A 57671-nucleotide genomic window follows, 5' to 3' on the forward strand; every position below is an offset into this window, starting at 1 on the left:
AAGCGGTCATCGCCCAGGCCGAACGGGCCCTGGGGATCACCCCGACGGTCCGGCTGGACGGACCGATCGACCGCGGGGTCCCCGCGGCCATCCGCCCGCACATGCTCGCGGCGCTGCGCGAGGCGTTGTCCAACATCGCCCGCCACGCGCGGGCCTCCCGGATCCACGTGTTGCTGCGGGTCACCGACGCCGACCTCCTGGTCGAGGTGCGCGACGACGGCCGCGGCCCTGGCAAGGCCTCGCGCAGCAGCGGGCTGGCCAACCTGCGACACCGTGCGCTCGACCTCGGCGGCCGGATGGAGTTCGGCCCGGGAGCGGGCGGCATCGGCACCACCATGACCTGGCAGGTTCCAGTGATCGCGCCGTTGCCCGAGCTTCGCGTGCACTCCGGCGAGGGATGGGGCGTCCTCGGTTAGCGGGTGCGGCGGGGCTGCGGGGAACCCCGGGCCTCAGAGGCCTCAAGAGCCTCAGGGATTCAGGGGTTCAGCCTGGTGGCGAACACCGCGGCCTGGGTCCGGCTCTCCAGCCCGAGCTTGGACAGCATGCTGGAGACGTAGTTCTTCACGGTCTTCTCGGCGAGGAACATCCGGCTGGCGATCTGGCGGTTGGTGAGCCCCTCCGCGATCAGCCGGAGGATACGCCGCTCCTGGTCGGTGAGCCCGGAGAGCCGTTCGTCCTCGGCCGGTCCCTCCCGCAGCCGCACCAGGACCCGGGGCGTCACCGCGGGATCGAGCAGAGACTTGCCCGCCGCCACCTGGCGCACCGCGTCCACGAGGGCGGTTCCCCGGATCTGCTTGAGAACGTAGCCGGCCGCGCCCGCCATGATCGCTGTGAAGAGCGCCTCCTCGTCGTCGAACGAGGTCAGGATGAGGCAGGCGATCCGTGGATCGCTCGACCGGACCTGCCGGCAGACCTCGATACCGCTGCCGTCCTCCAGGCGTGCGTCCAGCACCGCGACGTGGGGCTGGAGAGCCAGGATCCGGGCGACCGCCTCATCGGCCCGCCCGGCCTCCCCGACCACCTCCACATCGGGTTCGTCGGTGAGGAGATCCCGCAGCCCGCGACGCACCACCTCGTGGTCGTCGAGAAGGAACACCCGGATGGTTCCGGTGATCGACGCAGGCCCCGGTGCGTCACCGACTCCGGAACCGTCCGCCAGTTCGTCTGACACCGTTGACTCCGCCCGACCCTGACGCCGTAGAAGACCGTCGCTGTTGTCACCTGCAGCAAGCAGAATATAACGCTCGCTGTTGGAGGCGGTGACCTCGACCGCACGGAAGCGGTGTCGTGCGTCTCGGCGGATGCCGTTCGGTGAACCCGTGAACGCCGGTTCCGGCCTCATCCGAAAAGGGTAGGTCCGGGTGGCGTCCGCCGAAGTCCGGTGAGGTGTAATCGAGCGACTTCATGATGTGATTACGCCAGGTCGCAATTGGCGTGCCGACGGCGGATGCAGAGTCCGTCCGCGAGCCCGGAGGTTTCGCCTGCTCCCCGGCGCGGCGCTGCGGCCCGTTGGCCGTAGCAGGGGAACCTCGATCGGGGCCGTCCGGTGTTTGTATCGTATGTCCGCCATGTGGCAAAAAGCACCCCGCTGCGTAGCGCATCCGATCCGTCCGTCAAGATGCAGTTCTCGCCCTCAGGTGCCGGCGCCATTCTCCGGGGTCGGCCGATCATGGGCGTCTTCGGCGTAGCGGCAGACAGAGATCGAGGGAAAGGACGTGCGGTCGTGCGATGGGGTAGGGGCGACGTGGCGACCACCACGGTCGCGGCGAGGATCGCGACGCTTCTGACGGAGCAGGCCGGCGGCGGGGCGCTCACGGATCCGCGGCTCGCCGCGGCGGCCAGCCGTTCCTGGACGCTGACGGAGACGATCGACTCCGCCGGGTCCGTTACCTGTCGGGTGACCACGGCCGTCGTCGCGGCCGTTGTCGCGGGCGCCACCGCGACGGCCTCCGAGGTCCCCGTGGTGACGGGACCGCAGCCGGATCCGACCCTGTCGTACGAGCAGCTCGTTCGCTACCGTGACGCCCTGCTCGCCGCGGATTTCGCCGTTCAGGAGGTCTTCGAGGACTGGCGGACGGTCGCTCTCGACGTGCGGGTCGCGGAGGAGGCGGAGGATGCCGCTCTGGCCGACCTGCCCGAGGCGACCGGTGAGGCTGTCGAGACCGGTGAGGCCGCCTTCTCGACCGCCGTGGACTCGCAGCCGGCCGTGGACTCGCAGCCGGCCGTGGACTCGCAGCCGGCCGTGGACTCGCAGCCGGCCGTGGACTCGCAGCCCGCGCAGGTCGCCTCGACAACCGGGGAACAGCCCGTCAGGCCCGCAGCGGAGGCGGAGGCCGAGGACGCGCCGGTCGTGACGGGTAGCCGGAAGCGGCCCGGCCGGAGGTCGGCCGACGCAGGCCGTCCGCGAGCCCGGCGCGGTCTGTTGCGACGTCGTGTTCCCGCCGGGAAAGCCGTGGCCGTGGCATCCGCGGCCGACACGGGCGGCTGCGACGACGCCGCCGCGGCCGAGGCTGCCGACTCCACCACCCCCGACTCCATCGTCGGCGGGTCGTCGGCGTCCTGATGCCGGACCGCTGGGGTGCCTGACCGCCGGGCGGGCCTTCGCGGCTTCGGGACTACTCGACGGTCGTGACGGTCGCCGCCGTGGCGGCCGTTGTCGTCGTGGCGGCTTCCGCCGTCGCGGCGTCCACGTCCGGCAGGTGCCGGCGGGATGCCACGACGGTCAGGCCGCGGAAGATCGGGATCGCTCAGTAGGGGCGGCGGTGGCGGGCCGACGAGTTCCCCGTGCCGCGAATCCAGCCGTGTTGGGGCACCCGGAGCGGCGTCCCGGGGCCGGCGGCTCGCAGCCGGCTGATGAACGGCGTGACGAGCAACGCGCCGACCGCGAAGCCGACTACATGTGCTCCGTACGCCACGGTACCGCCGTCGGCGACGCCGAATCCGGTGAAGTAGATGTACTGCAACGCGAACCAGAAACCGAGGACGATCCAGGCCGGCAGCCAGAACGGCAGAAAGAACAGGACGGAGACCAGGCCGATGACGCGGGCCCGTGGGAAGAGCACCAGATAGGCCCCCAACACGCCGGCGACCGCGCCGGAGGCGCCGATCAGGGTGTTCGTCGACCCACCCTCCAACAAGGCGAAGCCGTACCCGGCGGCGTATCCGCAGACCAGGTAGAACAGCGGGTAGAGCAGCCTGCCCATGCGATCTTCAATGTTGTTGCCGAAGACCCCGAGGAACAGCATGTTGCCGATCAGATGAAGCCAGCTTCCATGCAGGAACATCGAGGTCAGCACCGACAGCACCGGGATCTTGTCGAAGCTGGGCGGTGATTCCACGATGCATCCCGGGTTGCCGGCCGCATCCACCCCGATCCGGCCGGAGTTCGCGGCGGTGAGCTGCGCATTGTGCACCAGTTCCCACGGGATCGCACCCCACTCCTGAAAGAACCGCTGCTGCTCACAGATGTTCTGTGCCGCCGACGTCTCCGTGCCGGCGACCGAGCTGACCACCGGTTCGAAGAAAACGAAGATCACCACGTTCGCCGCGATGAGCAGCCAGGTCACGACCGGGCGGCGGCGCAGGGGATTGATGTCGTGAATCGGGATGACCACACTGACATCCTGCCCGATGCGCCTGGGCAACTACTCCTACCTGGCACTCCTGGCCGACGATCAGCCAGGGGTCGTCGGCCTCTGCCTCCGCCGCGAAGATCACACCGGGGCGATGCCGCCGCTGGGAAACTTGGCCTCACCCTGGCCGAGGGGCCGGTCGACCGAGACGGCGAACCATGGAAGGCGAACCATCCGCACTACCTCACTTCACAGTTCCTGGCATCCTCGCGATACCGCGTGGGCTGGAAGGCAATCCGTACGAGGACGAGGGTGTCAACCAGCTGGAGCACGCGCCAGACCGCCGAGCAAGCACGGCGGTCTGGCGCGGATGCCGATGTCGTCGCTGCGGCGCTTCTGCACGACATCGGTCGTGCCCCTGGCGTCGTCGCCGCCGACGTCACCTTCGACGATGTCATCATGATGCGCGTCCACTTGACCAATAGCGCCCATCTCGAGGAGTTCAACACGCTCTATGCGACCTGGGTCAAGGACCCCTCCCGGCCCGGACCACCGTGTGCGTCGACCTGCCCCGTGACTTCCTCGTCCTCGTCGACGCGCTCGCCGTCCTCGACGCCGCCGACTGAGTGGGGGTAGCCGCGAGTTGGACTCCTGTCGGCTTGGGGTTCGAGGGCAGGACGGGCGGGTGACGAGCTCGGGCGGGTGACGCAGGGGTGTGAGACCGCAGTTGTGTGAGACGCACGACGATCGGCCCGGGCCAGCGCCACCCAGGCCACCGCCGTCGACCGGGGTGGGCGAGAGTGGGGAGGTGACCCCTCGTTCGACGATCGCCGTCCCGCCGCCCGCGCTCACCCCCCGGCCCCAGACCCCGGTGGCGGACGTGGGCGACCTCGTCGCCCGCGATCGGCGGGTGGTCTGGCATCCGTATGCTTCGGTGTCCGGCTCCACGCCGCTCTTCCCGGTCGCATCCGCCGCGGGGACCCGGCTGACGTTGACCGACGGCCGGGAATTGATCGACGGGATGTCGTCGTGGTGGGCGGCGATTCACGGCTACCGGCATCCCGTGCTCGACGAGGCGGTGCGCGGGCAGCTCGAGACGATGTCCCATGTGATGTTCGGCGGTCTGACCCATGAGCCGGCGGTGGCCCTCGCCGAGACCCTCGTGGCGATCACGCCGGATCCGTTGCGGCGGGTATTCCCGTGCGATTCGGGTTCCGTCGCCGTCGAGGTCGCGATCAAGATGGCGCTGCAGTACTGGACCGGGCGGGGCCGGCCGGGCCGGACGCGCCTGCTCACCATCCGACGCGGCTACCACGGCGACACCTCGGGCGCGATGGCGGTCTGTGATCCGGACGCGGGCATGCATCACCTGTTCAGCCACCTGCTGCCCCGCCATCTGTTCGCCTCCGCCCCGGCCTGCGCCTTCGACGAGCCGTGTGAGGACGCTCACGTCGCCGAGATCGAGGGGCTGTTGGCCGGGCACGCCGACGAGATCGCGGCGGTCATCTGCGAGCCGGTTGTGCAGGGCACCGGAGCCATGCGGTGGTATGCGCCGGGCTGGCTGGCGCGGCTGCGCGAGCTGTGCGACCACTACGGGGTGCTGCTGATCGCCGACGAGATCGCGGTCGGGTTCGGCCGCTCGGGCGAGCTGTTCGGCTGCGACCATGCCGGCATCAGCCCCGACATCATGTGCGTGGGCAAGGCGATGACCGGTGGATACCTGTCCATGGCCGCGACGCTGTGCACCGACGAGGTCGCGGCGGGCGTCTGCGACTCGCCGGCCGGCGTGTTCATGCACGGCCCCACGTTCATGGGCAACCCCCTGGCGAGCGCGGTCGCGAACGCCAGCATCGACCTGCTCCTCTCCTCGCCCTGGCAGGCTCGGGTGCGCGAGATCTCCGCCGGGCTCGCCGCCGGGCTCGCCCCGGCCGCCGACCTGCCCGGGGTCGCCGACGTGCGGGTACTCGGCGCCATCGGAGTGATCGAGACGCGGGAGCCCGTCGACATGACCGTGATCCAGCCGCTGTTGGTGGATCTCGGGGTCTGGGTCCGCCCGTTCGGACGGTTGGTCTACACGATGCCGCCGTTCATCATCTCCCCCGCCGACGTGGCCACCCTGGCCGCCGCGATGGTCGAGGCGGTCGCCCGTACCATCTGATCGCCGCGTCACCGGTTCGTCCGCGTCACCGACGCGTCGGTCCCTACGCCGCCGCCAGGTGTCAGGAGCGGACGGCGGGCATCGAGCTGGTCCCTCGGCGATCCCTCCCTCGGCCGTCCTTGGTCTCCGGGCGGCGGACGTGCCGTTTCCCGGGCGTGTCGGATGTGGTCTCTCGGCGGTGTCCCGCAGCCGACGCGACCGGGCGGCCCGTCGTGACGCCTCCTTCGGCCCGGCATTCGTCGTCGCAGGTCAGGTGCCATTTCCTGGGCAACTATCGCGCGCATGCCGGGGAGAAAACACGGCTCGGCGACGCCGCGAACGGCTAAGAACCGGCATTCGGACGGTTGCGAATTGGCGAAGCGCCTTCGTACTCTTCGTTCTCGAAGATTCACCGTAAGTAGCAGCGACCAGGTTGGATTCACCGGGCGGTTCCGGCCGGGTACGGCCGTGGACAAGAACGAGGAAGGCCATCCACCAATGCCGTTACGCATACGACTGGCGCGGGGCGCGGGTTCCGTTCTGGTGGGCACTCTTCGGCGTGGCTGGCGGCGAGTCCGCGGGGTGACCACGCGGGGAGCGGGCACGACTGCCCGGACCGGTCGCGGGGCGGCACGAGGCGAAGCGTCCGCCCCACCCGCGAGCGCCGAACCCGTCGGCCCCTGGATGATCGGCCCTCCGCCGTTGGGCCCTTATCTGGCCGGCCCTTATCTGGCCGGCCCACGCCTGGCCGGCGCCCACGTCACGGAACCTCGCCTGGCCGTGCTGCGCCTGCTCGGCCACGGCTGGATGCTGTGGCGCGCGCCCGGGGGGTTGATGCGGCGGGGGTTAATCGTAGTCTTCTGCTGGCTGAGCATGGCCGGGTTCGCGGCGGCGGGTCTGCGTCCGCGATGGACCGACCTCGCGGCCTTCGCCACCTTCGTTGTTCTCGGGGCGCTGGCCGTGGTGGCGTCCGGACGGCTGGGTGAGGATCTGACCGTTCCCGGGGCCCGACGTCATGACCTGCTGTCCACCTGGACGGTGGCGGCGGCGGTCCTGCTGCCGCCGTTCTACCCGGCGGTTGTCAGCCTGCCGCTGTGCTGGCTCGCCGGCCGTCGTGATCCAGTACAGCCGCCGCATCTGCGCGTGTTCCACGCCGCGGCGTTGGGCATCGCGGGCTTCTGTGCCTCCAGCGTCCATCTGCTGCTTAGCCCCGATCGAGGGCCGTTCACCGTCGACAACCTCGTCGGGTCCGGCGTCGCGGTGCTGGCCTTCCTCGCCGCGGTTGCGGTTTACCCGGTTGTGGCGAGGCTGACCGTGACGGGGATGAGGCTGACCGTGATGGGGATGGCGACGTCCGATGGTCGGGAGAGCCTCGATTCGTGCTCCGGTGTGGCGGCCGGTCCAGCCCGGCCGGGCTGGCCGGACCGGCCGGACCGGACCGGGGTCGTCCCGTCACCTGTCATCCCCGCCCGGACCCCGCTCCGGCATGCGTGCCGCGACCTCGTGCCCGCGCAGGCCGCCGAGATCTGCTCGTCGATCGTGGTCGCGGTGCTGTGGGCGGCGAACCCGTTGCTCATGCTGGCGATCACACCCCCCGTCCTGTTGCTGCAACGCAGCCTGTTGCACGCCGAGCTCCTGCATGCCGCGCGGTCCGACGCGAAGACCCGGCTGGCCAACCCGGCGTACTGGCGCCAGGTCGCGGAACGCGAGATCAACCGGGCCTGCCAGGTGGGGCGTCCACTGTCGGTGCTCCTGGTCGACATCGACCACTTCAAGCGGGTCAATGACAGGTTTGGTCATCTCATCGGGGACGTCATTCTGATCGCGGTGGCGGACGCGCTGCGGGCGGCGACCCGCCCCCGGGATCTCGTCGGACGGTTCGGGGGCGAGGAGTTCGTGGTGCTGCTCACCGAGGTCGAGCTGGAGAACGCGGCCGATGTCGCGGAACGGATCCGCCGCCAAGTCGCCGGAACCCACTGCCGGCTGGAGGGCCGGCCTCCCCTGTCGGTGACCGTGTCCGTGGGAGTCGCGACACATCACGGCCCCCGCGGCGACCTCGCCGGCCTCATCGCCCGTGCGGACTCCGCGCTCTACCGGGCCAAGGCCGATGGTCGTAACCGGGTACGGCTCGCCGGGCCGGTCTACAGCTCCGTCTGAGGCCGCTGCGGGCTCCGCTGAGGCGGCGGGCCCCGCTGATGCCAGGTGGCCGGTGTGCCGATCAGGCGGCGCGCGCCGCCCGGATCGTGTTGCGCAGCAGGAGCATCGTGGTGACCGGTCCCACGCCGCCCGGCACCGGGGTGAGGGCGCCCGCCACGGACGAGACGGCCGCGGCGTCCACGTCACCGACCTGCCCGGTCTCGGTCACGACGGTGCCGACGTCGATGACGGCCGCACCCGGGCGGACGAAGCCGGCGCCGACGAGGCGGGGATGGCCGGTGGCGGACACGATGATGTCGGCCTCGTGGGCGATGCTCACCAGTCCCTTGGTCCGGGAGTGGCAGATCGTCACGGTCGCGTCCTCGGCGAGCAACAGCAGCGAGACCGGCTTGCCGACCACTGGGCCGCGGCCGATCACGCATACCCGGGCGCCGGACATCGGGATGCGGGCCCGGGTGAGGATCTCCACCACCGCGGCGGCGGTGGCCGGCGCGAAGCTCGGCAGACCCAGCGCGAGCCGGCCGAGACTGCTCGGGTTCATCCCGTCGACGTCCTTGGCCGTCGGAATGTGCTCGCCGACCTCGCGGGAGGTCAGCCCGCCTGGCAGCGGCGTCTGGACGATGATCCCGTGCACGGTCGGATCGGCGGCGACGGTGTCGATCGTGTCGAGGATCGCCGCCGGCTCGCCCTTCGGCTCATGCAGCACACAGTGCACGCCGACCTTGCCCGCGGTCCGTTCGATGATCTCGGCATAGGAATACGCGGCCGGATCCGCGGTCGGCAGGACCACAGCCAGGGTCGGCGTGACTCCCGCCGCAGCCAGCCTCTCGGCCTCGTCGACCACGTACCTGCCGATCTCGGCGGCCATCGACCGCCCGTCGAGCATCCTCATGTGCCGTTCCGATCCTCGTCGTTCTCGTGGTCTGGCTCCCGTGGCCCTGCGGTCCTGATGGTCCTCCGGGCCGTTCCGCACGTCCGGGCCGTTCCGCACGGACAAGTCACCGCTGTCCGCAGGCCTTTCCCGCACTCGCGCGGGTTATGCCGTCCTGGCCCACCACGCCAAACCTGGGGAAGGCCCGGGATGCGCCGGCGCAGCGAGCGAGCGGCGGCGGGCACGGTTGTACCGTAGCAAGGCGGGTGGGCAGCTAACCTGCGCGGGGGAGCACGCCAGGGCGGCTCGGTGCGCTCGGTTCCAGGCCGCTCGGTTCCAGAACGCTCGGTTCCAGACCGGTCGGTTCTCGTGCCTCGGATTTTCGGAATAACGGATCCTCCCTGGGAAATCCTTCCGGAAGAGGCCCGCCCCTGTGTGGTGGTGCAGCCGAGGTGGGCGATTGCCGAGCGGAAATCCGTGTATTACTAGATATAATCTTCCCGGTTCGGGGTGATGGTGGCAGGTGGTGCGGTCCGGCGGAGTGGGCTGGCCGGTCGTCGACGTTCGCGATCGTTCGAGTCGGCCGCCGCTCGCGGCACGTAGCGGCCCGCTCCTCGCTGTGACATCTACGGACGGCCGGAGCGACGCACCTGAAACGACGCACCTGAAACGACGCACCTGAAACGACGCACCTGAAACGACGCACCTGAAACGACGCACCTGAAACGACGCACCTGAAACGACGCACCTGAAACGACGCACCTGAAACGACGCACCTGGCCGGAAGCGTCCGGTGCCCGCTACGCCGCATCCCGAGCCACCCGCCACACTGGCTGTACTCAGGAACTCCGGCCGGCTTGCCGGATGTAGCGATATGAATGCGACATTCGTCCTGCTGCGATGAGTCCACGGAACTTGATGTCAGGTGGGTAGCGAGGGTATATCATTCACCATTTTCCCGAGTTTATTGTCCTGCTTCTCTTCTCGGCTACCATGGAGACGTCCCGTCCTTGACCACGACGTGGAGTATCGAGATGAAGTCATCCGCCCGCACGACCATCCGTGCGATTCTTCTGGTTTCATTCCTGGCCGCCGGCTCTCCGTGACCGGGGAGTTTCCCTCGTTGAAGGCACGTCAGCTTCTGCGAGTGCCTGGACGATTGGGATATCGAGTGACAAAACAGGACGATTCAGCTCACCGATGGCTGGAGGCGGACGGACGTCCACGACTTCGTCTTGCTTTTCATGACCGGATCACCATCGGGCCGGGGGTCGTCCGGCAGATACTGGTCAAGCAGGTGGGGCTGACGGTCGAGGAGGCGTTTGGAGGTGATCGATAGTGTCTAAGGTGGTATCGGTGCTGGTTCGCCGGGACGGCCCCTGCTGGTCGGCCTGGTCGCCGCAGTGTCCTGGTCTGGTGGCCGCCGAGACGACCGCCGAGGAGATGCGTGCCGCGTTGCCGGACCTGATCGCCTGGTACTTCGACGGGGACCCCGACGTCAACCTCCGGATCCACCTTGAGCTGGAGGTGCGCGGTGTCATCGTCCGGATCGCGCAGGATGCCGACGCCTGGGAACGGCAGCTGGTCGCCGAGCGTCTGGGCGCGGCCTTGGGCATGGACAGTCAGGCGGAACAACTGCGCGCCGTGCGGGCGAACGCCGCGGGCGAGGTGGTGTATGTCTGTGCGCTGCCGTCGGACCAGATCTCCTGGCTGACCGGGCAGATGGACGACGAGGACGATGCGGTCGTCGTCGCGCTTCCGGCGACGGAGAGCGAACTGTGGACCTTGCAGTTTGACGCGCTCCGGCGGCGAGGTGAAAAAGCGCCGGGTGCCGGCTACCGGCCGGAGGCAACCTTTGATGAGATCATGGCGACGTTCGCCGGGCCACGCCTCCAGCTCAGCGCATGACAGCCCGGCCCCGCGCCGGTCGGCCCCCGCCGGTGAGCGCCCGCGTGACGGCGGGAATCTCCGCCCTTCGGGCGAAGAGGATGTCAACGGGGGAGATCGCGCAGGATGAGGTCGAGGCCCGCGAGGAACTGGGCCTCGTTCTCCTCCCGTAGATGGGGTGCCGCATCGGAGAGATCCGGGTGGTGTTCGGCCGGCGGGCGTACCGCCGCGACCGGGCCGCCGCGGGCGCCGGCCCCCTCCCGTTCCACGGCCCGGGCGAGCTGGCGGGCCTCGCTGAGGGTGTGGCCGAGGGTGTAGAAGAGCAGCGTCTGGTAGACGTTGGCGGCGTCGGCCGGATCCATGCCTGCGCGGTGAAGCTGGGCGACCGCGTGATCAGCCCGCTCCCAGTAGGCGCCCACCCCGGGCGGGCGGCGCAGCACCAGCGGCGCCAGGGTCGGATGCGCCAGCAGGGAGCGTCGGAGCTGACGGAAGTTTTCCCGGATGTCCCGGCGGGGGTCGTCGGTCTCCGGCAGCTCCTCCACCCCGCGGATCACCGTGTCCGTCAGCGCGTCGAGCAGCGCGTTCTTCGTCGCGAAATGTCGGTACATCGCCGTGGGATCCACGTCGAGGAACGCGCCGAGGGCCCGCATGCTGAACGCGCCCGCGCCGTGCGTGTCCACGACCTCCATCGCTGCCGCCAGCAGCACCTCCCGGGACAGCGTGCCCCGTGGGGTCCGCCGGGACCCGACCCGCCGACCTCGCCGCCTACCGGTGTCCGCGTCGGCGGTTCCGATGCCTTCTGGCTCGTCATCGTCGGTGCCGGGATCGTGCGTGCCGGCGTCACCCTCCCGGGTGTCCTCGGAGCCTGGGCTCTCGTCGTCGGACCGGGGCGCCTTGGGATCGTTGGTCTCATCGTCGATGGCATCATGATAGTCAACGATGTTGACGCCGTCCCGCGGCTCGTGATGGTCTACTCCTCGGCCCAGGTTTCGCGCACCGGCCCGTTGCCACGGCGCTGCACCCGCACCCCTCGATAGCCCGGTCGCCAGCTTTCCAGCACGATCTCCCCGGCCGGCTCGTCGACGCTCGTGCGGACCACCTCGGTGAGCTCGACGCGGAAGAGGTCGAACGGCGTCGGCGGGCCGACCTCGGTGGCGAAGGAGGCCAGGACCTCCTCATCGTTGATCCACCGGGCCCGCCCGGAGACGCGGATGTCGCCGCCGGCCAGGTCCTGGCCCGGCCCGGGATTGGCGGCCAGGGCGAAGCGGGGGTCGCGACGCAGGTCCCGGGACTTGCGCGCATCCGGCATGCTCCCGAGCCACAGCTCCCCGAACCGGAAGTTCGTCTCGATTCCGCTCGTGCGCGGGGAGCCGTCGGCACGCACGGTAGCCAGGATGTGATGGCGGAATGCCGCGAACCGGGTGCGCGCGGTCTTGGCGAGGGCGGGTTGCGCGGCCTCGAAGTCGCGCCAGGATGTCGTCACCGCGCCATCGTGACATGAAAACTCTGCCATCTGCTGTCCTGGTTCACGGCTAGGCTTCCCAGACGTGCGATCGAGCCGGCTCACCGCGTTGCTCCTGCATCTGCAGGCCGTGCGGCGGGCCCGACTGACGCCGACGGCTGGCGGGAGGTGGAGCTCGCGACGGAGGGGCTCCAGGTGGCGCTCAGCCAACTGTGTGTCCTGGCGGACGGGGTCGTGGTGCTCGCCCCCGCCGAGTTGCGCACCGCCTTCGCCGAGGTGGGTCGACGCATGGCGGAGAACAATATGGCGGGGAACAGTGCTGCCGCGGCGGTGGGGAGCAACACTACCGTCGCGGGAGATCGGGAGATGCCGGTGAAGGAGGTCGCGCCATAAGTACCGGTGGGCTGCTAGTTGTCGCTCTGGTGATGGCCGTCGGCCTGGTCGGCGTCGTCCTCCCGGTACTGCCGGGCCTCGTCCTGGTCTGGGGCGCGGGTCTGTGGTGGGTGATCGCGGACGGTGGGGGAGTCGGTCGCTGGATCGTGCTGGCGCTCATGACCGCGCTGTTCGTGATCGGGGCGCTCACCAAGTACGTCCTGCCGGCTCGGGCTACGGCCGGTCGGGGGGTGCCGTGGCCCAGCCTGGCCATCGGCGCGGTGTGCGCGATCATCGGCTTCTTTGTAGTGCCGGTCGTCGGGCTCCTGATCGGTGGAGTGGTCGGGATCTACCTGGCCGAGCTGGTGCGGTTGGGGGATGCGCGAGCGGCGGGCCGCACGACCTGGGCCGCGATCGTCGCCTTCGGGGTCGGTGTGGTCGTGGAGCTCGCCGCCGGCGTCGCGATGGTGCTCGTCTGGTTGGTCGGCGAGTTCGTCGCGTGATGACACGTGACGACTCATGGCGATTCGTAACGATTCGTGACGTCGTGCTGCTGCTTCCGGTCTTCCGGAGTCCGCGGGGGCCGGGAGTCCGCGCGTCCCGATCCGGGGAGTCGACCGGCCCCGAGCCTGGTGGGCCGGTCTCCCGACGGCGCCCTCCGCCGCATGATCGCTATGTTAAGTAGGGGTAACCATTTCCGGTGCTCCGTGGTTGCCGCCTCGTCCGTCGTGTGCGGCTGTTAGCATCGTCCGAGTGATGCTGATGGAACGTCTCCTGACGGATCTCAATGGTGGACGGCGAATGTTCCACTCCGAATTTCACCGGGCTATCGGATCGAACCCCGGATGAGTGATCCGGGGCGGACCTACCGAAAATCTCAGAAATTTATACGATATTTTTTCCATTATTGTTCAGAGTGGCCGTGGTCAAAGTCGCGGTTCCTTTTTATGTCACATTCCTCCGGGGCTCCGCAGTGGTACCGGGCGCGCCCGCGGAGTCACCGGCCGATGCGGCGTCCGTTCTTTCCCCCGATGTCCTTCCCTTCTATGTCCTTCCCTTCGACGTCGAGGATCGTGTGGAGGCAGCCGGCCGCCGGGTTCCGCGGCCGCGGTCTGGTCGAGGCCTGACGACGTGACCGGGAAACGTAGCGCGCAGGCTCCGTCCTTGAGGGCGGGAGGATGCCAAGAGAGGAGACCGTCCCGTGCGTGTCCTGGTGATCGGATTCGGGCAGGCGTTGCTCAACCAGCTGGGTTCGGCGCTGCCGCCGGGCAGTGTCACCCTCGTCGAGGACCCGGATCTGATCGACCGGCGGCGAGTGCGGCCGGCTGTCGAGAAGCTGCCCTGCGTGGCGGCCCTGCTCCCGGCGGCCTACCACCAGAGCGAGGACTTCCTCCCCGTCGTGCTCGCAGCGGCGGCCACCGGGGGACCCTTCACCGCCGTCGTCCCGGCCCTGGAGTACAGCGTCCCCGCCGCGGCCTTGGCCGCGGCCGCACTGGGCCTGCCGGGCGCGGGAGTCGGGGCCGCCCGATGCCTGTCGGACAAGATCGAACTGCGCCGGGCGGCGACGGCGGCGGGCATCGCGACCCCGCGCTGGCGGGAGGTCTTCGGCCCGGATGACCTCGCGGCCTTCGGGGTGGAGAGCCCGGTGGTGCTCAAACCCGCCAACCGGCACGGCAGTCTCGGCGTGCAGATCCTCGACGCGGTGGAGGACGGGCCGCTCGACCTGGCGGCCATCTGGTCGGCGACGGTCGCCGCCCTCGACGACGGCGCGCTTCCCAACCGCCCGTTGCACTGGCGCTACCTGGTGGAGAGCCGGATGGTCGGCGCGGAGTTCAGCGTGGAGGCGCTGGTGCGCGACGGCGTGCCGAGCTTCGTCAACGTGACGGCGAAGCGGGTGCTGCCCGGGCGGCACCCGGTCGAGACCGGGCACGTCGTGCCGGCCCCCGGACCCGCGGCCAGGACCGCCGTGCTGAGCCGCGCGTTGACGCGTCTCATCGCGGCGATCGGCTTCGGGGACGGCATCCTGCACGCCGAATGGATGCTGACCGCCCGCTGCCCGGACGACCCGGTGCTCATCGAGTGCGCCGGGCGGATCCCCGGTGACAGTCTGGTCGAACTCATCGACTTGGCCTACGGAACCTCGCTGGCCGCGGACTACCTGGAGATTCTTTCCGGGGGGCGGCCCGCGCCGGCCGCGGTGGCGAGCGCCGCTGCGGCGATCCGCTTCCTGAGTGCCTCACCCGGTCGGGTCGACGCGGTCGACGGCGTCGAGGTCGCGCGGGCGGTGCCCGGGGTGCGGCGGGTGGCGCTGGCGGTCACCCCGGGCACGTCCATCCCGCCGCTGCGCTCGTCGGGCGACCGCATCGGCGAGGTGTTGGCGGTCGGCCCGACCCCGATGGATGCCGAGGCCACGGCGGCACGCGCCGCCGGGCTGGTGCGCGTGGCGGCGGCAGGGGCTCCGTTCGGCGCGGCTGTCATGCGGATCTAATTCCGTTGCCGCCGTCGCTCACCCTGATTATGAACACGTAAACGCCTGCCCGATCGGCACGTCGCGTACCCGCGCTATCCCGGGCTCCGCGTCCTGGTCGCATAATGCCGAGGTGGAACGCGCCAGCGAGAAATCGGATAGATGATTCTTGGCCTGTGGGTCGGCGTCCGGCGGGTGAGTACGGACATCGCCGTCGATCTGTCTACGGCTGCTGCTTCCACGCTCTCCCCGCGGCCGTGTTCCGCTTTTCCGTGCCTTTCTCCTCGTTGGCCGATGGGGGCCGAGGGCGCGCCGTGGCGGGTGCCGCCGTCGCGGCGGGGGTGATGGTGTCGGGGGTGCCGGTGTCGGGGGTGCCGGTGTCGGGGGTGCCGGGCCGGCGCGGTCGCGACCTGGTCACCGGATGACCGGGGTTACCGGATGACCGGGTCGACGGTTCTCATCCAGAATCCGACGGTGGTGCAGCCGGCCGAGACGTCGGTGTTCCTGGCACCCCGTCCGTCCTACGACCCGGTCCGGGCCGCGGCCGAGTCCGCCGCGGTGCGAGCGGCGCTCGCCGACCTCGGGGCCCGTCCCTGTGCCCCGTCCGAGATCCTCGCGGCGCTGCCCCGGGAGGTCCTGATCGAGCTCGCCGTCCGCGCGGTCAGCGCTGAGGACGACCTGCGAATGGCCGCCGCCCGCGAGGCGCTCCACGACTGGTCGGCGCCGGCGCTGGTGCCGGTGGTGCTGCGCCAGCCGCGGCTGCTGCTCGACCCCGGCGCCGCCCGCGGCGTGATCGGCCCCGACCAGGCGGACGAGAGCTACGCTCTGCGTCCCCTGGCCGGGTTGATGTTTCCTCGTGATCATTATGTCGATCTCGGTGAAGCGGTCGCGGTCGGCCGGTTGCGGCGCCGGGACCGGGCCCGCGAGACGGTCGTCATGGCGGCCGTGCTGCGCGGGTTGCGGGGCCGATCGGCCGAGGTCCGCGTCCCGGAGCCGCTGTTCCTGGAAGGCGGGGATCTGGTGAGCTGCGGCGATGTGGCCGTCCTCGGCACCGGTTGGCGGACCAGCCCGGCGGTCTGGGGGCTGTTGCGTCCGCATCTGCTGGCCAGCTTCGGTCACGTGGTGCGGGTCCGCGACGAGCTGCGGCGTGACGGCCAGCCCCATCTGAACTCCTGGCTCGGCCTCGGCCCGGGGATCGCCCTCGTCGCCGCCGATCGGCTGCACGCCCCGGCGGTGGTGGAACGCGACGGCGTCGCCGGCCGGGAGACGACGCTGGTCGACGCCCTGCGAACGATCAATCTCGCCGTCTGTCCGCTGGCACCGGACATGGTCGCGGCCTTCGCCGCGGGGGTGTTCTTCCTACCGGCCTTCGCGCCGCCGGAATCGGTCCTCCGGTCGGAGCCGGCCGCCCTGGTATCCACGGCGAGTGCGCCCTGGACCGAACCGGTGCTGTCGCGGTTCGGGATCCAGACCGTCGCGGTGCCGTTTGACGAACATCACAAGCAGTTCGGCAGCCTGCACCGGGCGCTCAACACCGTCCCGCTGCGCTGATGGCATGGCGCTTGCGGTGGGACTAAAATGCTTGCATGGCGACGATTCATGTCCGCGAGGTGCCGGAGGAGACCCTCACCATCCTCAAGGTCCGTGCCGCGCGCGCGGGCCGGTCATTGCAGCAGTATGTGCTGCAGCTGCTGGAGGGCGAGGCGGCGACGCTCACGGCCGAGGAAGCCGCGGACCAGGCCCGATCGATCGCCTCCCGCGGCACGGTGACCGCGACCGACGTCGTGGACGCGATAGCGCGGATGCGCGCGGACCGTGGATGATCGTCCTGGACACCTCCGCGCTGGTGGAGTTTCTGGTCGGCACGGATGACGTCGCCGACGTGGTCCGTGCCCTGGCCACCCGGGAGCGGATCGCCGCGCCGCACGCGGTCGACCTGGAATGCGCCTCGACGCTGCGCGGCCTCGCCCGCGGTGGGAAGCTGCCCGAGGGCGAAGCATCACGTGCCCTGGAACTGCTTGGTCGCATGAACCTGCGACGCTATGGCCACGCCCCGCTCCTCCCCCGGATCTGGGAACTACGCCACAACATGTGGCCCTACGATGCCGCCTACATCGCGCTCGCGGAAACCCTGAACGCCGACCTTGTCACGGCCAACCGGAAACTCGACCGCGTTCCGGGTCTCCGCTGCACCGTCCGTGACCTCCAGAACGGGCCGTGAACGCTCCGACCGGACCCGGCTCGCCTCCAGCCCGAGCCCCAGCCCGGTCAGGTGGGAGTCGAACCATCAGCGTCGGCTTGCGGGGCGTCGGCTGCGGCATGCTACCGGCATGCCTGATTCGCGGATCAGCCTGGCCGATGCCCTGGAACTGAGGCGGACCGGCGACCTGTGGCTGTTCCGCGGCCGCACGGCGGCGGACCGGGCGATCCAGACGACGACCAACAGCCCGGTGAACCATGTCGGCATGGCGGTGGTCGTTGACGATCTTCCGCCGCTGATGTGGCACGCCGAGCTGGGAAATCGTTGCCGGACGTCTGGGCGGGCACGCATCAGCGCGGCGTGCAGTTGCACGACCTGCGTGCGGCGGTGGAGGTCTGGGCACGCCGTTTCCGTTCTGGAGCGGTGACGACCTGCGTCTGTCCGGAGGCTTCGTGCTGGGCGGGGAGATCGTCGTGGACGTGGACGACCCTGCCTAGCGTCGCGTCCGGTGGGTCCGTGCGGCGGCCGTTGACCAGGATTCGGTTCCTTGTCTTTCCAGAGCCTTTCGTGTCCGATTTATCCCTCTGGATAGGCAGGATGCGTCTGGGGGGATGCCGTCGTCATGGGGATGCCGTCCAGGTGCGGCACGGTGATCGCGGTGACCAGCAGGCCGCGGGCCGAGAGCCAACGACCGCCGAAGCCGGTCAGCTCACCGCCGGCCAGCCGTGGTCCCGCCACCAGGAGTTTCGCGGTGAAGGTGCCCCGGGCGGCCGGGCTCGGTGCCGGCGGGCCCATAGGTGCGGTGCCCGGGTGGATCACGAGGGCGGCGTCCCCGAAGCCGAGCCAACGTTCCGCCAACGGGTACCACGCCTTGTAGACAGACTCCTTGGCGCTGAACAGCAGCCGGTCCCAGCAGACGGCCGGGCGGGTGCGGGTGAGGGCCGCGAGCCAGCCCGCCTCGGCGGGAACGGTGATCTCCTTCAGCACCCCGCCGGGTGTGGGCTCGTTCGGCTCGGCGTCGATGCCGATGGTGTGGACCTCCGCCGCCCGGGCCACCGCGGCCGCCCGGTAGCCGGCGCAGTGGGTGATGCTTCCCACCACTCCGTCCGGCCAGCCGGGTGCGCCGCGGGAACCGGGCAGGATCGGCGCCGCCGGAAGTCCGAGCCCCTCCAGCGCGCGATGCGCGCATACCCGGGCGGTGGTGAACTCGCGGCGCCTCTTGTCGACCGCGCGGCTCAGCAGCGCAGCCTCCTCGGGGAATAGCACAGCCGAGGGATCGTCCTCAAACGCCTCGACGGCGACGGCCGCGGCGGGCAGCAGGCTCGCGAGCAGGCGCGGATCCACCCTCTTTACTCCGGTACCCGTTACTCCGGTAGCCGTCCCTGACGTCGAAGCCGGCGCCCCCGGCGGCGCCGAGCCTGCCCCCGGCGCCAATCTCGATCCCGGCGTGGAACTCGATCCTGGCATCGCGCTCAGTCCCGGCGGGCCGGCGGTGCGGGGAAGGGCAGGATCTGCCGTAGCCCGGACCATGGCGTGCCCCACGCCGCGCGTTCCCGAGGGTAGCCCATCGAGACCTCCTCAAAGCGGACGTCGTCGTACCAGGTGGTGCGGGGAATGTGCAGATGACCGTAGACGACAGCGCTGGCCCGGAACCGCGTGTGCCAGTCGGCCGTGCTCGTGGTGCCGCACCACAGCGCGAATGTGGGGTACCGCAGTACCGCGGTGGGCTGACGGACGAGTGGCCAGTGGTTGACGAGCACCGTTGGCATTGTCGGATCGATGTCGCCGAGGCGCGCCCGGGTCTGCGCGACCCGGGCCCGGCACCAGGCGTCGATGGTGGGATACGGGTCCGGGTGCAGCACCCATTCGTCGGTGCATACGATCCCGCTTTCCCGGGCCAGGGCCAGCGCCTCCTCCTTCGTCGCCGTTTCGGCGGGCCGAAAGGTGTAGTCGTAGAGCACGAACAACGGCGCGACGACAACGGGGCCGCCCGCGCCCTCCCAGACCGGATAAGGGTCCTCCGGGGTGACGACGCCCAGCCCGCGGGCGATCTCCACGAGATGCCGGTAGCGTTGTTCGCCGCGCAGCTGCACCGGGTCCTGCTTGGGAGTCCACAGCTCGTGATTCCCCGGCACCCAGACAACCTTCGCGAAACGCCCGCTGAGCTGCTTGAGCGTCGTCTCGATATCGGCGATCGTCTCGGCGACGTCACCGGCGAGGATCAGCCAGTCGTCGGATGATCCGGGTGCGATGTCCTCCACCATCCGCCGGTTCTCGGGGTAGGCGACATGCACGTCACTGACGGCCAGCAGCCGCCCGGGCGAAACCGGGGAATCCGTCCGGGACACAAGGCGAAGCCTACCGGCGCGGCCACCGGCGTGTCCGCCAGATGAAAATGCTGTTCCGGTGTTCGAGATGGCGCCGGGTGGGCATCCTGATCGAGGATCATCGCGAGGGATCGGTGACGATCCCTCGAGGACGACACGATGAGCCGACGGATCCAGCCGATCTTGCGGGAGTGGACAGCGATGAACGACAGCGGGCAGCGATGAGTGGTGGGCAGCGATGAGTGACAGCGTCGGAATCGGGCTGCTCGTCGCCCTCGGGGCTCTCGTCATGATCGTCCTGGCGCTGGCCGTGGCCGCGCTGGTCGCCGTCCGGAAGTACCGGCTGCCGTTGCGGGGCCTCGTGGCGACCCTGGCGGGCCTCGCCTACGTCATCTCCCCGGTGGACGCCGTCCCGGAGATTCCGCTGGGGCCGATCGGCCTGATCGACGACATCACCGTGATCATCGCGACCGTGGTCTACCTGCGTGGCCTGATCGCCGCGCGGCGGGGCCTGGACCCGGCCGGGATCGATCCACCCGGCCGGGCGCCCCACCCGATGCCGCGGCAGCCTCCGCCGCCTCGGGTATCAGGCCGGCGCCGCGGTGCCCGCTGAGCAGGCTGCCGCTGAGCAGGCTGCCGGGGCTGGCTGGAACACCGGGGCTGGCTGGAACATCGGGACCGGCCCCGGTGTTGTCCGCGACATGACTTCTGTCACCTTCGCGATCACCTGGGATTACCGTTGCCCGTTCGCCCGCAACGCACATGAACACGTTTTGACTGGTCTCGCGGCCGGTGCCGACTGGAACGTCACCTTTCTCCCGTTCTCGCTGGGGCAGGCGCACGTGGAGGAGGGGCAACCCACCGTCTGGGAGAAGCCCGAGCAGGACTCCGGGATCCTCGCCCTGCAGGCCGGCGTCGTCGTCCGCGACGAATACCCGGATCTGTTCCCCTCCGCCCACCGGGCGCTGTTCGCGGCGCGTCACGACGAGGGCCGTCACCTGGAGGACCGGGCGGTCATCCAGGAGACGCTCGCGGGGGTGGGGCTGCCCGCCGACGAGGTGCTTGCCCGGGTTGACGATGGCGCTCTCGACAAGGTCCGCGCCGAGCACGAGCAGTACGTCGCCTCGCATACCGTCTGGGGCGTGCCGACCTGGATCGCCGGTGATCAGGCCGTGTTCGTCCGGCTGATGAACCGTGCGCCGCTCGGTGCCGACCCGGCGGGTTCCATCCGTGCGGTGGAGCGCATCGTCGACCTGGTGACCGGTTGGCCCGAGTTGAACGAGTTCAAGCACACGTCCATCCCACGCTGATCTTCCAGGCCGGTTCGGTCCGTCCCGGTACACCCACGGCGCCGGGGACAGCGGCCGCGCCGCCCGCCATTCCCCTGTCGGCGCCCGGCGGTGTCAGACGTTCAAGCCGCGTCAGGTGCCCAGGTCACGTGAGGTGCCCAGGTCACGTGAGGTGCCCAGGCCGCGTCAGACGTCCAGGCCGTAGCTGCGGGCGATCGCAGCCAGGCCGCTGACCCCACCCTGGCCGAGCGCCCGGAAGCGCCAGCCGTCCTGATCCCGGTAGAGCTCACCGAACAACATCGAGGTGTCCCGCGCGGCGGCGGTGGTGAGGTCGTACCGCACCAGCTCGTCATCGGTCGACGCGTTGACGACCCGGATATAGGCGTCGGTCACGTCGCCGAAACTCTGGTGTCGATAGTCGGCGTTATGGATGCTGACCGGGAAGACGATGCGCGTTATTGCACTGGACAGCAGGTCGAGACGCACCTCGATCTGTTCGTCGTCGCCCGCACCCTCACCGGTGAGGTTGTCACCGCGGTGCACGATCTCGCCGCGCGGACTACTGAGGTTGTTGTAGTAGATGAAATAGCTGCGGTTGGGAGCTCGCCCGTCCGCCTGCAGGGCAATGGCGCTCGCGTCCAGGTCGAACTCCTCCGATCCGGGAGCATTCGGATCCCAGCCGAGGCCGACGGTGATGTGCGTCAGGCCGTCGGTGGCTCCGGTGAGCGCGACGCTTCCACCCTTGACGACGTCAATGCCCACGGTTCTCCGATCCCACGACGTTCTCCGGCCCGGCGGCCCCGGCCGGTGCGATGTTCGCGATACGTGACTACCCAAGCACATGAGCGTGTCGCTGGTGCGTGCATCCAGGAGACTGTCCCGACCGGTCTCGGCCGGTCCTGCTGGTCGCGAGCGGCGACGGGTGTCCGACGACCGGTAGCCTACTGGGGAGGAATGGTCACCGACCGATTGGTGTCGGCATCGTTGCGCAGTCTCCAGGATCGTGGCCGGGGACGGAGCGCGGCCACCGGCGGCATCGGCCGGCCCGAATTGGCTAACGTCGGCAACCGTGGATCGACTACCGTTGCTTGTCGGGTCCGGTGACATCGCTCGGGCGCTGGGTCTGACCCGCCAGGCGGTCGACCATCGGCTCCGGATCGATCCGGCCGCGCCGAGCCCGGCCGCGGTGGTAAATCGCACCGCCACCTGGGGCGGGACCCGGATCTGGTGGCGAGCGGAGATTGATCGTTGGCTTCGGCTCGAACCCGAGCACTGGGAAGTGCGCTGAGGGAGGCCGCCGGGAAAACGCGCTGACGGAAATCTGACGGAAAGCAGAGAGGTCCGCCCGGGGCATCCGGTGGCCGGCGGTGGACGTCCACAGAACGTGGGACGTGGAACGTGGGACGTGCTCGATGGACCGGCCTACCCGCCACGTCCGTGTTGAACGATCGTTGTTGAACGATCATTGAGGAAACCGGGCGGGTGGCCATCGCCATGCCGCCGGTCGGCTGATAGCGTCTGATGCCACCGTCCGCCGGGTGACGGTAGGTTCGGGGGCGCATGGTGCTGGCTTTTGAGGGTACCCGATGAAGAACTACTTCTTCATCTCCTATGCGGCAGATGAGGATCGGCGCTGGGTGCAGCGCTTTCACGCCGATCTCGAGTACGAGCTGCGGGTTCAGGTCGGCTCCGCGGTGGGCGGAATCCTGGACACCCGTCCGCGTCCCGGCATGGACGCCGACCTGGCCCTGGCCGCCGGCGCCGGCGGAACCCGCGTGATGGTGGCGCTCTGTTCCGATCCCTTTTTCAGGGACGCCTGGTGCGGGCGCGAGTGGGAGGTCTTCCACTCGCGCATCGAAAATTTCAGCAAGGCCGGTGCGACCAGACTGGAGGACGGTTTCCTCCGGGTGCTGTGGCGTCCGACGCAGGATCCCGTCCCGGCGGTCGCGACGAGGGATCTCGCGGACGCGAGCGCGGGACTCCCCGACACCTATCGCCAGCGCGGCCTGCTCTGGATGATGCGCAAGATGCTGCTCGGGGCGGGCGGGTACTACTGGTTCGTCCGCATGCTCGCGGCGCGGATCGTCGCGGCCCAGCAGATCACCCTGGACCCGGTGCCCGACCTCGCGGTGCGCCGCGCCGCCGCGGCCTTCGGCTCCCACCCCGGCTCGTCCGGGGACCCGTCGGAAGCGATGCCCCCCTTCCTTCCGCTGGCCGGGTCCGTGAACGGGAACGGGAACGTGAACGGGAACGGGAGAGCCGGTTTCCGGACCCACGGCGACGGCGACGAGGCGCGGCGCGCGGCTTCGATCGGGACGGCACCCCCCGTGCCCACGCCGACTACCACCTCCCGCCGAACCACGCCGCCGGTGGCGTCTGACGTACCGTCGCCGCAGACGCCGCTGGCGGAGGTCTCCCGTCTGGTCGCCATCAGCTACGTCGGCGCCGACCAGGAGTGGGCGGACTGGCTCGAATACCTGCTGCGCCGCGGCTCCCACCGGGTCGTGCAGGTCAGATGGGCGCAGAGTAGAGGTGAGCGGCTGGCCGAGACGGTTGACCGCATCGCCGCGCGCCGGCCGGATGTCACCGTGGCCCTGCTGTCGCGGCACTACCGGCCGCCCCGCCCGGAGAACCCCGGCGAGACCGAGATCGAGGCGTGGGAGCGGCTGGGGCTGGCGGGACCGCTCGAGAATCAGGTCATCCGGGCGGTCATCGACCGCGAACCGTTACCCGAGCCGCTGCGGACGCTGCCGAAGCTGGATCTGAGCCGGTTCGAGCCGACCGCGGTCGACGGACTGCTGGCGGGGATACGGGCGGGAGCCCGGCGATGAACGCCTACGCCCGGCCCGGTCGTCGGCCCGGCGATGCGCCCCCGGTGTGGCGCAGCCGCCGGGAGAACGAGCTGTTCGCCGGTCGCGACGACGAGCTGGAACGCATCTGGGACGGCCTGACCCGGCATCGGCGGGTGGTGCTGGTGCCGGAGGGGGACCAGTCCGACATCGGGGAGACCGAGCTCGCCGGCGAGTACCAGCATCGGTTCAAGCTGCGCTACGACGTCTCGTGGTGGGTGGACTGCTCGACGACCGCCGCCGTCCCCGGGCAGATCGGCGAGCTCTACGAGCGGGCCCGCACCGAACTTCCCGGCCCCCCTCCGGGCGCGGCCGACGCCGGGCCGGAGTCCACCGCGGGATGGTTGGTCATCTTCGCGGGTGTGGGCAGTCCGGACGAGGTGGCGGAGTTCCTGCCCGACGGCGAGGCGCATGTGATCATCATCGCCGACCGCGCCGTGGGCGCCTGGCGGGACCGGACGATGCCCATCGGGCCATTGCGTCGTCGCGAGTCGGTCATGCTGCTCACCAGCGCGGCGCCGATGGTCGACCCGGCCACCGCCGCCCAGCTGGGGGAGTTGGTCGGACACCGGCCCGCCCTGCTCGCGGAGATCGCCGGGTACCTGATCCGCGAGGCGGTCGTGTCGCCGGAACTGTGTCGGCGCCTGCTGGAGATGGCGGCGTCGCGGCCGACGCCGGCCGTCCGGGACGCCGCCGGCGGTGACCAGTCGTCCCGGGCCCAGGCGATGCGTGGTTCCGGAACCCCCGCCGGGGCCGCGTCCGGGGCCGCGTCCGGGGCCGCAGCCGGGGCCGGGGCCGCCGTCATGGTCGCAGGCGAGGTACGTGACCCGGTAGGGCGCAACGCGGCGCGGGCACCATCGATTCCTGTGATCAACAAGCACGGCTGGCCCCCCCGGGAGGTCGACGAGCTCGTCGCGGCCCTGATGCGGGTGGAGTACATCGCTGACCTGGCCGGTTTCGACCACTGGTTCGACGAGCTGACACGGATCCTCGGTCGCACGATCGCGCTGACCTCCCCGGTCGTCGCGGTCCGCCTGACCACGCTGGTCAGCGAGGCGGTCGGCCAGCCCGATCCCGGCATGCTCGACGCCTTGCTGCAGGCCCTCGACCTGGTCGCGCCGCGCGACGACCGGTCCGTCGTGGACTTCCGGCGCTTGGTGACCGAGCTGCAATCCCACTGGAGCGGCGCGGGCTCGGCGCTGCCCGGCATGTCATCACCGGTGCCCGCCTACCAGCTTCCCTCCTGGCCACCGCTGCTGTCTGGAGTGCCCTCCTCACCCCCGCCCAGCCACGGGCCGTCGGGCACCCCGACCTACTACTTCTTCACCAGCCACGCGCACCGCGACGACCGGGATCGCGTGGCCATCTTCCATCGGGAGCTCGAGCTGGAGCTGCGCCGCAAGGTCCGGCGCCGGATCCGGCCGACGGGATTCTTCGACGCCGACCGGCTGGGCGGCGGGGAGCACTGGCCGACCTCGCTGCGCGACGCGGTGCGCACGGCTCCGGTGCTGGTCGCGCTGTGGTGTGACGACTACTTTGAGAGCGACTGGTGCGGCCGGGAGTTCGGCGTTTTTCAGGAACGTATCCGCCGGGCGACCAAGCCGGGCGGGAACCCGCCGTCCGGGATCATTCCCGTGCCCTGGCTGCGGCGGGACGCCGAGGTACCCGAGGCGGCCCGTGAACTCCACATCGCGCATATGGAGCTTGGTCGTCAGTATGACAACCTTCCGGTCCTGGATTTGATGCGCCATCCCGCCGCCTTCGCGGAGTATGTAAGTCTGCTGGCCTACCGGGTCATGGATGTCGCTCGCGACCAGCTGCCGCCGTTGGACGCCGAGGTGACGGAGCTCGTCCGTTCCCCGTTCCACCATCAGCCGTGAGCTGCACGGAGCCGTGATGAGCTGCACGAACACCCCACGGCCGGCACCCGGCGGCAGCGCGCCGCGACCGTCCCGCCGTACCCGGATCCCCGCGGTGAAGAATGTGGTCCGACCTGTGCGAGCTGCCGTGGACGTGGGAGGCCCGGGTGCGATGGTAGGGCAGAGGCCCTGCGCCGAAAAACGGCGTGAGGGGGACCTGTGACACCGTTCTTTCTGGTCCATCACGCGCTCGCCGGCGGTGACAGCAGCTATGTCGAACGTTTCTTCGGAGATGTACAGAATGCGGTTTACGAGCGCCTCGGCTATCGTGAGGTGTTCACTGGCGAGGCGGCCGGCGCGGCGGAGTCCTCGCCGGCGACGGGGGGCCGCTCCAATCCCGATGCGCTCCTGGCGCCGGTGATGGTGGCGCTGTACTCGGACGCCTACTTCACCGACCACCAGTGCCTGCTGGAGTGGTCGCTGTTCCGGGAACGGCTGCGGTGGCACCACCATTTCACCGGTCGGAGCTCTCCGGCGCTGGTCGGTGTTCCCTGGTCCATCCGATCGGTACCCGTGCCGGCTCAGATCGCGGAGGCGGGGATGCTTGTCGGCGACTTCGGCGCGGGCTACACGGCGAGCGGCGCGTTGCAGCTGATCCGGACCGGTTCCGCCTCGGTCTGGTACCAGCAGTTGACCGAACGGGTCAGTGAACTGATCGTGCGTGCCCGCGGCGACGAGCCGCCGGCACTGTCCACGCGTGACGTGGAGTTCGTCGAGCGGTCGGGGCGGACGGACTGGGTGTCGGCCGGTCGGGGCCGGGGCACCCGCTGGTCTGCCGGCAGCTCCGCGACGCTGCTGATCCCGCCGGCTCCCCTGGTCCCCCTGGCCTCGACGGTTCGCACGGCTCCAACCCCGGCGGCTCCAACCCCGGCGGCCATGGCTTCGGCGGCCATGGCTCCGGCCCGAGTCGGTGGCCGGGAGCGTCGATGGCGGATGGCCGATCCCGAGCACACCCGTCGACCCATCCTGCGTCGTGCCGGCGCCGCCGAACTGGACGATGACGATGACTGAACTTTCCGAGCAACCACCGGAACTTTCCAGGCAACCACCGGAACCGGCGGGTCACGACACGCCGGGCGGGCGCGCCGGCAGGCCGGCGCAGATCATCACCTTCTACTCCTACAAGGGCGGTTCGGGGCGCACGATGGCACTGGCGAACGTCGCCTGGCTGCTCGCCGCCTCGGGTAAGCGGGTTCTCACCGTCGACTGGGATCTGGAGTCTCCCGGCCTGCACCGGTATTTCCGCCCGTTTCTGCAGAACAGGGAGCTGGACTCGAGTGACGGCGTCACCGAGATGCTCCAGGGTTTCATCCGGGAGATCGACCGGCTCCAGGACGCGCCGCCGTCGACATCCGCGGAGCAGGCCTCCGTGCCGGACGCCGACGCGGTGCGCGAGATCATCGCCCTGCACGGCGACTTCCGGCACAACATCGAGACCATCGAGTGGCCCGGGTTCCCGGGCGTCGGACGGATCGACTTCCTCGGTCCCGGCCGGCAGACGTCCACGAGCGCGGTGCTGGTGGCCACGGTGCCCTGGTCGACGCTGTTCGAGGACGCCGACGGCCGGGCGTATTTCGCCGCGCTGCGTGAGCGCATGCGGTTCGCCGACTACGACTACGTCCTCATCGACAGCCGGACCGGCACCTCGGACGCGGCCGGCGTCTGCACCCAGCTCCTGCCGGACACCGTCGTCATCGGATTCGCGCTGAACAACCAGTCCATCGACGGCGGCGCCGGGGTGGCCCGCGAGATCCGTAACAGCAAGCGGGACATCCGGGTGCTGCCCGTCCCGATGCGGGTCGAGGACACCGAGCAGCGCAAGCAGGAACTGCGCCGCCGCGCGGCGTTCCACGCCTTCCGCCCGGTGTTGGCCGACCTGTGCGGTTCCGACCCGGAGGCACAGCGGAGCTTTCTGATCGGCCTGGAGATCCCCTACAAGGCGGTCTACGCCTACGAGGAGGTCCTGGCGGCCTTCCAGGAGGATCCCGCCAGCCGGCTCGGCGTCCAGGCCGCCTACCGGATGCTCGCCGGAGAGCTTGCCGGCGCCCCGATCGATGCGCGCCCCGTCCCGCCACAGGATCGGGAGCGGGTGCTGCGGGACTTCGAGCAGTACGGACCGCCCGCTCCGCGGTCGGTGGCGATCTTTGGGGCGCCCGAGGACCGGCCCTGGGCGGACTGGCTGGTGTCGGTGCTGGGAGCCACCGGGGTGCGGATCCGACCGCTGCCCCCGATGGCGCTGACCCCCGCCGACTTCCCCGCCGTCGAGTCACTGATCGTGATCGGATCACCGCATCTGGGCCCGGACACCCCGGGTGAGTCCCTGGTGCGCGAGCAGATCCAGACCCGGATCCGCCAGCGCGGCTCGCGGGCGGGGGTGGTGGTCGTCGAGGTGGGTTCGATGCGGCTCGACTCCGCCTACCATGGAGCCGAGATCATCTCCCTGCCCGCGCGGAACGAGCGGGACGCGGGGGTCGTGGTCCTCGAAGGGCTGGGGCTGCCCGTTCCGCGGGCCCGACTCGACGACCTGCGGGTGGTCGCACCCCGGTACCCGGCCCGCCGGCCCCGCTTCTGGTCGGTGCCGGCCAGGTTCGCCCAGCCGTTCGTCGGACGGCACGCGGTGCTGGACGAGCTGCGCGACCGGCTGCTGCCGGGGGGCCGACCGAGCGGGCTGTGTCCCCTGCTCGGCCCGGACGGCGTCGGGAAGAGCGCCATCGCGGCCGAGTACGCGCACCGGTTCGACTCCGACTACGACATCGTGCACTGGATCTCGGCGGGTGACGCCGCCTCGGTCCGGGCGGGCCTGCGCGACCTCGCCGAGCGGCTGCGTCCCGGCAGCGACGTCCCGGACGCGCAGCGTTCCCCGAGCGAGCAGCTCGAACGGGTCGCCCTGGACGCGCTGCGCCAAGGCGACCCCTCGGCGCGCTGGCTGCTTGTCTACGACGGCGCCGCCGACCCGCGGACGCTGGCCGGGCTGTTGCCCGTCCCGACCGGCAACGGCCATGTCCTGCTGACTTCGGCGGATCCGGCCTGGGACAGTGAACCCGGCGCGTTGTGGGTGGACCCGTTCACCCCGGCCGAGAGCCGGGCGTTCCTGCGCCGGTGGCTGCCCGAGGTCGGTGAGGACCGGCTGGCGACGATCGCCGAGCGGCTACGGCATCAGCCGTCGGGCCTGCGCACTGCGGTCGGGCGGCTTCGCCAGGACCGGCGGGGAGTGCCGGTTGACGATCGTGCCGTCGACGCCTACCTCACCCAGCTCGCCGGGGTCGCACCCGAGCAGGCAACCTGGACGGTGTCGTTCGAGACCCTGCGCACCAGCGACCGCGCGACCCGGCGGGCGGCGGCCCGGCTGCTGGAACTGTGTGCCTTCCTGGCCCCGCAGGGCGTGCCGCTCGCCCTGCTGGAATCCCCGGTGATGCTGCGCCATCTCGCCGAGGCGGTGGGGGACGACGCGATCGCCGACCCGACCGTGCTGCCCGAGCTGTGGGCGGAGATCCGCAAGCCCCGGCTGGCCGAAGTCGACACCGTACCCGACGGTCAGTTCCGCCTCGCCGCGCGCTGGCAGCGGCTCCTCGTCGAACGGATGCAGCCCGCCGAGCGGACCGCCGCCCGCGAGGCGGTGCTCGGCATCTTCGCGGACATCGCCGCGGCCGCTCCGCGGCCCTCGGCCGCCGCGGGCTGGCCGATCTACCGGATGCTGGAGGGTCAGATCCTGGCCTCCGAGGCGATGGAGAGCCCGGCACCCAAGGTTCGGCAGTGGCTGGTGTCCCAGGTGTATGTGATGTGGCGGTCCGGCCGGCTGGAGTTGGGCCGCGGCATCGCCGAGGATGCGTTGCGCAGATGGCGCGACCTGTTCGGAGCGGACGACCCGCTGACCCTGCGGATGGCCGCCCACCTGGCCATGGTGCTCCGCGGTCTGGGACGGTTCCAGGAGGCGTACGACCTGAACACCGACACCCTCGCCCGCCAGCGCCGCCACCTGGGCATTTTCCATCGCCACACATTGATCACCGCGATGAGTTACGGCATCGACATCCGGGAGCTCGGCCGGTACGCCGAGGCAGCCGCGGAGGAGAGCAGCACCCTGGTCGGTTTCCGCGACCGGCTCGGCGACAACCACCTCGACACCCTCATGGCCGCGAGCAACCTCGCGCTGTCCACCTTCCTGGACGGGCGGGCCCGCGAGGCGCTCCACCTGAGCCTGGACACCATGGCGCGGCTACGCCTGGCGGGGGCCGAGGGCACCTCGCAGTTCTGGTGGCTGCAGGCGCGGGCCGGGATCTGCCATCGGGAGCTGGGCGAGCTGGAGCAGGCGGAGCGGTTGCTGCGGGAGGCCGCGACCAACCTCGCCGGCATCGAGGGGGCGACGACGCACCTGACCCTGCGCTGCAACAAGCATCTCGCGGTCGTCCTGCGCCTGCGGGGCAGCCCGGACGCGGCGAGCCGCCTCGCCGGTGAGACGCTCGAGCGCTACACCGAGATCTACGGGGCGTCCGACCTGGGCACCCTGGCCTGCCTGCTGAGCCGTGCCGGCCATCTGCACGCGCTGGGCGAGCACCACCGGGCGTCCGTCGAGGCCGAGTCGTGCCTGCGGGAGTACGAACGTCTCCACGGCCCCGAGCATCCGTTCACGAACATCTGCCGCTCGGATCTGTCCATCTACCTGCGCGCGGACGGGCGGCTGGCGGAGTCCCGCGCACTGGCCGAGCAGGCCCACCTCACGCTGGTCGACGAGCTCTACCAGCACCACCCGTTCGCGCTGGCCGCCGGGGTGAACCACGCCGCGAGCCTGGCGGCCCTCGGCGAGACCGAGGCGGCCCGGGCGCTGGACGAGGATCTGTTGCGCGAATCCGAAATGTCACTGGACAGCAGCCATCCCTACCTCCCGATAATGCGGGAGAACCTGGCGGTCCTCACCGGCAGGCAGGCCGGCGGTGGGCGTGGCCATCGAGAAGTCGACATCGACATCTCCAGCATCTGAGTAGCGTGATGAGGTCGAGCGACGAGTGCACAGTGGCAATCCGCCGGCGGCCGGTCCGCCCGGACCGGGGTTTCCGGTCCGGCGTCGGCCGCCACCCGCCGGGAGCGGCAGAAGGATGAGCTGATGGTGACTGTTCCTGATGATGTTGTCGAACCCCGCATCGTCACCGCGCCGCATGTCGGCGACGAATACAACGGCATCCGGCAGAAGTTCCGCGGGACGGTGGCTGTCACGGGTGCCCAGTATCTCGAGTACTACGTCCACGGATTGCCGACGGTGTCGGCCGATCTTCTGCACCATCCGCGGCTGGCCGACTGTTTCCGTGGTTCACGCACGGTGGAACGGGCCCGCCGGGACTACGAGATCATCGGCCGGCAGCTAAACCACCGGATGACGGAGCTGAACACCTCGCTGGCCGCTCTCGCCAACGGGCGGCTAATCCGGACGGTCTTCGCCGCGCAGGACCGGGCGGTGCTCTACTTCGACGTCGACGAGGGGCAGTACATCGTCGGGGTCTCCCTCGGCGCGGACGCCATCGAGTCCGCTGACCTGACGCTCTCGCGGACCGCGACGGAAATCCGGGCGGCCCGGGGGATCGGCGACCCCAACTACGGCGGCTATCACCGGGGGGACGGCACGTTCCTTCCGTCGCCCACCCGCGCCGACGGTAGCCCGGACACCGGCTCTCATCCATTCGTGTCGTTGCCGAGGCCGTCGGCGCCGGTGTTCGCCAATCCCTGGGCATCGCTGATCAAACGGCGTTGGTCACCCGCCGGGGACTCGCGGGAGGAGGAGTTCCAGGCCCAGGCCGTCAGCGTCCTGAAGCCCGGTGACCTCCAGTACATGGCCCTGGTGCGCGGCGGCACGGTGAGCGCCGCCGACCTGATGGACCACGACGACCTCAACGAATTCTTCGTCGGTCTGAGCCGGGAGGCCCGCCGGGAGGGTCTCGTCAAGGTCGCCGCCAAGTTCCTCGCCCTGAGCGATCTGCTCGACGGTCTGCTGCGATCGGTCCTGAACCGCCGATTGACCCGCACCGTTCTCGACGTGGAGAAGGGTGCGCTGTACTTTCATCGCCTCAGCCGTGACGAGTTCCTGATGGGCGTCACCCTGGATCAGCGTCGGGTGTCCGAAGCCGACCGCCGCTTCCAGCTGCTCGTCCGCCGACTGACGGCTTCGTACGGCTGTTGAAAGGCGCCGGATGACGCCAGGCGAATCCCGTCGATGGACGGGATCATTGTCGATGTCCTCGCGTATTCTTCGTCGAGCAGGTCCCCGCGTCGCGCCGACGCGTACCCGTTGGTGGGGAGGCCCCACATTCATGGCCCACGATCTGATGCCCGTGCCGTCCGGTCTGGTGGATCTCTGCGAGGTCGACGTCGACCGGCTTGCCTCCCTCGCGGGTCCACCCTCGGGAGAATGGCAGCGCTGGATCGCCGCCTGGATCGGCTACCCGGGCAGGCCGCTGCCCGGGGACGTAGCTCTGGCCCTGGGCGGGGATCTGGACCTGACCGACTACCTGCCCAGGACCACATCCTTCGGGGAGATGCCGGACGGCACCGACCCCCCGAAGCCGCCGCGTCTGCCCGGGGCCGCCGCCTGTTCGGGCGGACGGCCCGCGTCCGGTGGCGCCATGACGTCGGGTGGCGCCATGACGTCGGGTGGCGCCATGACGTCGGGTGGCGCCATGACGTCGGGTGGCGCCATGACCCACGCCTCTCGGCGGCTCGTCCGTCCTACCGGATCCGCCCGTCGGGTGGTCTCCCCACCCGTCGCCCGGCATCGGATCACCCCGAGGGACATCGAGGCCGTGGCGGGCGGGTCGCCGGGTGCCGCACCGCTGCGCGAGCTGCTGCGGGGTCAGATCAGCAAACGGATGCTGATGCTGTGGGCGTTGCTGCGCGGCCTTGAGAACGCCGACCTCGACGACGCGACGCGCACCTGCGTAGATGAGGCGCTGCGGGTGCTCGGGGACGCTCAGCGGCGGGCCCGCGACGCCGTCCACGACCTGCTCCTGCACCCGACGATCGGGACCTGGCTCGCCGGCAGCCTGCGGCGGTGCTGGCAGGGGTCGGCCGGACCCGACCTCGACCGCCTCGGTTATGTGGGTGGGATCGCGGTGGCCGCCGCCCTGCGGGCCCGGATGCCGTGCCGGGTGCCGGTGCGGATCATCGACGGGCTGGTGTCGATCCCCACGATGGGCGTCGTCGGGTCGGGGGCCACGAGCGGTTGGGGCGTCGCGCACGTGTCCGACCGGCGGGTGACGCTGCGTGGCAGCGCCGGGTGGGGACCGGCCGGTGGTGACGGCTGGACTCCGGCGCGCATGCTGTCGAGCACTGTCGACGGTCACCGAATCGCACTGACGCTGGAGGACACCGACCCGTTCCGGGCCGCGGACACGCTTCCCCTGCCCGTCGCCGCGCGCTGCGACGAGGCGGCGGCCCGGTGGCAGCGCCTGCTCGACGGCGCCTGGAGTGTGCTCGCGGGCGACGACGGGGTGCGGGCGGAGGAGGCCGCCGCGGTCCTGTCGGCGCTGGTCCCGTTGCGTGAGGTCCCGGACCGGCCCGGCACCGGCGTCACCGTGATCGACGCGCTCGGCGCGCTGATGGTCAGCCCGCCGACCGACGCGCTGTGGCTTGCCATCACCGTCGTGCATGAGGCGGCGCACACCAGACTGGAGATGCTGAGCGATCTTGCGCCCCTGGTCGGCCCGCACGACGGCTCCGTGCACTACGCTCCCTGGCGGCCCGACCCCCGGCCACTCGCCCCGCTGCTGCACGGCGCCTTCGCCTTCGCCCAGATCGCGGCCTTCTGGGCGGGGCGGTGGGCCCGGGACGGCGCCGGGTCGGATCTGGGCGCGGCGTACGAGTTCGCCTGGTGCCGGGACGCGGTCTCGGCGGTGCTGCCCGTGCTGCGGGATGCGGCCGGGCTCACCGAGGCGGGCCGCCGGTTCGTCTCGGCCATGGGCGCCAGGATCGACGTCTGGATCGCCGCCGACCTGCCGATCGCGGCCACTACCACAGCCGCCACCGTGCTGCGCGACGTCGCCGTCGTCTGGCGGCTGCGTAACCGCCGGCCCGACCGCGACCACATCGAGAGATGGGCGCGGGACTGGGCTGCCGGTCGGCCCTGCGGACGGCCGGTAGCGCCGTCGTCCCGCCTCGTCCCCCAGACCGAGCCGTACAGCCCGCACCGCCACGCCCGGCAGGCACTGACCTCGCTGCGGTTCGCCATGCCCGACCGGTTCGCCGGGCTCGCTGGTTCTGCCGGGCTCGATCCGGCGGCCTGGCCCGTCAACGCGACCCTCGGAGACCTGCTCTACGTGCGCGGAGACCTCGGCCGCGCGGCCGAGGAGTTCCGCCGGGAGCTGCAGGCCCGTCCGGGGCGGGCGGAGTCGTTCGCGGGGCTGGCCCTGGTGCTGGCCAGACGGGCCGGGGGACTGGAGCGCCGGCTCTACCTCGACCACCCCGAGGCGTTGCTGGCCCTGAGCGTCCGGATCAGGGAGCTGACCGGCTCCACCCCTGACCCGCGCACGCTCGCGCGGTGGATCGCGGCGGGAGGCCCCGGTTACCCGGATCGCTCGTGGCGATCTCTCAAGACGAGGCCGCTACCGGTCGGTGCCCGGCGATAACCCGACGGCGGGGATGCCGGCTGGGATGCCGTCCCGCCGGCCGCATCCCGCTCCGTTCGCGATGACGCATTCGGCGAATCCGGAACAGCGAGTTTCCGCGGGCCGCGTTGACTTCGTGCGCACTCCAAGTCCTAACGTCTTCGTATGGCCACGATCGAGGCGCTCACGGTGACGCCGTCTCCGGCCGTGACGCCGTCTCCGGCCGTGACGCCGTCTCCGGCCGTGACGCCGTCTCCGGCCGTGACGCCGTCTCCGGCCGTGACGCCGTCTCCGGCCATGGTGGCGGAGCCGGATCAGGGCTGGTGCGCGCGGTTGGACCCGGCGGTCCGCCCGGATGGATGCGACCGGTCCGTTGATCCGTTCGCGGTCGGTCCGGGGGGTGCACCAGAGGCCGCCGGGACCCTCACGATCGCCGAGGCCGCCGCGGCCACCGGAGTCAGCGCGCACACGCTGCGGTACTACGAGCGGGCGGGGCTGATGCGGGACCCGGTCGCCCGTGCCTCGTCGAGCCATCGGCGCTACACCGTCGAGGACGTCCGCTGGGTCACGTTCCTGACCAAGCTGCGGCTCACCGGCATGCCGATCCGGGAGATGGCGCGCTACGCCGAACTGGTGCGCGCCGGGGAGGGGAACGAGGCGGAGCGTCTCGCCCTGCTGACCGAGCATCGCCGCCGGGTCCTGGCGCGCCTCGACGAGGTGCAGCGCAACCTCACCGCCATCAACGTCAAAATCAGCATTTATCAGGACATCTACCAGGAGAGGGTCGTCCGCTGATGCGCAGGGTCGCACTAGGAAGCCAGGGCCTGGAGGTCTCCGTCCAGGGTCTGGGCTGCATGGGAATGTCGGAGTTCTACGGCGCTGGCGACGACGCCGAGTCGGTCGCCACCATCCACCGGGCGCTCGACCTCGGGGTGACGCTGCTGGACACGGCGGACATGTACGGCCCGTACCGCAACGAGGAACTCGTGGGGCGGGCGATCGCCGGCCGCCGGGACGAGGTGGTGCTGGCCACCAAGTTCGGCATCATCCGTGACCCCGCCGACCCGACGGCGCGGGGGATCAACGGCCGTCCGGAGTACGTGCGCTCGGCCTGCGACGCATCCCTGCGTCGCCTCGGCGTCGACCACATCGACCTGTACTACCAGCACCGGGTCGACCCGAAGACGCCGATCGAGGATACCATCGGCGCGATGGCCGAGTTGGTCAGCGCCGGCAAGGTGCGCTACCTCGGGCTCTCGGAGGCGGCACCGGCCACCATCCGTCGTGCCCACGCCGTCGCCCTGATCACGGCCCTGCAGACCGAGTACTCGATCTGGTCCCGCGAGCCGGAGGCCGAGATCCTGCCGACCCTGCGGGAACTCGGCATCGGGTTCATCTCCTACAGCCCGCTCGGGCGTGGCTTCCTGACCGGCACCTTCCGCTCGGCCGCGGACTTCGCCGCCGACGACTTCCGCCAGCACCTGCCGCGGATGCACGGCGACAACTTCGACGCCAACCTCGCCGTGCTCGCCGAGATCGAGAAGCTTGCCGCGGAGAAGAACGTGACCCCCGCGCAGCTCGCGCTGGCGTGGGTGCACCACCAGGGCGACGACGTCGTGCCGATCCCCGGCACGAAGCGGCGCCGCTACCTGGAGTACAACGTCGCAGCCACCAGCATCACGTTGACGGCCGCCGAGGCGGAGCGGTTGGGTGCGGCGGGGGCGGGCGTGGCGGGCCCCCGCTATCCCGACATGTCATCCGTCAACGGATAGCGAGGCCCGGTCGAGTCCGCCGCGGTGGCGGGTGCCGCGCCGCCCGATTCCCCGATGGTGGCGGGGGAGCCGTGAGAACGGGAGCCGTGACGCGTGAGGTGGCCCGCCACCTGTCCTCCGCCGGCCCTGCTGCCCGCCGGCCCTGCTGCCCGCCGGCCCTGCTGCCCTGCGACTTGGCCGGACCGGCCGGACCCGGCGATCTCAGGCGTCGCCGGTGGGACCGTCCTCCAGGTCGCCCTCGGTACGCAGGTACAGCTCCTGCAGCGCGTCGAGGGTCGCAGCCTCCGGGTGCTCCCACAGGCCGCGCGCCGCGGCCTCCAGCAGCCGTTCGGTGATGCCGTGCAGCGCCCAGGGGTTGGACTCGGCGAAGAACTTCTGGTTCTCCGGGTCCAGTGCGTAGGTTGTGGCGAGCCGTTCGTACATCCAGTCCGCGACCACGCCGGCGGTGGCATCGTAGCCGAACAGGTAGTCGACGGTGGCGGCCATCTCGAACGCCCCCTTGTAGCCGTGCCGGCGCATCGCCGCGAGCCACCGCGGGTTCACCACCCGGGCGCGGAAGACCCGGGAGGTCTCCTCGGACAGCGTTCGGGTGCGGACCGCCTCCGGCCGGGTGCTGTCGCCAATGTAGGCAGCCGGCGCCCGGCCGGTCAGCGCGCGTACGGTTGCGACCATGCCGCCGTGGTACTGGAAGTAGTCGTCGGAGTCGGCGATGTCGTGCTCGCGGGTGTCGACGTTCTTCGCGGCGATGGCGATCCGCCGGTAGGCCGACTCCATGTCCTCCCGGGCGGGGGTGCCGTCGACCCCGCGGCCGTAGGCGTAGCCGCCCCACGTCGCGTATACCTCGGCGAGGTCGGCGTCATCGCGCCAGTTCCGGCTGTCGATCAGAGGCAGCAGCCCGGCGCCGTACGCCCCCGGCCGGGAGCCGAAGATACGCAGGGTGGCCCGCCGTTCGTCGCCGTGCCCGGCGAGGTCCGCACGGGCATGGGCGCGCACGAAGTTGTCCTCGTCGGTCTCGTCGAGGCCGGCGGCGAGCCGGACCGCGTCGTCGAGCATCGCCACCACGTACGGGAACGCGTCCCGGAAGAAGCCGCTGATGCGCACGGTGACGTCGATGCGGGGCCGGCCGAGCTCGGCGAGGTCGATCGGTTCGAGCCCGCTGACCCGCCGCGACGCTTCGTCCCAGGTCGGACGGATGCCGAGTAGGGCGAGCACCTCGGCCACGTCGTCGCCGGAGGTGCGCATCGCGCTGGTTCCCCAGGCGGACAGGCCCACCGACTCGGGCCAGGTGCCGGTGTCGGCCCGGTACCGATCGAGCAGGGAGGTCGCCATTGCCTGGCCCGTCTCCCAGGCGAGCCGGCTGGGGATGGCCTTCGGGTCGACCGAGTAGAAGTTCCGCCCGGTGGGCAGCACGTTGACCAGACCCCGCAGCGGCGAGCCGCTGGGACCGGCCGAGACGTAGCCGCCGTCGAGGGCGTGCAGCACGGCGGTGACCTCGTCGGTGGTCCGGGCGAGCCGCGGCACGATCTCCGTGGCGGCGAACCGCAGCACGGCCGCCACCGTCTCCCGGACCGGGTCGGTCTCCGCGTCCGCGTCCATGCCTGCCGGGCCGTGGACTTTCCTTGCCTTTCCAGAGGCTTTTGTGTCCGGTTTATCCCTCTGGATAGGCAAGGGGGGCAAGGGGATGGTCGCTGGCGAGGGAGGGGGGACGAGGACGGTCGTCACCACGTCGGATGCGGCCGACGGGTCCCAGGCGCGTTCCTCCATCGCCGTTACCAGGGCGAGCGCCGTCGCCTCGGCGGCGTCGACCGTGCCGCGGGCCGCCCGGTCGTCCTCGACGAGCCCGAGGGCCTCCCGCAGCCCCGGCAGGGTGACGCGCCCGCCCCACATCTGCCGGGCCCGCAGCATCGCGAGCACCAGGTTGATCCGCGCCCCGCCGGTCGGTGCTTCGCCGAGCACGTGCAGGCCGTCGCGGATCTGCGCGTCCTTCACCTCGCACAGCCACCCGTCGACGTGCAGCAGGAAGTCGTCGAACTCGGCGTCGTGCGGCCGGTCGGTCAGTCCCAGGTCGTGATCGAGCCGGGCGGCCTGGATCAGCGTCCAGATCTGCGCCCGGATGGCCGGCAGCTTCGCCGGATCCATGGCGGCGATGGTGGCGTGCTCGTCGAGCAGCTGTTCCAGGCGGGCCAGGTCGCCGTAGCTCTCCGCGCGGGCCATCGGCGGAACCAGGTGATCGACCAGGGTCGCGTGCGCCCGGCGCTTCGCCTGCGTGCCCTCGCCCGGGTCGTTGACGAGGAACGGGTAGATCAACGGCAGGTTGCCGATCGCCGCGTCGGTCGGACAGGACGCGGACATGCCCACGGTCTTGCCGGGCAGCCACTCCAGCGTCCCGTGCTTACCCAGATGGACGACGGCGTGCGCGCCGAAGCCGCCGGAACTATCGGAGCCGCCGGAGCCGCCGGCGAGCCACCGGTAGGCGGCGAGGTAGTGGTGGCTCGGCGGCAGGCCGGGATCGTGATAAATGGCGACCGGGTTCTCCCCGAAGCCGCGTGGCGGCTGGACCAACAGCACGATGTTGCCGGCCTGCAGCGCGGCGAGCACGATCTCCCCGTCCGGATTCGCGGACCGGTCGACGTACAGCTCGCCGGGCGCGGGCCCCCAATGCCGTTCGACGCTCTCCCGCAGGTCGGCGGGCAGGGTGTCGAACCACGCCCGGTACCGCGCCGCGCTGATCCGGACCGGGTTGCCGGCGAGCTGCTCCTCGGTCAGCCAGGCCGGATCCTGCCCGCCCGCGGCGATGATCGCGTGGATCAGGGCGTCACCGTCCTCGGCCGTGACCCCCGGCAGCGCGTCCGGGCCGTCGTCGGGCCCGATGTCGTATCCAGCCGCGCGCATCGCCCGCAGCAGGCGCACGACGCTCGCCGGGGTGTCGAGGCCCACCGCGTTGCCGATCCGGGAGTGCTTCGTCGGGTAGGCCGAGAGCATGAGCGCCACCCGGCGTTCGGCCGGTGGGACGTGCCGCAGCCGGCCGTGCGCGACGGCGATGCCGGCCACCCGGTCGGCGCGTTCGGTGTCGGCGACGTAGCTTGTCAGCCCATCCGCATCGATCTCCTTGAAGGAGAACGGCACGGTGATCAGGCGCCCGTCGAACTCGGGGATCGCCACCTGTGTCGCCGCGTCCAGCGGGGACAGCCCGTCGTCCGACTCCGCCCACGTCGCCCGGCCGCTGGTCAGGCACAGTCCCTGCAGGATCGGGATGTCCAGCGCGGCCAGCGCGCCGACGTCCCACGCCTCGTCGTCGCCTCCGGCGCAGGAGTGCGCCGGCTGGCTGCCACCCGCGGCGAGCACGGTGACGATCAGCGCGTCCGCCCGCCCGAGGGTGGCGAGCAACTCGGGTTCGGCGGCGCGCAGCGACGCGCAGTACACCGGCAGCGGATCCCCGCCGGCACGCTCGACCGCGGCACAGAGTGCCTCGACGAACGCGATGTTCCCGGCGACGTGGTGCGCGCGGTAGTACAGGACACCGATGACCGGCCGCACCGCGACCGGCCGCACCGCGACCGGCCGCACCGCGACCGGCCGCACCGCGACCGGCCGCACCGCGACCGGCCGCACCGCGACCGGCCGCACCGCGTTCCCCGCGAGGACGTCCGGGACGTCCCGGCTGGCTGATGCGTCCGGGGTGGCTGATGCGTCCGGGGTGGCTGATGCGTCCGGGGTGGCTGATGCGTCCCGGCTGGCTGATGCGTCCGCGGCCCGGTCGAGCACCCCCCAGGCCGGGATGGTCACCGGTGGGGCGAATCCGGTACCGGACAGTAGCAGGGTGTCGGCGAGGAATCGGTGCAGCTCGCCGAGGTTGGCCGGACCGCCCTGGGTTAGGTAGGCGTGTGCCTCGGCACAGATGCCGCCGGGCACCGTGGAGACGGCCATGAGCTCCGCGTCCGGGGTCTGTTCGCCACCGAGCACGACCACCGGGCGCGGGCCGGCGAGCAGCGTGTCGAGCCCCTCCTCCCAGGTCCGCCGGCCGCCGAGGATGCGCACCACGACCGCATCGGCACCGCTGGTCAGCGCCGGGAGATCGGCGACGGAGAGCCGGGCCGGGTTGGCGAGGCGGTAGCTGGCTCCGCTCGCCCGCGCGGAGAGTAGGTCGGTGTCGGACGTCGACAGCAGCAGGACGACCGCGTCAACCTCCGTCTCCCCGGCTCCTGGTGTCTCCCCGGCTTCGCGGGCGAACGCGGTCGACGGATCGTCGGAAGGGTCGTCGGACGGATCGGTGGGAGGAGTCTGCACAGGCGACATGGTGATGCCTTTCCCGGGGGTCCACGCCCCGCGTCGGTGGCCGTGCCTGGGGCGCACTCCCCGGTGACGGTGGCGGGACCGCACCGGATTCGCATCGGATTCGCACCGGACTTCCTCGCCGTTCGCCGCTCGTGGCCCCGTCACGATCGCAGAGAGGTGGGCGGTGTTGTCAAGCACTCCGCTGTCGTCGTGACAAAGAAACGATCAACCGGCATCGCCCGAGTCCGGCACGTATGCTCCGCCGGTGCCCACCAGTCCGCGGGAGCGTGTCCGCGACGCCTGCCCCGGTGTGCTGACGACGCATCCGGCCGCGGACGGCGCGCTCGCGCGGCTGCGGCTGCCCGGGGGCCGGCTGACCGCCGCCGCGGCGAAGACCCTCGCCGGCTGCGCGCGGGAGTTCGCCGACGGCCACCTTGAGCTCACCTCCCGGGCGAACGTGCAGCTACGCGGCCTGGCCGACGGCACGGCCGAGGAGCTCGCCGCCCGGGTGAGCGCGGTTGGCCTGCTGCCCTCGACGACGCACGAGCGGGTCCGCAACATCGTGGGCTCGCCGCTGTCCGGACGCGGCGAGGCCGGCTGCCGGGACATCGCGCCGGTCGTCGCCGAGCTGGACCGCCGGCTGTGCGCGGATCCGGCTCTCGCCGCGCTGCCCGGCCGGCTGCTGTTCGCCGTCGACGACGGCAGCGGGGACCTGGCCGGGCTGCCCGCGGACCTCGCGCTGCGTGCCCTGCCTTCCGGGGAGATGCTGCTGGCCGTCGCGGGCGCGACCCGCGCGCTGCGGTTGCCCGTCCACGTCGCCGTACCCGCGCTCCTCGCCGCGACGCGGGCCTTCATCGAGGCCCGCGCCGCGGCGGGCACCGCCGCGACGGCCTGGCGGATCGCCGAGTTGCCGGGCGGACCGGGCGGACAGGACGGCCTGCTCGCGGCTGCCGCGACCGAGGCCGGGGTCGTTGGGATCGTCCAGGCCGCTGGAATCGCTCAGGCTGCTGGGAGCGCCACCGTTCGGGCCGGCGCGTGGCCCGGTCCGCATCCGCAGCGTGATGGCCGCCGGGCGTTGACCGTGCTCGTCCCCCTGGGGCGGCTGAGCGCCGACCAGCTCGACCTGCTCACCGCCGCCGCGGCGGCCGGTGGTGGTGACGGTGCTGGCGGAGCGGGCGATGCCGAAGACGGCGTCCTGGTTGTGACGCCGTGGCGGTCCGTCGTGCTCCGCGATCTCGACCCGGCCGAGGCTACCCGGTGGTCGAGGGCGGCGGCGGACGCGGGCCTGGTCGTCGATCCGGCATCATCCTGGGTCGGCGTGACGAGCTGTGCCGGTCGGCCGGGATGCGCCCGGGCGTTGGCGGATGTCCGCCGCGACGCGGCGGTGTCCGTGCGGATCCGAGCTGACGACCCGTCGGCGCCGACGCACCCGGCCGGGAGGCCGCGAGCCCTCCCACCCGTCCCGGTTGGCCCGGCCCTCGCGCCGGTGCACTGGTCGGGTTGCGAGCGGCGCTGCGGGCAACCGGGAGGACGGGTGGTGGAGGTTGTGGCGACCGGGTCCGGCTACCGGATCCGTCGGACGGGTCTCGGAGCCGCCGCCGTCGCATCCGTCGGAGCGGATGGCGGTGAGGCGACGGTCGTGTCGTCGAGCCCCGTCGACGGTCACCGGGACCTGGCCGCGGCCGTCAGGTCGGCGAGGAGGCTGGCATGAACGGCGCATCAGACATGAGCGGTGTGCAACGTTACGCCTACGTTCGCGACGGCGCGGAGATCTACCGTCGGTCGTTCGCGACGATCCGGGCCGAGGCGCGTCTCGATCGACTGCCCGGTGACGTCGCCCGGGTCGCGGTCCGCATGATCCACTCCTGTGGAATGGTGGATCTCGTCGACGATCTCGCTTTCACCCCCAGCGTGGTCGCTGCGGCGCGCGCGGCGTTGCTGGCCGGCGCCCCGGTGCTCTGTGACGCGCAGATGGTGGCGGCCGGTGTGACCCGCCGTCGGCTGCCCGCCGCGAACGAGATTCTCTGCCTGCTCGGTGATCCCCGGGTGCCGCGGCTCGCCGAGCGGCTGGGCACCACCCGCAGCGCCGCGGCGGTGGATCTGTGGGCGGATCGACTCGCCGGCTCCGTGGTGGCGGTCGGGAACGCTCCGACAGCGCTGTTCCGCCTGCTGGAACTCGTCGCGGCCGGAGCCGGGCGACCGGCGGCGGTGCTCGGCGTGCCCGTGGGGTTCATCGGCGCCGCGGAGTCCAAGCAGGCCCTCGTGGATGATCCGGCCCGGTTGGAGTATCTCGTCGTGCACGGCCGGCGGGGCGGCAGCGCGATGGCGGTCGCCGCGGTCAACGCGATCGCGAGCGAGGAGGATTAATGGTGCCGTCGAAGGGCCGGCTGTGGGGAGTCGGGGTTGGACCGGGGGATCCCGAGCTCGTCACCCTCAAGGCGGCCCGCCTGATCCGTGACGCCGACGTGATCGCCTACCACAGCGCCCGGCACGGCCGCAGCATCGCCCGGTCGGTCGCCGCGAGCCAGCTGCGCGGCGACCAGATCGAGGAGGCGCTGGTCTACCCGGTCACCACCGAGACGACCTCCCACCCCGGTGGCTACCGCGGCGCGATCGACGAGTTCTACGAGGACTGCGCCAAGCGGCTGGCCGTCCACCTCGACGCCGGCCGGGACGTCGTGGTCCTCAGCGAGGGTGACCCGTTCTTCTACGGCTCGTTCATCCACCTGCACCGGCGCCTCGCCGACCGGTACCCGACCGAGGTCGTGCCGGGGGTGACGTCCCTGTCGGCGGGGTGCGCGGTGCTCGGCCGGCCGCTGGTCGAGGGCAACGAAGTCCTCACCGTGCTGCCGGGCACGCTGCCGCCGACGGTCCTCGCCGAGCGTATCGCCGGCACGGACACCGCCGTCGTGCTCAAGATGGGACGGACCTTCCCGGGGGTCCGGGACGCCTTCACCGCCGCGGGACGTCTCGCGGACACCTGGTACGTGGAACGGGCCACCACCTCCGGCCAGCGCATCGCCCCGCTCGGTGCGGTAGACCCGGCCACGGTGCCGTACTTCTCGCTCGCGGTACTGCCGAGCCCGGTCCGGGGGCCGGACGATCCGGCGCCGCTGCGCGCGTCGCAGGCGGGCTGGGTACCAACGGCGCCCACCGTTGGTAAGGCTGGCGCCGTTGGTACCGGCGGCACGCCCGGCGCGGGGGAGGTCGTCGTGGTGGGCCTCGGACCGGGCGCCGCGGGCTGGTTGACGCCGCAGGCCGCCGAGGCGCTGGCCGCCGCCGACGACCTCATCGGCTACGGCCCCTACCTCGACCGGGTGCCGGTCGATCAACGCCAGCGCCGGCACGCCTCGGGGAACACCGTCGAGGCCGAGCGCGCCGAGCTCGCCCTCGAACTGGCGGCCGGCGGCGCGAACGTCGCCGTGGTCTCCTCCGGTGATCCCGGGGTCTTCGCGATGGCCACGGCCGTCGTCGAGGCCGCGGCGGCGGAGCGGTTCGCGGGCGTCGAGGTGCGGGTCGTGCCCGGGCTGACCGCCGCGCAGGCGGTGGCGAGCCGGGTCGGGGCGCCACTCGGCCACGACTTCTGCGTGCTGTCGCTGTCCGACCGACTCAAGCCGTGGGAGGTCATCGAGCGGCGGCTGCGGGCGGCGGCCGCGGGCGACTTCGTCCTGGCGCTGTACAACCCGGCTTCCCGTACCCGTCGCCATCAGCTGGAGCGGGCCCACGAGGTGCTGCTCGAACACCGCCCCTCGGACACGGTGGTGGTTATCGGCCGGGATGTCGGCGGTCCCACCGAGAGCATCACCGTGACGAGCCTCGGTGCGTTCGACCCGGCCGAGGTCGACATGCGCTGCCTGCTGCTCATCGGCTCGTCGACGACCCGGGTGGTGCGCCGTGGCCCCGGCCGGGACCTCGTGTTCACTCCACGTCGTTACCCGGTCACCTAGCCTCCGGTCACCTAGCCTCCGGTCACCTGGGCCCCGGTCACCTGGGCCCCGGTCACCTGGGCCATGGTGGTGCGACCCAGGCCACGGCGGCGTCGACATCGTCGACCGCGGCCACCCCGGGTGGCAGCGGCGGGCGGTCGACCATGACGACCGGCAGACCGAGGTCCCGGGCGGCGGCGAGCTTCGCCGCGGTCATCGTTCCGCCACTGTTCTTGGTCACGAGGACGTCGACGCGGTGCCGGCGCAGCAGGGCGGTCTCCCCGGCGACGTCGAACGGCCCACGATCGAGGATGACGGTCAGTCGTGGCGGTACCGGGCCGGTCGGCGGCTCGACCGACCGGGCCAGGAACCAGGGCCGGTGCAGGCCGGCGAACAGGGCGAGGTCGGTTCGCCCGGTGGTCAGGAACACCCGTGGGGCTGGATCGGAATGCGGGCGCGGTCCGGGTAGGACGAACCGGTCGAGCAGGGCGACCGCGCCGGCCAGCGACGGGACCCGGCGCCAGTCGTCGCCGGGCTGCTCGCGCCAGCTCGACCGGCGCAGGACGAGCAGCGGAACGCCGGTGGCGCGCGCGGCCTGTGCGGCGTGCGTGGTCATCGTCGCGGCGAACGGGTGGGTCGCGTCGACCACCGCATCGATCCGTTCGGCCCGCAGGTAGTCGGCCAGGCCCGCCGCCCCGCCGAAGCCGCCGATCCGGATTTGGCAAGACGGTGGCAGCGCAGGCTCGCGGACTCGACCGGCCAACGAGTAGACGATCTCGATGCGTTCCGTGCCGGCGGGATCCGGGGAGCCGAGCCTGGTCGCCAGGCGGCGCGCCTCCCCGGTTCCGCCGAGCAGCAGCAGGCGGCGTGCCCCGGTCACCGAGCCCCGGGGGCGCCCGGTCACCGAGCCCGAGGGGCGGGATCCGGGCCACACGGCGCGGCGTTTGCCGGGGAGGCCTGGGAAACCGGGGAGGCCGGGGGAACGGACGACACGCATCCGTCCGGTCCGAAGCGTTCCCGGGAGTACAGGTAGCTGTCCCGGAAACCCTCCGCGGCCAGGGCGCGACCCACGATGATCACGGCCGTCCTGGTGAGCCCCGCGGCCCGCGCCCGACCGGCGATGTCGGCGAGCGTGCCGCGCAACACGATCTCGTCGGCCCGGCTGGCCCAGGCGACGACGGCTGCCGGGCAGTCCGTACCGTAGTTCGGCACGAGCTCGGCGACGAGCGTCTCGATACGGTGCACGGCCAGGTGCAGCACGAGGGTCGCCCCCGACCGGCCGAGGGTGGCGAGGTCCTCGCCGGGCGGCATGGGACTGGACAGCACGGCCGTGCGGGTCAGCACCACGCTCTGGGCGACGCCGGGAACCGTCAGCTCCCGGCGCAGCGACGCCGCCGCCGCGGCGAAGGCGGGGACACCCGGCGTCACGTCGTAGGCGATCCCGGCCGCGTCGAGCCGGCGCATCTGCTCGGCGACGGCGCTGTAGAGCGACGGGTCGCCGGAGTGCAGGCGGGCGACGTCGTGACCGGCGGCGTCGGCCGCGACCAGCTCCGCGACGATGTCGTCCAACGGCATCCGGGCGGTGTCGACGAGACGGGCCCCGGGCGGGCAGTGTGCCAGCAGCTCGACCGGGACGAGACTGCCGGCGTACAGGCAGACCGGGCAGGACGCGATCAGATTCCGGCCGCGGACGGTGATGAGGTCGGCGGCGCCCGGTCCGGCCCCGATGAAGTGCACGGTCACGCCGGCCCCCGCCGGTTGTCTCCGGGCAGCTGGACGTCTCCGGGCAGCTCGGCGGCGGGGGCGGCGGACGCTCGGCGCATGCTGCTGGGCACAACCGGGCACGCTAGCAGGACGCCGGCGGCGGCGAGCCCCCTCGGGGACGCTCCGGCACGGGCGTCGCTGGGCGTCGCGATCCGGCTGCTCGCGCACTGACGGGAAGCCGGACACCGCCCTCCGGAACGTCAGAGAGACCGCGGCCGCCGCGCCGCCACCCCCTCACCGGTTGCGGCGTGGGCCGTGGCCGCAGGCCGTGACCTGCGCCGCGGCCTCGTCCCTGCCAGCGGACGCCGGCTCGGTCCGCACCGGGTCACCCGGCGACGGGCCGGGCTGCGACGGGTTGGTCGGTGTGCCGTCCTCGTCGGAGCCGGCCCGCGCGACGGTGGCCGGGGTGCCGGTGTACAGCGGCGGTAGGGTGGTCAGCCCCCGAACCGTCGCGGGCCGGAAGATCCGTCGTTTCCGCCACACGAACAGTCCGGCCGCGATGGCCAGGACACCGCGGCCGTTGATTGTGTAGAGCGCGATCCCGCCTTCGTACTGCAGGATCGCGGCCACCAGCGCCAGCAGGCCCAGGAGAGCCGCTGGATGGCGACATTCGCGCAGCGCGTACTCCAGTCGGACGAGGACGAATCCTGCCAGAGCCGCGAGGGTCACCATCCACGGCGGACCGCCGATGGGCAGCAGCTCACCGAGCTGGGTGGGCAGGCGGTCGAACGCGTTGGTGATCCCGTAGGTGTCGGACAGGCGCGTCTTGAGGGAACGCGACTCCAGGTCGGAATTCAGTTTGTCGGGATTGAGAAAACGCGGGACGGCGATGTTGACGTCGTTCCACAGGGTTACCGGACCGATGGGCGGAGAACCGTCGCGGAGCCGTCGCAGGATTATCGACGGGTAGGAGTTCCCGTCCAGGCGGACCCCGAGGTCTCCCACCTCGCCCGGGTTTATCCCGCCTTCCAGATGGGTCAGACCGGAGGCCAGGGCCTGCAGGCGCTGCCCGGGACCCACGCTGTACCCGAACACCTGCCGGCCCGCGTCCGCGCGTGCCCCGTAGATGACGACGTAGGCCAGAACCACGAGCGCGACGACCGAGACGAGCTGCCGTCGGCGTATGGGAATCCCGACGATGGACAGTAGGTAGATCACCGCGCCCGCGGCTATCGCCACCGGCAGCCGCTGCCCCGCCAGTGTGTGCAACGTACACTGGACGCCGAGCACCGGGAGGAATCCGCGGCCCTTCGTCCGCACGAGCACGGCGAAGCTTCCCAGGGCGAGGCCGACGACCAGGAACTGCGTCGCGAAGCCGCTGACGAGGTAGGGACTGCCGGTGACCGTCGAGGGGTCCGCGTGGCCGGGCGAGGTGTTCCTGCCGACCGCTGTCACGGCCACCGCAGCCAGGGCCAGCGGAGTCAGGACCCGCCAGTCGAAGAAGTCCAAGACTTCCTCCCGGCGGAAACCGGTGGACGGCGGCGTGCGCGGGGTCGCGAAGCGATAACCGAAAGCGAACGCGAGCAGGGAGAACCCGACCAGAACGGTGTAGGCCGCGACGTCGGACTCCGTGGTCAACAGCCGGTTGTCACTGTAGGACGGCACCAGGACCTGCAGGACCTCCGTCACCCCGTGGTAGACGATGGCGGCACCGACGAACATCAGCCCGAGACTGGACACGGCGTGCCGGCCCCGACCGCGAACCACCACGACCAAGGCGAGCCCCTGCAGCAGCAGACCCAGCGCTAGCGTGGCCGACACTCCGCACCTCCGCCCGTCGTGCCGGGTGCTCTCCGGGGGAGCCCCGGTCCGATGGTGACCGGCCCGGGCGACCCGAACCGCGCCATCCTTCCCGCATGGTGAACAGGCTTGATAAATCCGTTTACAGACGATTTCTGAACGGCCGCCGTTGCACGTCTGCTTCCGGCGTTGGGCTGAAGACCGTCGACCGGATAGCTCCGCGTGCTGCCCATGAACATCTCCGGACCGATCTCTACCAGGCCGCAGCCCAGATCTTCGTCGACCTCGTGGAGTACACCGACTCCCCACGGGCCTGAGCCGGGCCGGTGGTGGACGGGCCGGGTCACGACGCCGCGGGTGGGGGGGCCTCGCGGTTGGCGCCCCGCAGCGCCAGCGTCATGATCCTGCGTTCCGGGGGTTGCTCCGGAATGGCCGCGGCGGTGTCGGTTGTTCGGTCGGGACGGTCGGGACGGTCGGGACGGTCGAATCTGTCGGGACGTTCGAAGGGGATGGGCTCGCGCACCGGCATCGCCGCGTCCCCCCGGACGACGACGAGCCCGTCCAGTACCTCCTCCAGCAGCGGCGCCGCCGTCACGTCGACCGCGGCCGCACCGGTGATGACCGCACAGAGGATCCACCGCGGCCCCTCGATGCCGAAGATGCGGGCGGGCAGGCGGCCGACGGCCGTGTCGAGCGGCATGCGCAGCTCGGGGCCGTAGGGCCCGTCCTCGTCGTTCCATTCCGTGTCCTCCGGTGCCGAGAGCACCAGGTCCTCGCGGATCGACGCCCACAGGCCGCCGCTGCGCGGGGCGGCGAGGACGGACAGCTCCAGGACGGATGTCCCGTCCATCGCGGCCAGGGTGGGCATCGGCCCGGAGGCCGAGACCCGGATCCGGGTGCCGTTCACCCGCGGCACCACGAGAGCTCCGAAATCCGCTCGCGCCCGGCCGTCATCGGGCGCGTCCACCGCGTCGAACGGACCCCGGCCCAGCCGGGCGCCCCCGCTCGTCGTGGCGCTGGTTCCCGTGGCACCGGTTCCCGTTTCACCGGGCTTCCTCGCGTCACCGTCGCCCTTACCGGCCGCGGTACCGGCCGCGGTACCGGCCCCGGTACCGGCCCCGGTGCCGGCATGGTCGTCCGGCTCCGGCTGCGCCGACTTTCGGCGCCGACGGTGGATGAGTAGCCCTCCTAGCATCCTGACCACCTCCCAGGAAGAAGCTTGGAGTGGCTGATGGATTACTTAAGGTAGGCGCGCCGCTGGTGGGGCCGGGAGATTCCCCGGGAGGTTGGCCGGGCCGCAACGTCCTCGGATCGGCCCTGATGGAGGCACGCGACAGGTCGCGGGCGGTGTACGGCCCCCGCGATGTGCCCGAGTAAATCGCGCAACGGGATGGCCGGGCGCTGAGTTGTCCGGGACCATCGGACAGGTGTCAGTTCCACATCAGAAGGCGTCGCTGCCTAAGTCCTGGATGGTCTCCGAGTCACTGAGCGGAGGGATGAAGCTCCCTTTCGTTGTCGGCCTGGACGACTCGGACACGCCCTACGACGTCGTCGACGCACTCGCCCTGGCTCCTTTCACAACCGGTGAGCAGCCCTGGGCCCGCAGTGCCCGGGTCGACCGGCTCCGGCCGGGAGCCACGCTGCTGCCGTCAGGGGCAAGGGTCCTGCGCGCGGTTGTCGAGGAGTCCCGCGATTCACGTCTCGCGGTCGGCGAGGGCTGGACAGTGCGAGCCGTGCGCTGGCGCGGCGGGGGTGGTGAGGTGACCGTCACCGCGGTGAGCGAACAGCTCGCCCGGGTGGTGATCGAGGACGTGCTCCGCTCGTCCGTCGCCGAGAGCGGTGCGGACAACGCCGTCAACATGGGTTTCTGGTATCTGTCCAGTCAACGTGGTCCGATCCGGACCAGCCGCCGGACGGCCACCACGACGTGGGCTTCGATCCGCGCCAACTACGCGTCGGCCGCCGTGGGCCCGCTCGACCGGCTCATGGCGGTTCGCCGGGACAACGTGGTCGGCCGCCTGATCCTCCTGCATGGTCCGGCGGGAACCGGGAAGACGACCGTGCTGCGGGCCCTGGCGAACGAATGGCGATCCTGGTGCCAGGTCGACTGCGTCCTGGATCCCGAGGCGCTGTTCGCCGATCCCGCCTACCTGATGGAGGTCGCGATCGGCTTCGACGACGACGGGGACCCGGAGGGGGAGAGCGCCGACGCCCGCGGCGCCGACGGCGGGGGTACCGACGGCGGGGGTACCGACGGCGGGATCGCGTGGGCCGGGGATGCGGACAGCGGCGATGCCGGGTCCGGGGATGCGGACAGTCATGGTGCCCAGGCCGCGGCGACCGACCGCATGGGCGAGCCACCCGCCCACCGGTGGCGGCTGCTGGTGATCGAGGACTGCGACGACCTGATCCGTGGGGACGGCCGGGGTGCGGCTGGCCAGCAGCTCTCTCGACTGCTGAACCTCACCGATGGTCTGGTCGGGCAGGGCCGCGAGGTGTTGGTCGCCCTGACCACGAACGAGGATCTGCTGCGCATGCATCCCGCGGTTGTCCGTCCCGGCCGCTGTCTTGCCCAGATCGAGGTGGGAGCCCTGCCACACACCGAGGCGGTGTCCTGGCTGGGCTCCGCGGAGGGAGTCCGGTCGAGCATGACGCTGGCGGAGCTGTTCGCCCTGCGGGACGGCCGGGGCCTGCCGCGGCCCACCACCACGGACGCCCGCCACGGCATGTACCTGTGACGGCTGCGCGCCGTACTCCCGATTCGGGCCCGCCTGGCCGGGAGCGGGCCGGGTAGTCCCGCCGGCCCGACGGCGCCGCGCCCTGCGCGGTGCCGTCGGGTGGCCGGACCGTCCCGGTCGGACGCCACCGGTCAGGCATCGCTAAAGTTAGCCACCGGGGAGCAACCGGTGTATTTCGGATCGCCGGATCCTGGTCTTGGTCTCGGTCGTGGGTGAATGTCGGTGAAGGGGTGAATGTCGGTGAAGGGGTGAAGGTCCGGCAACGGCAACGGGGATCGGCCGTCTGCCCGACGGTCCCCGCCGCCGTCTGCCTTGACGACGAGGTTAGCGGTCGTTAACTTGGGGGCGTTGTTTCGGGGCCCGACGTCCACTCGTGGGGGTGACTGTGAGCGCAGCACGCGCCGGAACCATCGCGGGTCGGCGGTCCGACGAGGTCCGGCGGTCCTCGGCCATGCCGGTCCTGACCAGTCGGGTCGATGCCGCGGGTGAACAGGGACGGCGCAATGCCGAGAGGCATTGGCACGCTGTGACCGATCTCCAGGAGCGGTTGGCGGTGGCGGCGGTCGGCGGGTCGGAGCAGGCGCGGTCCCGCCACGTGGCTCGCGGCAAACTCCTGCCCCGCGACCGGGTCGACACGCTGCTCGACCGGGGGAGTCCTTTTCTGGAGCTCTCCCCGCTCGCCGCGAACGGCTTTTACGAGGATCCGGTTCCGGGGGCGGGCATCATCACCGGCATTGGCCGGATCTCGGGTCGGGAATGCATGGTAGTCGCCAACGATGCCACGGTCAAGGGTGGCACCTACTATCCGTTGACCGTGAAGAAGCATCTGCGCGCCCAGGAGGTGGCGCTACAGAATCGGCTGCCCTGTGTCTATCTGGTCGACTCTGGGGGAGCGTTTCTTCCGCTGCAGGACCAGGTCTTCCCGGATCGGGAGCATTTCGGGCGGATCTTCTTCAACCAGGCCCGGATGTCCTCGCTGGGAATCTCCCAGATCGCGGCGGTGCTCGGTTCGTGCACGGCGGGCGGCGCGTACGTTCCCGCGATGGCCGACGAGGCGGTGATAGTCAGGAATCAGGGGACGATCTTCCTCGGTGGTCCGCCGCTCGTGAAGGCCGCGACCGGCGAGGTGGTGTCGGCCGAGGATCTCGGCGGCGGGCTGCTGCACTCCCGCACCTCCGGGGTGACCGACCACCTGGCCGAGGACGACGCCCATGCGCTGCGGATTGTGCGCTCCATCGTCGCGGGCCTCGCGCCGCGCGGGCCGCGGCCGTGGGAACTGGAGCCGACCGAGGCACCGACGGTCGACCCGGCCGGGCTGTACGCCGCGGTACCGACGGACGGGCGTACCCCCTATGACGTGCGAGAGGTGATCGCGCGCATCGTTGACGGCAGCCGTTTCGCGGAGTTCAAGAAGGAGTACGGAACGACGCTGGTCACTGGGACCGCCCGCCTCCATGGCCATCCCGTGGGGATCGTCGCGAACAACGGGGTGCTCTTCGGCGAGTCGGCGCTGAAGGGCACCCATTTCATCGAGCTCTGCGATCAGCGCGGTATCCCGTTGGTGTTCCTGCAGAACATCACCGGTTTCATGGTGGGTCGGGAGTACGAGGCCGGCGGCATCGCGAAGCATGGCGCGAAGATGGTTAACGCGGTTGCCTGTGCCCGGGTGCCGAAGTTCACCGTGGTGATCGGCGGTTCGTTCGGCGCGGGTAACTACTCGATGTGCGGCCGGGCATTCTCGCCCCACTTTCTGTGGATGTGGCCGAATGCCTGCGTCTCGGTGATGGGCGGGGAGCAGGCGGCGGCGGTGCTGGCGACCGTGCGCCGGGACCAGATGGAAGCCGCGGGGGTCGCCTGGAGCGAGGCCGACGAGGTCGCCTTCCGGGCGCCGATCCTGAATCGGTACGCGGAGCAGGGCAGCCCGTACTATTCGACCGCTCGGCTGTGGGACGACGGTGTCATCGATCCGGCCGACACCCGTATGGTGCTGGGCCTGGGCCTGTCGGTGGCGGCGAACGCTCCGCTGGAACCGGTGGGCTACGGCGTCTTCCGGATGTGAGGGGGACATCCTGGCGTGCGGAAACATCCGATGTGAGGAAACCAATCGTGAGGATCAAGGGTGTCCACGGCTGATCTGTCCGCCACGAATCACGCAGGCGGCGATCCCGGCATCGCGGGTTCCGCCGGTTCCGCCGGTCACGGCGGCGGTGCCGGCCACGGTCCGGATGGCCATTCCACGCCGGCCCGGCCGGCGGGCGTCGTGCCGCCGAGGGCACCGGGAACGTCGGGTCTGACGTTCTCGTCGGTGCTCGTCGCGAACCGGGGTGAAATCGCCGTCCGGGTGATCCGCACACTGCGCGATCTCGGTATCCGGTCCGTCGCCGTCTACTCAGACGCCGACGCTGGGGCGCGGCACGTCCGGGAGGCGGATGTCGCGGTGCGGCTGGGCCCGGCGCCCGCGAAGGAGAGCTACCTCAGCATCGAGGCCGTGCTGGAGGCGGCGAGGGTATCCGGGGCGGAGGCCGTCCATCCCGGTTATGGCTTCCTCGCCGAGAACGCGGCCTTCGTACAGGCCTGTGAGACGGCCGGAGTGCTCTTCATCGGACCGTCGCTTGCCGCGGTGCAGGTGATGGGCGACAAGATCACCGCGCGGCGGACGGTGGCGGAGGTGGGGGTGCCGGTCGTGCCGGGCCGGTCGGCGCCGGGCATGAGCGATGCCGCGATCGCCGAGGCCGCCGGTCAGATCGGCTATCCGGTGCTGCTCAAACCCTCGGCAGGGGGTGGTGGCAAGGGGATGCGCATCGTCCGCGAGCCCGCCCGACTGCCGGAGGCGATCGCGTCGGCCCGCCGGGAGGCCGCCGCCGGCTTCGGGGACGACACCCTGTACGTGGAGCGGTTCATCACCCGTCCCCGCCACGTCGAGGTCCAGATCCTCGCCGACGAGCACGGCAGCGTGCTCCACCTGGGTGAGCGGGAGTGCAGCCTGCAACGGCGCTACCAGAAAATTGTTGAAGAGGCGCCGGCGCCGGCGCTCGACGCGCGGACCAGGGAGCGGCTCGGGGGGGCGGCGGTCGCCGTCGCCAGCGCCGTCGGCTACGTCGGAGCGGGCACGGTCGAGTTCATCCTGTCCGCCGACGCGCCGGATGAGTTTTACTTCATGGAGATGAACACCCGGCTCCAGGTCGAGCATCCGGTCACCGAGCTGGTGACGGGGGTGGACCTGGTCGCCGAGCAGATCCGGATCGCGGCCGGGGAGCCGTTGCGCTTCGGTCAGGCCGACATCCGCCTAACCGGGCACGCGGTGGAGGCGCGGATCTACGCCGAGGACCCCGGGCGGGGATTCCTGCCGACCGGCGGTAGGGTGCTGACTTTCCGGGAACCGGCCGGGCCGGCCATCCGCGTCGACGCCGGCATCGGGGCCGGGGACATCGTGAGCACCACGTATGATCCTATGCTGGCCAAGGTGATCGCCTGGGGCGCGGACCGCGCCGCCGCGATCGCCCGCCTCGACACCGCGCTCGCCGGCACGGTCCTGCTCGGGGTGACGACCAACATCGGCTTCCTGCGCTCGCTGCTCGCCCATCCGGACGTCGTCGCCGGGCGGCTCGACACCGGTCTCGTCGAACGTGATCTCGCCGCCCTCACCCAGGACGATCTGCCCGGCGAGGCGTTCCTCGGATACGCCCTGGCCAGGCTGCTGACGTTGCAACCGGCCGGTCCGGTGGTCGACCCGTGGGACATCCCCTCCGGATGGCGGCCCGGTGAGCCCGCGTGGCTGACCTGGGAGGTCGCCCTGCCCGGTGGGGCAGTACCGTCCGGCGGCCCCGACGGCGCCGAACCTGGTGGCAGCGCGCCACCCGAGATCGGGGCCGGGGTTGAGGGCGGGGCCGGGAACATCCACGGGGATGGGAACATCCACGGGGATGGTAACGGCCACGGGGATGGGGTGGAGCCGGGACGCGGGGAGCGGACGGTGTCAACGCTGCGGGTCGCGGCGCGCGGCACCCCCGACGCGGCCCGGGTCCGGATCGCCGACGGGCCGCCGGTCGCCGCATCGGTCAGTCAGCTCGGCGACGAGCTGCTCGTCACGATCGGTGCGGTCACCACCCGGTGGGCCTACGCGTGGGAGCCCGCCGACGGGATCCTCTGGCTTGGCCGCGACGGTGGGGCGTGGGGCCTGGCCGAGGTGATTCCGGTGGCGGGCACCGGGGCCGGGCCGGTGCCCGGCGGGCAGGCGCGTAGCCCCATGCCGGGCACGGTGACCGCGGTGTTGGTCGAACCGGGGATGACCGTGGCGGACGGGCAGTCGCTGGCCGTCGTCGAGGCCATGAAGATGGAGCACACCGTCTCGGCGACGGGCGCCGGGATCGTCAAGGAAGTACTCGTCCGGCCCGGCGACCTCGTCGCCCTGGACCAGCTGCTGGTGGTGATGTCCGTGGCGGGCCCGGCCGACCCCGACCCCGAATCCGGAGCAGTCGCTCCGGCGGGCCGGCGAAATGTGGAGGGTTGAGCATGGTTTGACGCCGTCGGACCGTGCTCAACCCTCCACAACTTTCCGTTGTCCTTTCCGTTGTCCGCGGCGGCCACCCTGGGTCGGTCGCCGGAGTCAGTGCAGGCCGGAAACGTCAATCCTTCTCTCAGCGCCCAGCCAGCCGCCGCAGGAGCGTCTTGCGGGCATCGGCCTCGGCCAGGTTGGACAGGTCGAGGTGGGCCGAGGAGGCCTGATCGAATGCGGCCGGCACGGCACAGGCCTCGACCAGGACGGTGACGAGTCTGCACGCGGACCCGGTCGGGTCATCCGCGTCCAGGGCCGCTCGCCCGGGTTGCGTCGGTCCCCGGCCGGGTGGATGTCCGTCCGAGGCAGGTCAGGGCGACGGCCAGCAGGGACAGCGGGATCTGGTCGCGCCACAGGTCGACCAGACCGGCCCGGCGTGCCCAGTCCTTCGCCGCCGATCGGACCCGGTCGATGAGCAGGAACAGCCACCGCGGCACGAGGTCTCCGTCCTGCTCCGGGTCGAGCAGCAGATCGATGACGGCGGTGCGTTGCGCCGCGGACAGCTCCGACAGTCTCCGGGCAAGGATGTGCAGGACCAGATGGACGGGATCCCGGGTGAGCACGGCGTCGGCCGCGTACCGCGACAGGTCGATCAGCTGATACGTCGTGTCGACGTTGCGCAGTGAGGACGGGATCAGGATGTTCTCGATGTGCAGGTCGCCGTGGGCCTTCCCGACGAAGGTCGGGATGCGAATACCGTCCGTGCGCGATGGATCCAGGACCAGTGCGAACGGGTTCGGCAGTGGGTTGTCCTCGCCTTCGGCGTCGATGGTGGGGCCGGGGTACGCAGCGGCGGTGCGCCGCGGGCGGTTGCCCGGGGCGAGCCGCTCGGCGAGCTGACGCGCAAGGATGGTCGGCACGTCCAGTGACGGCAGAAGGGCCGGCCCCACCCACTCATCGAGGACCACCCCGACCACCCCGAATCGTGAAGTACACCATGACCCGGGCTGGCAGCAGCCTGGTACGCCGTTCCTGCCGTTTCGTCTCCACCAGCGCTTCATCGACGAGATCCCGGGGAACGATTCTGGCGAGCACACCGATCGAAATACGGTCGGTCAGCCGCTCGCTGTCCACGGCTGGCAATTCCACCTCAACATCGAGGATTCAGCGACCCACCTCGGGGACGCCAACATCTCCGCCAACTTGATCATGGACAAGGCCGGGCACAAGTCGCTGCGCAGCGTGCAGCGCTACGTCAAGCCGGGCCTGGCCGCCGTGCACCAGGCCACCGAGGTGCTGTCCGGCCCGCGGCGCCGGGAGTAGCTCGGGATCAACGCAGGTTGGGCATATCCGCGCGGTCGTGCATCTGCTGGCCACCGCTCATCGAGGAGGGCCGGGACCTGTCCTCGATGAGCGGCATCCTGGCCGACAGCTCCTATCGTCTGTTGCCGGCCGGACGGCCGGGCCTCACGTCAGGTGCCGGGTGAAGAACCGGGCCGCAGCGTCCCCCGCGAACTGCGGGACGCCGGTGTGCCCGCCCAGATTGGCGTGCAGCGTCTTCTCCTTGGAGCCGAAGGCGTCGAACAGGTCCAGGGCCAGCTGCCGGTCGTTTCCTTCGTCGTCCCACTGCAGCAGGACGTGCAGCGGAATGGTGACCTGGCGGGCCTCCTCGAACATGGTGTGGGGCACGAAACTCCCGGCGAACAGAACGGCGGCCGAGATGCGCGGCTCGACCACCGCCAGCCGGATCCCGATGGCGATCACTCCCCCCGAGTACCCGACCGGGCCGCCGATCTCGGGCAGCGAAAGGAAGGCGTCCAGGGCGGCCTGCCATTCCGGGACCGCCTTTTCGACCAGCGGGAGGACGAGCCGGTCCACGATCTCCTCGTCGACCGGCTCGCCGGCCTTCAGCGCCCGGTGCAGGTCGACGCGGGCCTGCTCAGCGGTGGCGGAACGGGGCCGGTCACCGCTTCCGGGGAGCTCGATGGTGGCCGCGGCGAAGCCGTCCGCCGCGGAGCGCCGGGCCCGGGCCACCAGTCGGGGGTACATTTTGTGCAGTCCGCCGGGGTGACCGAGCAGGATCAGCGGGGCCGGTGCGGATGCGGATGCGGGAGTCCACAGGATGCCGGGGATCTCGCCGAGGGTGAATGCGCGTTCGAGGACACCGTCGTCGAGGCGCTGTTCAGACGTGAATCGCATGGTCGTGCCTTTCGGGAGTGCTTGTGAACGGCGCTCCCGGACGACCTATCGCCCGACCGTGACCCCGGAGGGGAGCACCCATGTCGATACTGCGTTCACGGGTACCACCTCCTCGTTCTTTCGCACGGCCTCCGGCAAGCTAGCAGTGGTCACCGTGATCCGCCAACAGGTTTTCCCAGAGGCTCCGTGGCCGGATGCCCCGGAGCCACTCGCAGCGCTCCGCCAGCCCGATGGCGCGGTGCGCGGTGGCGTCCCTCGACGACCTGGCGCAGATCATCGCCGGGTTGAGGCTGTCCGTGGGGGACCACACTGGCAGCGACCGTTGATCGGGTGGTCTGTAGTCGAGCGCTTCTTGGGTTAGCTGTCACGGTGCGTCACGCCGAGGGGCTCCTTGTTGTCAGGAGCGACGCTGTGACACGGGGGTTGTCAGGGGCCACCGGACAAGGCGTAGGAGTAGAGCAGGATCAGCGTCGCGGCGACTCGATCTAGCAGCGGAAGGTCGGTGTCGGTGACGGCGCGGCGGCGGGCGAGGAACTCCTCGGCATGCCAGGCATCTCGTACTCCAGTGACAGTGATCCTTACGTGGTCGCGGCACGGGCGACGGCCGACTGGTTGGCTCGGATCCGGGTTTGGAAGTGGTAGAGGCGGGCGCGTGCCTGGTGGCG

44 protein-coding genes and 3 pseudogenes (2 of these 47 running past the window's edge) are annotated in these 57671 nt (G+C 71.1%); 29 read left to right on the plus strand and 18 right to left on the minus strand.

Annotation, left to right across the window (positions count from 1 at the left end):
• Nucleotides 1-416, plus strand: the end of a protein-coding gene (locus FRANCCI3_RS07465) for a GAF domain-containing sensor histidine kinase (protein WP_011435925.1). The gene continues 1324 nt to the left of window position 1, outside the view; the window shows 416 of its 1740 coding nt (coding positions 1325-1740); its start codon lies beyond the left edge, outside the window; it ends in the stop codon at nt 414-416.
• Between the two features lie 59 nt (nt 417-475).
• On the opposite strand, the gene FRANCCI3_RS07470 is transcribed toward FRANCCI3_RS07465, so the two are convergent.
• Nucleotides 476-1171: a response regulator gene (locus FRANCCI3_RS07470; RefSeq protein WP_011435926.1), complete on the minus strand. Its 696-nt coding sequence runs from the start codon at nt 1169-1171 to the stop codon at nt 476-478.
• 573 nt (nt 1172-1744) lie between these two features.
• On the opposite strand from FRANCCI3_RS07470, the gene FRANCCI3_RS07475 reads away from it, so the two are divergent.
• A complete protein-coding gene (locus FRANCCI3_RS07475; protein WP_035941293.1) occupies nt 1745-2563 on the plus strand; it encodes a hypothetical protein in 819 nt (272 codons plus the stop codon).
• Between the two features lie 184 nt (nt 2564-2747).
• On the opposite strand, the gene FRANCCI3_RS07480 is transcribed toward FRANCCI3_RS07475, so the two are convergent.
• Nucleotides 2748-3614 (minus strand): rhomboid family intramembrane serine protease, encoded by an 867-nt coding sequence (locus FRANCCI3_RS07480; protein WP_023840505.1) that lies wholly within the window; start codon nt 3612-3614, stop codon nt 2748-2750.
• Nucleotides 3615-3887: 273 nt separating this feature from the next.
• On the minus strand, nt 3888-4064 hold the full coding sequence (locus FRANCCI3_RS26740; protein WP_157493289.1) for a hypothetical protein: 177 nt from the start codon (nt 4062-4064) through the stop codon (nt 3888-3890).
• A 379-nt stretch (nt 4065-4443) separates the two neighbouring features.
• On the opposite strand from FRANCCI3_RS26740, the gene bioA reads away from it, so the two are divergent.
• Both bioA and FRANCCI3_RS07490 read left to right on the plus strand, forming a co-directional pair.
• Nucleotides 4444-5730 (plus strand): adenosylmethionine--8-amino-7-oxononanoate transaminase, encoded by a 1287-nt coding sequence (bioA, locus tag FRANCCI3_RS07485; protein WP_011435929.1) that lies wholly within the window; start codon nt 4444-4446, stop codon nt 5728-5730.
• A 663-nt stretch (nt 5731-6393) separates the two neighbouring features.
• Nucleotides 6394-7866 (plus strand): sensor domain-containing diguanylate cyclase, encoded by a 1473-nt coding sequence (locus FRANCCI3_RS07490; RefSeq protein ID WP_236701444.1) that lies wholly within the window; start codon nt 6394-6396, stop codon nt 7864-7866.
• Nucleotides 7867-7927: 61 nt separating this feature from the next.
• Here the strand turns inward: FRANCCI3_RS07490 and FRANCCI3_RS07495 are convergent, their stop codons facing one another.
• Complete coding sequence (locus FRANCCI3_RS07495) at nt 7928-8758, minus strand: bifunctional 5,10-methylenetetrahydrofolate dehydrogenase/5,10-methenyltetrahydrofolate cyclohydrolase (RefSeq protein WP_011435931.1); 831 nt, start codon at nt 8756-8758, stop codon at nt 7928-7930.
• Between the two features lie 1317 nt (nt 8759-10075).
• On the opposite strand from FRANCCI3_RS07495, the gene FRANCCI3_RS07500 reads away from it, so the two are divergent.
• Nucleotides 10076-10645 (plus strand): hypothetical protein, encoded by a 570-nt coding sequence (locus tag FRANCCI3_RS07500; protein WP_023840499.1) that lies wholly within the window; start codon nt 10076-10078, stop codon nt 10643-10645.
• A gap of 83 nt (nt 10646-10728) precedes the next feature.
• Here the strand turns inward: FRANCCI3_RS07500 and FRANCCI3_RS07505 are convergent, their stop codons facing one another.
• The gene (locus FRANCCI3_RS07505) at nt 10729-11331 is read right to left on the minus strand and encodes a TetR/AcrR family transcriptional regulator (protein WP_011435934.1); all 603 of its coding nucleotides are present in this window, start codon (nt 11329-11331) and stop codon (nt 10729-10731) included.
• 263 nt (nt 11332-11594) lie between these two features.
• Nucleotides 11595-12137 (minus strand): pyridoxamine 5'-phosphate oxidase family protein, encoded by a 543-nt coding sequence (locus FRANCCI3_RS07515; RefSeq protein WP_011435935.1) that lies wholly within the window; start codon nt 12135-12137, stop codon nt 11595-11597.
• Nucleotides 12138-12176: 39 nt separating this feature from the next.
• Between FRANCCI3_RS07515 and FRANCCI3_RS24265 the strand changes: the two genes are divergently transcribed.
• The 7 genes and pseudogenes from FRANCCI3_RS24265 to FRANCCI3_RS07545 all read left to right on the plus strand — a co-directional run.
• Entirely contained in the window at nt 12177-12479 is a 303-nt protein-coding gene (locus FRANCCI3_RS24265) for a WYL domain-containing protein (RefSeq protein WP_232234949.1), read from the plus strand.
• A 32-nt stretch (nt 12480-12511) separates the two neighbouring features.
• The gene (locus FRANCCI3_RS07520) at nt 12512-12961 is read left to right on the plus strand and encodes a DUF456 domain-containing protein (RefSeq protein ID WP_023840495.1); all 450 of its coding nucleotides are present in this window, start codon (nt 12512-12514) and stop codon (nt 12959-12961) included.
• Nucleotides 12962-13659: 698 nt separating this feature from the next.
• Nucleotides 13660-14946: an ATP-grasp domain-containing protein gene (locus FRANCCI3_RS07525; RefSeq protein WP_011435937.1), complete on the plus strand. Its 1287-nt coding sequence runs from the start codon at nt 13660-13662 to the stop codon at nt 14944-14946.
• Nucleotides 14947-15363: 417 nt separating this feature from the next.
• The gene (locus tag FRANCCI3_RS07530) at nt 15364-16476 is read left to right on the plus strand and encodes an arginine deiminase family protein (protein WP_011435939.1); all 1113 of its coding nucleotides are present in this window, start codon (nt 15364-15366) and stop codon (nt 16474-16476) included.
• Between the two features lie 35 nt (nt 16477-16511).
• On the plus strand, nt 16512-16748 hold the full coding sequence (locus FRANCCI3_RS07535) for a FitA-like ribbon-helix-helix domain-containing protein (protein ID WP_011435940.1): 237 nt from the start codon (nt 16512-16514) through the stop codon (nt 16746-16748).
• On the plus strand, nt 16745-17146 hold the full coding sequence (locus FRANCCI3_RS07540) for a type II toxin-antitoxin system VapC family toxin (RefSeq protein WP_011435941.1): 402 nt from the start codon (nt 16745-16747) through the stop codon (nt 17144-17146). The genes FRANCCI3_RS07535 and FRANCCI3_RS07540 overlap by 4 nt, the downstream gene beginning before the upstream one ends.
• 109 nt (nt 17147-17255) lie before the next feature.
• Nucleotides 17256-17536 (plus strand): annotated as a pseudogene (locus tag FRANCCI3_RS07545) (hypothetical protein); the annotation flags it as partial.
• A 165-nt stretch (nt 17537-17701) separates the two neighbouring features.
• Here FRANCCI3_RS07545 and FRANCCI3_RS07550 read toward each other — a convergent pair.
• Nucleotides 17702-18457: a 4'-phosphopantetheinyl transferase family protein gene (locus tag FRANCCI3_RS07550; protein ID WP_049761059.1), complete on the minus strand. Its 756-nt coding sequence runs from the start codon at nt 18455-18457 to the stop codon at nt 17702-17704.
• 140 nt (nt 18458-18597) lie between these two features.
• Complete coding sequence (locus tag FRANCCI3_RS07555; RefSeq protein ID WP_011435944.1) at nt 18598-19473, minus strand: metallophosphoesterase family protein; 876 nt, start codon at nt 19471-19473, stop codon at nt 18598-18600.
• Between the two features lie 217 nt (nt 19474-19690).
• On the opposite strand from FRANCCI3_RS07555, the gene FRANCCI3_RS07560 reads away from it, so the two are divergent.
• Together FRANCCI3_RS07560 and FRANCCI3_RS07565 are read left to right on the plus strand one after the other, a co-directional pair.
• Complete coding sequence (locus FRANCCI3_RS07560) at nt 19691-20065, plus strand: YkvA family protein (RefSeq protein WP_011435945.1); 375 nt, start codon at nt 19691-19693, stop codon at nt 20063-20065.
• A complete protein-coding gene (locus tag FRANCCI3_RS07565; RefSeq protein ID WP_237704565.1) occupies nt 20055-20762 on the plus strand; it encodes a DsbA family protein in 708 nt (235 codons plus the stop codon). The genes FRANCCI3_RS07560 and FRANCCI3_RS07565 overlap by 11 nt, the downstream gene beginning before the upstream one ends.
• 165 nt (nt 20763-20927) lie before the next feature.
• Here FRANCCI3_RS07565 and FRANCCI3_RS07570 read toward each other — a convergent pair whose 3' ends face one another.
• The gene (locus tag FRANCCI3_RS07570) at nt 20928-21503 is read right to left on the minus strand and encodes a TerD family protein (protein ID WP_023840490.1); all 576 of its coding nucleotides are present in this window, start codon (nt 21501-21503) and stop codon (nt 20928-20930) included.
• A 322-nt stretch (nt 21504-21825) separates the two neighbouring features.
• On the opposite strand from FRANCCI3_RS07570, the gene FRANCCI3_RS07575 reads away from it, so the two are divergent.
• The 9 genes from FRANCCI3_RS07575 to FRANCCI3_RS07615 all read left to right on the plus strand — a co-directional run bounded on the left by FRANCCI3_RS07575 (nt 21826) and on the right by FRANCCI3_RS07615 (nt 35869).
• Nucleotides 21826-22029 carry a hypothetical protein gene (locus tag FRANCCI3_RS07575; RefSeq protein ID WP_369807828.1) on the plus strand — a complete coding sequence of 68 codons (204 nt, stop codon included), beginning with the start codon at nt 21826-21828 and terminating at the stop codon, nt 22027-22029.
• 298 nt (nt 22030-22327) lie between these two features.
• The gene (locus FRANCCI3_RS07580) at nt 22328-23572 is read left to right on the plus strand and encodes a toll/interleukin-1 receptor domain-containing protein (RefSeq protein WP_011435949.1); all 1245 of its coding nucleotides are present in this window, start codon (nt 22328-22330) and stop codon (nt 23570-23572) included.
• A complete protein-coding gene (locus tag FRANCCI3_RS07585; RefSeq protein ID WP_011435950.1) occupies nt 23569-25470 on the plus strand; it encodes a toll/interleukin-1 receptor domain-containing protein in 1902 nt (633 codons plus the stop codon). The genes FRANCCI3_RS07580 and FRANCCI3_RS07585 overlap by 4 nt, the downstream gene beginning before the upstream one ends.
• Before the next feature lie 198 nt (nt 25471-25668).
• The gene (locus FRANCCI3_RS07590; RefSeq protein ID WP_011435951.1) at nt 25669-26520 is read left to right on the plus strand and encodes a hypothetical protein; all 852 of its coding nucleotides are present in this window, start codon (nt 25669-25671) and stop codon (nt 26518-26520) included.
• Nucleotides 26513-30487 carry an FxSxx-COOH system tetratricopeptide repeat protein gene (fxsT, locus tag FRANCCI3_RS07595; RefSeq protein ID WP_023840489.1) on the plus strand — a complete coding sequence of 1325 codons (3975 nt, stop codon included), beginning with the start codon at nt 26513-26515 and terminating at the stop codon, nt 30485-30487. Before FRANCCI3_RS07590 ends, fxsT begins: the two co-directional genes overlap by 8 nt.
• Nucleotides 30488-30610: 123 nt before the next feature.
• Nucleotides 30611-31678 (plus strand): hypothetical protein, encoded by a 1068-nt coding sequence (locus FRANCCI3_RS07600; RefSeq protein ID WP_011435953.1) that lies wholly within the window; start codon nt 30611-30613, stop codon nt 31676-31678.
• Between the two features lie 145 nt (nt 31679-31823).
• Nucleotides 31824-34118 (plus strand): HEXXH motif domain-containing protein, encoded by a 2295-nt coding sequence (locus FRANCCI3_RS07605; protein WP_237704566.1) that lies wholly within the window; start codon nt 31824-31826, stop codon nt 34116-34118.
• 144 nt (nt 34119-34262) lie between these two features.
• Nucleotides 34263-34892 (plus strand): MerR family transcriptional regulator, encoded by a 630-nt coding sequence (locus FRANCCI3_RS07610; RefSeq protein ID WP_237704567.1) that lies wholly within the window; start codon nt 34263-34265, stop codon nt 34890-34892.
• The gene (locus FRANCCI3_RS07615) at nt 34892-35869 is read left to right on the plus strand and encodes an aldo/keto reductase (RefSeq protein ID WP_011435956.1); all 978 of its coding nucleotides are present in this window, start codon (nt 34892-34894) and stop codon (nt 35867-35869) included. The genes FRANCCI3_RS07610 and FRANCCI3_RS07615 overlap by 1 nt, the downstream gene beginning before the upstream one ends.
• 201 nt (nt 35870-36070) lie before the next feature.
• On the opposite strand, the gene cobN is transcribed toward FRANCCI3_RS07615, so the two are convergent.
• A complete protein-coding gene (gene cobN, locus FRANCCI3_RS07620) occupies nt 36071-40165 on the minus strand; it encodes a cobaltochelatase subunit CobN (RefSeq protein WP_011435957.1) in 4095 nt (1364 codons plus the stop codon).
• Between the two features lie 244 nt (nt 40166-40409).
• Here cobN and FRANCCI3_RS07625 point away from each other — a divergent pair, with 244 nt between their 5' ends.
• From FRANCCI3_RS07625 to FRANCCI3_RS07635, 3 genes are read left to right on the plus strand one after another with little or no spacing between them, the layout of a single operon-like run.
• A complete protein-coding gene (locus FRANCCI3_RS07625) occupies nt 40410-41855 on the plus strand; it encodes a nitrite reductase (protein WP_011435958.1) in 1446 nt (481 codons plus the stop codon).
• A complete protein-coding gene (locus tag FRANCCI3_RS07630) occupies nt 41852-42511 on the plus strand; it encodes a precorrin-8X methylmutase (RefSeq protein WP_011435959.1) in 660 nt (219 codons plus the stop codon). Before FRANCCI3_RS07625 ends, FRANCCI3_RS07630 begins: the two co-directional genes overlap by 4 nt.
• Nucleotides 42511-44091 carry a precorrin-2 C(20)-methyltransferase gene (locus FRANCCI3_RS07635; RefSeq protein WP_011435960.1) on the plus strand — a complete coding sequence of 527 codons (1581 nt, stop codon included), beginning with the start codon at nt 42511-42513 and terminating at the stop codon, nt 44089-44091. The genes FRANCCI3_RS07630 and FRANCCI3_RS07635 overlap by 1 nt, the downstream gene beginning before the upstream one ends.
• Before the next feature lie 52 nt (nt 44092-44143).
• Here FRANCCI3_RS07635 and FRANCCI3_RS07640 read toward each other — a convergent pair whose 3' ends face one another.
• The 4 genes from FRANCCI3_RS07640 to FRANCCI3_RS07665 all read right to left on the minus strand — a co-directional run bounded on the left by FRANCCI3_RS07640 (nt 44144) and on the right by FRANCCI3_RS07665 (nt 48769).
• Nucleotides 44144-44974, minus strand: a complete 831-nt coding sequence (locus tag FRANCCI3_RS07640) for a cobalt-precorrin-6A reductase (protein WP_023840481.1) — start codon at nt 44972-44974, stop codon at nt 44144-44146.
• Nucleotides 44971-45813 (minus strand): precorrin-4 C(11)-methyltransferase, encoded by an 843-nt coding sequence (cobM, locus tag FRANCCI3_RS07645; protein WP_011435962.1) that lies wholly within the window; start codon nt 45811-45813, stop codon nt 44971-44973. Before cobM ends, FRANCCI3_RS07640 begins: the two co-directional genes overlap by 4 nt.
• Nucleotides 45814-46068: 255 nt before the next feature.
• Nucleotides 46069-47595 carry a hypothetical protein gene (locus tag FRANCCI3_RS07655; RefSeq protein WP_011435963.1) on the minus strand — a complete coding sequence of 509 codons (1527 nt, stop codon included), beginning with the start codon at nt 47593-47595 and terminating at the stop codon, nt 46069-46071.
• Between the two features lie 322 nt (nt 47596-47917).
• Nucleotides 47918-48769 carry a DUF3710 domain-containing protein gene (locus tag FRANCCI3_RS07665; RefSeq protein ID WP_011435964.1) on the minus strand — a complete coding sequence of 284 codons (852 nt, stop codon included), beginning with the start codon at nt 48767-48769 and terminating at the stop codon, nt 47918-47920.
• A 232-nt stretch (nt 48770-49001) separates the two neighbouring features.
• Here FRANCCI3_RS07665 and FRANCCI3_RS07670 point away from each other — a divergent pair, with 232 nt between their 5' ends.
• From FRANCCI3_RS07670 to FRANCCI3_RS07680, 3 genes are all read left to right on the plus strand, one after another.
• The gene (locus FRANCCI3_RS07670) at nt 49002-50312 is read left to right on the plus strand and encodes a DUF5925 domain-containing protein (protein ID WP_011435965.1); all 1311 of its coding nucleotides are present in this window, start codon (nt 49002-49004) and stop codon (nt 50310-50312) included.
• A 451-nt stretch (nt 50313-50763) separates the two neighbouring features.
• Nucleotides 50764-52371: a carboxyl transferase domain-containing protein gene (locus FRANCCI3_RS07675; RefSeq protein WP_023840478.1), complete on the plus strand. Its 1608-nt coding sequence runs from the start codon at nt 50764-50766 to the stop codon at nt 52369-52371.
• Between the two features lie 246 nt (nt 52372-52617).
• Nucleotides 52618-54822: an acetyl/propionyl/methylcrotonyl-CoA carboxylase subunit alpha gene (locus FRANCCI3_RS07680; RefSeq protein WP_011435967.1), complete on the plus strand. Its 2205-nt coding sequence runs from the start codon at nt 52618-52620 to the stop codon at nt 54820-54822.
• A 284-nt stretch (nt 54823-55106) separates the two neighbouring features.
• Here the strand turns inward: FRANCCI3_RS07680 and FRANCCI3_RS07685 are convergent, their stop codons facing one another.
• The 4 genes and pseudogenes from FRANCCI3_RS07685 to FRANCCI3_RS07700 form a co-directional block, all read right to left on the minus strand.
• On the minus strand, nt 55107-55784 hold the full coding sequence (locus tag FRANCCI3_RS07685) for a hypothetical protein (protein WP_235463066.1): 678 nt from the start codon (nt 55782-55784) through the stop codon (nt 55107-55109).
• Between the two features lie 4 nt (nt 55785-55788).
• A pseudogene (locus FRANCCI3_RS07690) lies at nt 55789-55971 on the minus strand (transposase domain-containing protein); the annotation flags it as partial.
• Between the two features lie 303 nt (nt 55972-56274).
• On the minus strand, nt 56275-57006 hold the full coding sequence (locus FRANCCI3_RS07695) for a dienelactone hydrolase family protein (RefSeq protein ID WP_011435969.1): 732 nt from the start codon (nt 57004-57006) through the stop codon (nt 56275-56277).
• A gap of 578 nt (nt 57007-57584) precedes the next feature.
• Nucleotides 57585-57671 (minus strand): annotated as a pseudogene (locus FRANCCI3_RS07700) (transposase) (its annotated part continues 287 nt past the right edge of the window); the annotation flags it as partial.

The sequence above is a fragment of the Frankia casuarinae genome, assembly GCF_000013345.1.
GTDB lineage: Bacteria > Actinomycetota > Actinomycetes > Frankiales > Frankiaceae > Frankia > Frankia casuarinae.

Bases quoted from the DNA above. Each gene is read 5' to 3' on its own strand.
- FRANCCI3_RS07520 (WP_023840495.1), top strand. From the start codon at position 12,512: ATGGCCGTCGGCCTGGTCGGCGTCGTCCTCCCGGTACTGCCGGGCCTC.
- FRANCCI3_RS07535 (WP_011435940.1), top strand. From the start codon at position 16,512: ATGGCGACGATTCATGTCCGCGAGGTGCCGGAGGAGACCCTCACCATC.
- FRANCCI3_RS07495 (WP_011435931.1), bottom strand. From the start codon at position 8,758: ATGAGGATGCTCGACGGGCGGTCGATGGCCGCCGAGATCGGCAGGTAC.
- fxsT (WP_023840489.1), top strand. From the start codon at position 26,513: ATGACTGAACTTTCCGAGCAACCACCGGAACTTTCCAGGCAACCACCG.
- FRANCCI3_RS07665 (WP_011435964.1), bottom strand. From the start codon at position 48,769: ATGCTAGGAGGGCTACTCATCCACCGTCGGCGCCGAAAGTCGGCGCAG.
- cobN (WP_011435957.1), bottom strand. From the start codon at position 40,165: ATGTCGCCTGTGCAGACTCCTCCCACCGATCCGTCCGACGACCCTTCC.
- FRANCCI3_RS07635 (WP_011435960.1), top strand. From the start codon at position 42,511: ATGGTGCCGTCGAAGGGCCGGCTGTGGGGAGTCGGGGTTGGACCGGGG.
- FRANCCI3_RS07580 (WP_011435949.1), top strand. From the start codon at position 22,328: ATGAAGAACTACTTCTTCATCTCCTATGCGGCAGATGAGGATCGGCGC.
- FRANCCI3_RS07675 (WP_023840478.1), top strand. From the start codon at position 50,764: ATGCCGGTCCTGACCAGTCGGGTCGATGCCGCGGGTGAACAGGGACGG.
- FRANCCI3_RS07610 (WP_237704567.1), top strand. From the start codon at position 34,263: ATGGCCACGATCGAGGCGCTCACGGTGACGCCGTCTCCGGCCGTGACG.
- FRANCCI3_RS07490 (WP_236701444.1), top strand. From the start codon at position 6,394: ATGATCGGCCCTCCGCCGTTGGGCCCTTATCTGGCCGGCCCTTATCTG.
- FRANCCI3_RS07630 (WP_011435959.1), top strand. From the start codon at position 41,852: ATGAACGGCGCATCAGACATGAGCGGTGTGCAACGTTACGCCTACGTT.
- FRANCCI3_RS07540 (WP_011435941.1), top strand. From the start codon at position 16,745: ATGATCGTCCTGGACACCTCCGCGCTGGTGGAGTTTCTGGTCGGCACG.
- FRANCCI3_RS07560 (WP_011435945.1), top strand. From the start codon at position 19,691: ATGAGTGACAGCGTCGGAATCGGGCTGCTCGTCGCCCTCGGGGCTCTC.
- FRANCCI3_RS07615 (WP_011435956.1), top strand. From the start codon at position 34,892: ATGCGCAGGGTCGCACTAGGAAGCCAGGGCCTGGAGGTCTCCGTCCAG.
- FRANCCI3_RS07530 (WP_011435939.1), top strand. From the start codon at position 15,364: ATGACCGGGTCGACGGTTCTCATCCAGAATCCGACGGTGGTGCAGCCG.
- FRANCCI3_RS07585 (WP_011435950.1), top strand. From the start codon at position 23,569: ATGAACGCCTACGCCCGGCCCGGTCGTCGGCCCGGCGATGCGCCCCCG.
- FRANCCI3_RS26740 (WP_157493289.1), bottom strand. From the start codon at position 4,064: ATGGGCGCTATTGGTCAAGTGGACGCGCATCATGATGACATCGTCGAA.
- FRANCCI3_RS07600 (WP_011435953.1), top strand. From the start codon at position 30,611: ATGGTGACTGTTCCTGATGATGTTGTCGAACCCCGCATCGTCACCGCG.
- FRANCCI3_RS07515 (WP_011435935.1), bottom strand. From the start codon at position 12,137: ATGGCAGAGTTTTCATGTCACGATGGCGCGGTGACGACATCCTGGCGC.
- FRANCCI3_RS07695 (WP_011435969.1), bottom strand. From the start codon at position 57,006: ATGCGATTCACGTCTGAACAGCGCCTCGACGACGGTGTCCTCGAACGC.
- FRANCCI3_RS07605 (WP_237704566.1), top strand. From the start codon at position 31,824: ATGCCCGTGCCGTCCGGTCTGGTGGATCTCTGCGAGGTCGACGTCGAC.